The organism is Actinoplanes solisilvae (genome assembly GCF_003999975.1).
In the GTDB taxonomy this organism is placed as follows: Bacteria; Actinomycetota; Actinomycetes; order Mycobacteriales; family Micromonosporaceae; genus Actinoplanes; species Actinoplanes solisilvae.
This window is the reverse complement of the sequence record NZ_RJAC01000011.1, coordinates 224,047-266,557: the sequence shown is the minus strand read 5'-3', so window position 1 is coordinate 266,557 and position 42,511 is coordinate 224,047. Positions and strand designations below refer to the sequence as shown.

The window sequence follows — 42,511 nt, the reverse complement described above, 5'->3', positions numbered from 1 at the left end:
AAATGTTGCCAAAGGAATCTCCCACCAAACTTGACCCCGCAAAACGAGGCAAGCCGGCCGGGGTATTACTAATTGGCACTGGCTTATCAAGCACCCTGTTGAGTTCTCAAAGAACAACCGCTCCCGGCTTACTGCTCCGGGGCACTCGCTCAACTTTACTCGGGCTTTCCCGTCCCGTCAAATCCGCTTTACTTGCCGGAAATGTCGAAACCGAATTGCTCGAGCCCACAGAAATCTACACCAGCTATTGCTGAAGATTTTTCTGAGGTCCTCCAGGACGGCCGCGCCGGGCCTCTTTCGAGTCCCGCTCGCTCGCCCGTCTCCCTGGCGGCTCGGTAAACATTACAGGGAGCTGTCCTGGACACCAAATCGGCCCCCTGCGAACCACGTCACAGAGGGCCGATCGACAGCTTGGCTCACCCCAGAGCCCGCCCTCCCAGGGGGAAGCCCCCGCTGGTCATTGTGGTGGGGCGGGGCGATCTTCGGGGGGTGGGCTGTGGACAGAAGGCTTCTGTGGATAACGGGCGGGTGTTGGCGGCGTGGACCTGAACTGGGTACTCGGCGTAACCGGCGGCGCTCACCTGAGTCGCGCTCAGCGCCCAAACCGCGCTGGGTGAGGGGCACGTTGGCGGTGACTGCGCTGAGTAGGCGGCCGGTTCGCGGCGACTGCGCTGGTACGACGACCGGTCACCCCGCGCTGCACCCGCCAAGAGAGCCCGTCTGTAGACACCTGCACCCACCAAGACGGGCGGTCTGCAAGAACTGCACCCGGCTGGAGGAACCTGTCAGCAGTCGCTGCTCTTAGCGAGACGGCCAGTCAGCAGTCGTGGCACCCGGCAAGACGGGCGTTCCGCAGCAACTGCACCCATCGTCAGGACGGGCGGACTGCAGCAACCGCACTCAGCGAGACCGGCGGTGTGCGGAAGACAGACCCGGTGAGGCAGCCAGTCTGAACTACTGCGCCCCGTGTGCCCGATACGGTCTTTTCCTCGGCGAATGGGACGGCCGGTCGGCGGAGGCGGGGTTTCCTGGGGCGGCCGGTCTGCGGTGACCACGCCCGGCGAGGCGCCGGCCAGAACGACAACTTCGTCACCGTCACCCGGTCGAAGTCACGCAGGTCGGCGAGGACTGTGCCCGGTTGAGCGGCCGGGCGACACCGGGGGCGGGCGCGTACCTGCGGCGTGAGCGCCGACGACAGAGGCCGTCGGCGCTCGTGCGGCTAGGCCGAGTATTCGACGCCGGCGAAGGTGCGCTTGCCGCGGCGTAGTACGAGGAACTGGCCGTGCAGGAGGGAGTCGAGCGTTGGCACGACGTCGCCGTCGGTGATGCGCTCGTTGTTGACGTAGGCGCCGCCCTCGGTGATCGTGCGCCTGGCCTCGTTCGCGCTCGCGACCAGGCCCGATTCTTTCAGCAGGGTGCTGAACGTCGGCATCTCACCGCGTACGGAGAGAAGGCCTGCCTCGCCGAGAGCGGCCCGCAGCGTCTCGGGTGAGAGGGAGTCGAGGGAACCCCGGCCGAACAGGGCCTGGCTTGCCATGATCGCCTGCTGGGCTTCTTCGGGGCCGTGGACCAGGGCGGTGATCTCTTCGGCCAGGGCTCGCTGGGCCAGGCGGGCCTGGGGGCGGTCGGCGGTGGCCTTTTCGAGCTCTTCGAGTTCTTCGCGGGTCTTGAAGCTGAAGTAGCGCAGGTAGTTGTTGACGTCGCGGTCGTCCGAGTTGATCCAGAACTGGTAGAACGCGTACGGCGTGGTCATTTCGGGGTCGAGCCAGGTCGCGCCGCCCTCGCTCTTGCCGAACTTGGTGCCGTCGGCCTTGAGGACCAGCGGTGTCGTGAAGGCGTGAACGGGGCCGGCGCCGCGGCGGCGCACGAAGTCGACACCGGCGGTGATGTTGCCCCACTGGTCGGAGCCGCCGAACTGCAGCACGCAGCCGTGCCGCTGGTTGAGCTGGTAGAAGTCGTTGGCCTGCAGGAGCTGGTAGCTGAACTCGGTGAAACTGATGCCGCTCTCGAGCCGGTTGCGCACGACGTCGCGGGCGAGCATCTTGTTGACCGGGAAGTGCTTGCCGACGTCGCGCAGGAACTCGATGACCGAGGTCGGGCCGGTCCAGTCGAGGTTGTTGACCAGTTCGGCGGCGTTGGCGCCCTCGTAGGTCATGAACGGGGCGAGCTGGGTGCGGATGCGTTCGACCCAGCTGCGGACGACCTCGGGCGAGTTGAGGCTGCGCTCGCTGGATTCTTTCGGGTCGCCGATCTGGCCGGTGGCACCGCCGACGAGCAGCAGCGGACGGTGCCCGGCGAGCTGGAGCCGGCGGGCGGTGACGACCTGCATGAGGTTGCCGACGTGCAGTGACGCGGCGGTGGGGTCGAAGCCCACATAGAACGTGATCGGCCCGCCGGTCAGCGCCTCGGCCAGCGCGGCCGGGTCGGTCGAGTCCTGGATCAGTCCACGCCATGTCAGGTCGTCTACGAGAGTCACCAGGGAATTGTCGCGCACCGGGCTGGGCGGCGCGCACAGAGGCGGTGCGGAACACCGGTCCAAAGCCCATGCTGTACGCATGAGTCGTCTGGGCAGCGGTGATCCGCCGATCGAGATCTCGAAGAAGAAGGCTGTGGCCCGGCTCGAGGAGGCCCAGCAGCGGCTGTTGCGGTTGCGGCTGATCCTGGGCGCTCAGATCGCCGAGCAGAAGATCGGCCCGCCGCTGTGCTGCGTCTTCGAGGGCTGGGACGCGTCGGGCAAGGGTGGCGCGATCAAGCGGCTGGTGGCTCCGCTCGACCCGCGGCACGTGCGGGTGTCGCAGTTCGCCGCCCCGACCTACGACGAGAAGCGGCACCATTTCCTGTGGCGGTTCTGGCCCAAGCTGCCGGGCTGGGGTGGCATGGCGGTCTTCGACCGTTCCTGGTACGGGCGTGTCCTAGTCGAACGGGTCGAGGGGTTCGCGACCAAGGAGCAGTGGTCGCGGGCGTACACCGAGATCGTGGAGTTCGAACGGACGCTCGTGCACGAGGGCATGATCATGGTCAAGTTCTGGATGCACGTCTCGGCGGACGAGCAGCTCCGGCGCTTCGAGGACCGGGCGGGTGACCCTCTGCGGCAGTGGAAGCTCACCGACGAGGACTGGCGGAACCGCGAGAAGAGGCCCGCGTACGAGGCCGCGGTCGAGGAGATGCTCGAGCGGTGCGACCCGGCGTGGGCCCCCTGGCATGTGATCCGGGGCAACGACAAGCACTACGCCCGGCTGGCCGTGGTCGAGGCGGTCTGCGAAGCGGTGGAGGCGGAGTTGCGTAAACGGGGTCAGTCGGCCGCTTTGTAGGCCGGGAGTCCGAGCGCCTCGCGGATTGCCTGCTGCACCTCGCCGGCTGACGGGCGGGCGTCGATGTCGTGCACGACCTCTTTGCGGCCGAAGAGTTCGAGCACCGGGCGGGTTTTCTCGTGGTAGTCGCGCAGCCGGGCCTCGAGCGCCTCGGGCGTGTCGTCGGCGCGGGTGATCAGTTCGCTGCCGCAGATGTCGCAGCGGCCGTCGACGCGGGGGCGGTCGGCGATGAGGTTGTAGTCCATGCCGCAGTTCGGGCAGAGGCGACGGCTGAGCACGCGGCGGCGTACCTCGTCTTCGGGTAGCTCGAGGTGGATGACGCCGTCGATGTCGAAGCTCTCCATGAAGAACTCGGCCTGGCGGCCGTTGCGCGGGAAGCCGTCGATCACGAAGCCGTAGTTCCAGTCGTGGCGGTCGAGGCGTTCGCGCACGACGGCCTCGACCAGGTCGTCGCTGACCAGTTCGCCGGCGGCCATGGTGCGGCGTACCTGGGCGCCCAGCTTGGTGTGTTTCTTGACGTTCCACCGGAAGATGTCGCCGACGGAGATGTGCACCAGGCCGAGGTCGTCGCAGAGCAGTTCGCTCTGGGTGCCTTTGCCGCTGCCCTGCACTCCCATGATCACGAACTTGCGCATGTCAGCCTCTCAGTCGGCTGCGCCGAGCCGCAGCGGTCCCGGCGCCGGGCGCCCGGTCAGGGTGGTCGGGTCGATGCTCCAGGAGTTCGCCACGGCGAGCACGTCCTTTTCACCCACCAGGACCGTCGTCTCCTCGTCGAGCACGCCGGGCAGGCCGGCGTCGCGTTCGGCCGGGTCGGGGTCGCCGTGCCACGAGGTGACCTCGCCGGTCTGTCCCACGTACCCAAAGGCGCGGATCAGCTCACCTGAGGCGGCGCGTGTCCAGCGGTGCAGTTCGGTGACCCGGTGGGTGGCGAAGAACTGCACCTCGGTGCCGAGCACCCCGGACAGCTCGGTCACGTCGACCGAGGTGCCGGGGCGCAGCAGCCAGCGGCCGGTGGCGAGGACCCAGAGGTGGTCGCGGGCGCCGGGCAGGGGCGGGGTGACGGCGAGCCGGTCGTCGGTGAGGTGGGCCAGGTCGATGCCGTCGCGCCACGGGACCGTGCCGAGGTCGCGCAGGCCGAGGGCGGTGATCACACGCTCAGGATCGACGTCCGAGCCGTCGGCACGCACGGCGAGCCATGCTTGCTTGCCGCCGAAACCGACCATTACGTCCTTATCCATGTCCTCAACGCTATCCGGCCCGCGCGCCTTGTTGTCCACTAACGGTCGGCGTCAGCGCCAGCCGTACTCCTGGCGTAGCCGAGCGGCAACCTCGTCGAAGCGGGCGCGGTCGAGCACGGCGCCCTCGCGGCGGACGGCGTCCTGGTGGACCTCGAGCACGCGGTCGAGGCGGATCCAGCTCGGCCGGGAGTCGTGGTCCCACCCGCCGGCGCCGAGGGCGAACCAGTTGTGCTCGCCGTCACGGCGGTCCTTCGAGGAGAGCATCAGACCCAGCACCGTACGCCCGGACCGCCCGACCACCAGGACGGGGCGATCCTTGCCCTGGGCGGGGTCGTCCTCGAACGGCACCCACGTCCACACGATCTCGCCCGGGTCGGCGTCGCCGTCGAGATTCGGCGCGTACTCGATGTGGCGGCCGCGCTCGTGGGTCGGCACATGGCGGGCCGGGGCCCCGGGCCGGCCGGGTGGGCGGGTGCCGGCGCGGGGGCGGGGCGCCGGCGCCGGTGGTGGGGTCGGCGCTGCCTGGCGCGGCGACATGCGCTCCGCGATCCGGCGCAGCAGGGTCTTGAGAATCTTGGCCACGATCAAACTCTAGGCTGCCGGTGTGACACCGGACATCGAAGCGTGGCGGCCTTGGCATCCCCGGCAGATGGCCGAGCGGCTGACCGGGATCGACGTGCCCTGGTACGTGGCCGGCGGCTGGGCGCTCGACCTGCATCTGGGTGGCGGCCTGCGCGAGCATGAAGACCTGGAGATCGCCGTGCCGCGCGACCGGTTCGCCCCGATTGCCGGGCGCTTCCCGGAACTCGCGTTCTACGTGGCGCGCGACGGAAAGGTCGGGCCGGCCACCCCGGAGGCGCTCGCCGAGCAGTATCAGACCTGGGCGTACGACACGACGGCCGACGCGTTCGTGTTCGACGTGTTCCGGGAGCCGCACGACGGGGACGTGTGGATCTCCCGACGTGATGCGAGCCTGCGACGACCGTACGGGGAAATTGTCTTGAGAAGCCCCGAGGGGATCCCCTATCTGAGCCCCGACGTGGTGTTGCTGTTCAAGGCCAAGCATCAGCGGGCCAAGGATGAGCAGGATTTCGCAGCGGTGGCGCCGGTGCTCACGGCGGGTGAGCGGGAGTGGCTGGACGCAGCGTTACGGCTGGTCCACCCCGGGCACGACTGGATCTCCTAGTTCACGCTGTACTTGCTAGTTCACGCTGTACTTGCTAGTTCACGAAGTCCTGGGTCATCCAGGTGATGCCCTCGTTGTCGCGCACGATGCTCAGGCCGATGCGTTCGAAGCCCTTGTTGAGCAGGTTCTTGCGGTGGCCGTCGTTCGGCGGGACCTCGGCCAGCATGTTGTCGGTGAGACCGTTCGCGGCCTTGACCATCGCGGCGTTGCTGCCGCCGCTGGATCCGAAGCCGATGTTCTCGCCGGCCGACGACCATTTCACGTTCTGGGCGCTGAAGCGTTCGCCGAGACCGTCCTCGCCCTTGCACTGATGCGACAGCCCACAACCGTCGATCATGAGCTGATTGTGTACGGCGGCCGCGCGCGAAAGATTCGTGTCCAGGCTGAGCGGTTCGAGGCCCTCGTCCACGCGGGCGGCGTTGATGTGTGCGAGCACCTGCTCGACGACCGGTCCGCTGGTCACGGCGGCGGCCCGCTTCTTGGTGGCGGTCGCCGTGGGCTTGGGCTTCTTCGTCGGCGGCTTGGACGTCGGCGCCTTGGTGGCCGGCTTGGGCTTGACCGTCTTCGGGGCGGCCGAGGTCGGCTCCGGCGCGGGTGCGGGCGGTTCGACCGGGGCCTGCGTGAGGGCCTGTTCGGCGGCCGTGTTCACCGGGACCCCGGGATCCTGGGTGAGGCCGGCGACCACGAAGCCGCCTCCGATCACCACGGCGGTGGCGCCGGCGACCAGGGTGTAGCGGAATCGGGCGACGGCGGACATCGACACGGAACAGGTCACCTCGGGAGTCGGGGGAACGGCGCGGCCCCACTATGCGTCCCGCGGGTGACCTGATCCGCGTGGCTAATCAGGTCTTAAAGTTCGGCACACCCAGATCTAAAGGTCGAACTCGCCGTCGCGTACGCCGGCGAGGAACGCGGCCCACTCGGCGTGGGTGAAGGTCAGGGTCGAGCCGTCGCGGTTCTTGGTGTCGCGCACCGCGACGACGTCGGGCAGGTTGAGGGCGACCTCGACGCAGTCGCCGCCGTTGCCACCGCTGCGGGTGCTCTTGTGCCAGACGGCACCGGTCAGGTCAGCCATCGCTCTCCTTGAGGATCGCCCCGATGAGCTCGTCGGACTGGGTCCGGCTCAGCGCGACCGACGCGAGCTCGTCCCAGATCGATTCATAGGTCTCGACCTCGTGGAGCTTATCGAGGTAGAGCGCGCCGGTGAGGTTCTCGCAATAGATCGTTGTCGGTTCCGGGGAGGCGGTGCCGACGGCCGGGAACTCGAGGATGGTGAACTGGCCGGAACTCGCGGCCTTGTGCGGGCCGGCCGTGAACGGGACGACGCGGACGCTGACACCGGGCCGGGTGGACACGTTCATCAGGTGGGCGAGCTGGCGCTGCATGCCGAAACGGTCGGGGATCGAGCGGCGCAGGACCCCCTCGTCGATGAACACCTCGAGCAGCGGGGCCGCGGGCCTCGTACGGGAAAGCAGTGATTGCCTTTCGAGGCGCATCGCGACCGCGTTGCTGACGGCCGCGTCGTCCTTGCCGATCCACTTGCGAAAAATCCACTCGGCGTACTCCTCGCGCTGGAGCAGGCCCGGGATGACCGTCGGCGCGTACGAGCGCAGACGGCTCGCGGCCTGTTCCATCCCGACGTAGAGCTCGAACCAGCCGGGTACGACATCCCCGTACGCGTGCCACCAGCCCTTGGCCTTCGACTCGTGGGCCAGGCCGATCAGCACCTCGGTGATCCGTTCGGGCGCGCGGTAGACGTTGCACATCGCGATCACGTCGTGCTTACGGACCGGGACCTCGCCCTTCTCGATGCGGTACATCCGCGCGCGGGAGAACTCGAGCTCCTCGGCCGCCCCCATCAGTGAGATCCCCGCCTGCTCGCGCAACTGGCGCAGCAGCCGGCCGACCTGGCGGCGCGGAACGGTCGAACCGGTTTCGCTCATCGAACTCCCCGTCGTTGTTTCGAACGAGACAATCGGACTGCCTTGTCCGAGACAGCGAGAATCCCTAGGCGGGAATCTCACCCAGCACTGCTGCGCGGACAGCGTAAATCATCGATGCATCATCCAGTAAGTGGGTGATAGCTAAACGTAAGGTTTGGGTGTTCCGGTTCGACGTCCAATGAGGATTCGTCGATGACCGGCCGATGGGCAGCCATCTGATCATGTCGGCGGTCACCGAGCACCCAGCCCGGTGCGGGCCTCGATCCTCGAAAGCGGTCGGCCGGGTCGTCCAGGCCGGGCGCCCGGGGTTCCCGGCGGCGCGGTGTGCTTGGCTGATCAGGTGGACCAGACGTGGCTTGACCTGCCCGCGAGCAGGGTGGACGAGGCGGCCCGGCTGCTGCTCGGGCGGCACCTGACCGCCGGCGGCGTCACCGTGCGGCTGACCGAGGTGGAGGCCTACAGCGGGCTCGGCGAAGACCCGGCCAGTCATGCGCACCGAGGGATGACCAGCCGCAACGCGGTCATGTTCGGGCCCGCCGGGCACCTGTACGTGTACCAGATCTACGGAATGTATCTGTGCGCGAACATCGTCTGCGGCGAGGAGGGGCGCGCTGCCGCTGTGCTGCTGCGGGCCGGCGAGGTGATCGAAGGACTCCCGTCCGCGCGAGAGCGCCGGCCCGCCGCGCGTAAGGACACCGACCTGGCGGCCGGGCCGGCCAAACTCATGCAGGTGCTGGCCCTGGATCGTACGGCCAATGGGTCTTCGGTCATCGACGGCACGGGGCCGCTGCTGGTCTCCGGCGACGCCGCCGACCAGTCGTTGATCACCGCGGGGCCACGGGTGGGAGTGACGTCGGCCTTCGACATCGCCTGGCGCTTCTGGATCGCCGGTGACCCGACGGTCAGCGCCTACCGCCGACATGTGCCTCGCCGTCGGCCGGCGGGCGGGTCATAGGCACTGCTCGATCCGGCGGGAGGGTCGCCGGCACCGCTCGATCCGGCGGGAAATGTCGCAGGGCGCTGCTACCAAGGGGGCATGGAGAGGCCTCGGGTTGTGGTGTCGGTGGCTAGTTCGGTCGATGGGCGGGTGGCGTTGCGGCGGGATCGGCCGCTGATGACCACCGAGGACGGCAAGGTCTGGGAGTCGTTGCGGCCGCCCAGTGCTCAGGCGGTCGAGCAGGCGCGGAAGGTGTTGCTGGACAGGCTCTTCGCGCCGAGCGCCACGTTGGAGGGCAGCGGGTCGCTGGTGCCGGGAACGGCGGGGCCGCTGACCGGGTTGCCGCCGGTCTCGCCGTCCGAAGACTTCTATGAGGATTTCGTCGTCGGGGAGGCTGCCTCCTGGTTCACGGTGGTGGACGGGCGGGGGCGGGTCCGGTGGACGATGAAGGAGAACGACGGGCAGCAACTGCTCGTGCTGGTGTCGCGGGCCACGCCGGCGGCCTACCTGGCCTTCCTGCGGCGCGAGCGGATCAGCTATCTGGTGGCGGGAACTCAGCGGGTCGACCTGGGGGCGGCGCTGCGGCGGATGCGGTCGCGGCTCGGGGTGACCTGTGTGGTGTCGACCGGCGGGGGCGGACTCAACGGTGCGCTGCTGCGCGCGGGACTGGTGGACGAGATTCACCTGATCGTGCTGCCCGCGGCGGTGGGCGGGGCCGGGGCGCCGGGAGTGTTCGACGGGCCGGCGCTGGCCGACGGGGAGATGCCGACCCGGCTGCGGATGCTGTCGTCGCACACCGAGGCGGACGGGACGCTGTCGCTGCGGTACGAGGTGGTGCGTAGCGGCTCTCGATGAAACGACCACGCGGGCGGGATTTGCCGGATAACGTCCGGAACGTGATTCCGCAGCGGTGGCTGGTCGTGTTCAGCGCCATGTGCTCCGCCGGCCTGATGTGGTCGGCCGTGCTCATCGGCGGGCTGGTGGGCGGTGTGCGCCTCGTACCGGCCTCGGTGGCGGTGGGCGTCGCGGCCGGGCTGACGATGCCGGGCGTGATCGCCGGGGTGATCGGCAACCGGTGGTACTACCGGACCACGCGGCCCCGCACCCGGTGGAGCCTGACCTCGTGGGTGCCGCCGCACGTGCCGCACTGGGCGAGCATGCTGGCCGGGGTGCTGTTCTTCGCGTTCTGGCTGGCGGTGGTCGTGGCCTTCGCCGGAATGACGGGGGACGCCGAGATCCGCGACGGGCAGTACGTGATGGTCGAGAACGGGCGGACGACGGTCGTGACGGAATCCGACTACGACCGGCAAGGTGATCTTGAGCAGCAGGTCTCGCTGGGGGTGCTGGGGGCGCTGGCCGTCGGGGGTGTCTTCCTGACGGGCGCCGTTCTCACCCACCATGCCGCGCCTCAGCCGACCGAGACGCAGTCGGCCGGCCAGCCGCTGGCCTGACCGGCTCGGCACGGTCAGGTTCCGCCCGGCACTGCCGGCGGGCCGCGGCTCGCGGCGAGGCGTTGCCGGCCGGCGTCCGGGCCCGGCAACTTCTTCCTGGGCGCCGTGACCATTCGGGTGGTGACGGGTTAGACGGACGGTCGACCCCGCACGACGGATATCACCGATCTTGGCGGTCGCGCCGTCGCACCTCTAGATCATGAACGCTCACACTGTCGTCATCAGCGACAGATCCAGGGAGACATCGTGCCGGGTACAACCCTCGTTCGTCTGGTTGACGAGTTCGTAGCGACGCTTCACCAGCACGGCCTCGTCATCGACCGGCCGCCCGTGGAGCAGGAGATGCGCGACCGCATCACCGCCATCGCCGAGCGCCTGCGGGTCGATCCGGAGGTGGTCCTGCGGGATCACGCCTGCCCCGGCTGGGGACGGGAGATGGCCTCGGACGTGATCTGCCAGATCCAGAACGAGAGCCTGCGGATGACGCCGCCGACGGCCCGGCACGCATCGGAGCAGTGCGATCTGGCGGGGTAGTCAAACCCGCGTTTCGGTACCGAGGGCGGCCCGGCGCGGGAGGTGCGCCGGGCCGCGACTCGGTTCAATCAGGCGGGTCGGTTAAGCCGGTCGGTCGGGCCGGTCAGGCGGGTCGGGTCAGCCGGGCCGGCCGGTCAGGCGGGTCGATTCGGTCAGGCGGGGAGGCCGCCGACCTGGGTGTTCACCCAGGCGCGGATCGAGGACAGGTCGCCGTAGATGGACGGGGCCGTCGCGCAGGTGGAGCTGTTGTTGCCGGCGCGGCCGGCGCGTGGCGGGGCTGGTGGACGGCAGGTCAGGTGCGGCTGGCACCTGCCTCGGGACCGGCCAGGCGCTGGGCCAGCCAGACGGGCAGCACCGACAGGACGATCAGGACGGCCGCGACCACGTTGACGACCGGGGCCTGGTTGGGGCGGAACAGGTTATTGAAGATCCAGATGGGCAGGGTCTGGATGCCGGGCCCCGCGGTGAAGGTGGTGACAATGATTTCGTCGAAGGACAGGGCGAAGGCCAGCAGGCCGCCGGCGAGCAGGGCGGAGCGCAGCGTCGGGAACGTGATGTAGCGGAACGTCTGCCCGGGTGACGCACCCAGGTCGGCCGAGGCCTCCTCGAGCGAGACGCCGCTGCGACGCAGGCGAGCAAGGACGTTGTTGTAGACGGTGACCACGCAGAACGTCGCGTGGCCGACGATGACCGAGAACAGGCCCTTGCCGAGGCCGAGCGGGGCGATCACCGAGCGCCAGGCGCTGTCCAGGGCGATGCCGGTGACGATGCCGGGCAGCGCGATCGGCAGAACGATGAGCAGCGACACCGTGTCGCGGCCGAAGAATTTGAAGCGTTGTACGGCGAAGGCGACCATGGTGCCGAGCACCAGGGCGATCGCGGTCGCGCCGAGTCCGGCCTTCACCGAGGTCCAGAGGGCGTCGCGCGCTCCCCCGTTGTTCCAGGCGGCCGTCCACCAGCGGGTCGTGAAGTCGTGGGGCGGCCAGCCGAACGTACGGTCGCCATTGAACGAGTTGACCAGCACGAGCAGGAGCGGGACGTAGATGAACAGCAGGCCGAGCGCCATCACGACACGCAACGACCATCGCGACCACGCACTGAGCGTCACAGCTCCTCCAGGGCGCCCGAGCGGCGGACCGCGGCGAGGTAGACGACCATGATGATCACGGGGATGGTGGCGATCGCGGCGGCGAACGGGAGGTTGTTAGCCGCGCCCACGTTGGCGTAGACGAGGTTGCCGAGCAGTTGGGTCTTGCCGCCGACGATCTGCACGGTGATGTAGTCGCCCAGCGACAGCGAGAACGTGAAGATCGAGCCCGCGAAGATCGAGGGCACCAGTATGGGCAGTACGACCCCGCGGAACGTACGGCCGGCTCTTGCTCCTAGATCGGCCGAGGCCTCGAGCAGCGAGTCGGGCAGGCGTTCGAGGCCGGCGTAGATCGGCAGGATCATGTAGGGCAGCCACAGGTACGACAGCACGATGATCGTCGCGAACAGGCCGTAGCCGGGCCCGCCGAACAACGAGTCGATCGGGCCGTCGTTGGCCAGCAGCACCCGCCAGGCGTACGCCTTGACCAGGTAGGACGCCCAGAGCGGGGTGAGGATCGCGATCACCAGCCAGTGCCGGGCGCGCGGCCGGGCGACCTTGGCCATGTAGAACGCCATGGGCAGGGCGAGCACGACGCAGATGACCGTGACCGCCACCGCCACCCCGAGGCTGCGCAGGGTGACGTTGCGGTAGACCTCCTCGGTGACGATGGTCCGGAAGTTGGCCAGCGTGAACTCCCGGACCACCTCGCCGGTGAAGCCGTTGACCGTCCAGAACGCCGACACGAGCAGCACGGCCAGCGCGCCCAGATAGGCCAGCCCGAGCCACAGCATGGGCGCCGAGAGCAGCGCGGCCAGACGCAGCCGCGGATGCCGATGAAGGAAGGCCACGCTATCCCTTGATCGTCGTCCAGGCCTGGGTCCAGGCCGCGTAGTCCTTGCAGGTGACGTCCGTACGCCCGTCGACGCACTGCGCGAGAGGCGTGGTCCAGTACCAGATCTGGTCGAAGTAGGCCTCGTCCTCGGCGTGGAACGTGGCGCAGTGGTTCCTGTCGGCGGTCTGCGCGCAGGAGAGCTTGTTCGCCGGCGCCTCGCCGAACCACTCGGCGACGCCGGCGTTGGCCTTCGGCGAGATGATGTGGTTCATCCAGAGGTAGCCGCAGTTGGGGTGCTTGGCCTTCGCCGAGACCATCCAGGTGTCGGACCAGCCGGTCGCGCCCTCACTGGGCAGCACCGCCTCGACCGGCGCCTTGTCGGCCTTGGCCAGATTGGCGATGACCTGCCAGGTGGTGCCGAGCACGGAATCGCCGCTCTTGAAGGCCTGGACCTCCTTGGTGTAGTCGGACCAGTACTCGCCGATGAGCTTGTTCTGCTCGGTCAGCAGGTCGGTGGCGGCTTTGAACTGGGCGTCGTCGAGCGCGTACGGGTTCTTGATGCCGAGGTCGGGCTTGGTCTTCATGAGATAGAGCGCCGCGTCGGCGATGTAGATCGGGGAGTCGTACGCGGTGATCTTGCCCTGGTAAGGAGAGGCGGGATCGAACACCGCGGACCATGAGGTCGGGGCGGGTTTGACGGTGTCGGTGCGGTACATCAGCAGGTTGGCGCCGCGGCCGTGGGGTACGCCGTAGGCCGCGCCGTCGACCGAGTTCCACTGCTTGTTCTTGAGACCCTCGAAGACGTCCTTGTAGTTGGCGATCAGGTCGGTGTTGACCGGGGCGACGTCGCCGCCGTAGATCAGGCGCAGCGAGGCGTCGCCCGAGGCGGACACGACGTCGTACTCGCCGGTCTTCATGAGCGCGACCATCTCGTCGGACGTGCCCGCGACCTTGGTGTTGACCTGGCAGCCGGTCTCCTTCTCGAAACCGGTCACCCAGTCGACCTTCGGGTCGGTCGAGCCGTCCTCGACGTAGCCGGCCCAGGCGATCACGTTGACCGTGCCCTCGCCGGCGCCGATCGCCACCAGCTTGTCGATCTTCGGGACGCTCATGCCGCCGGGGCCGTCACCGCTGCCACCGCCGTCGTCGCCACCGCATCCGGCGAGCGCGAGCACGCCCGCCACGAGAACCGCTGTCAGAGCTGTATCTACTTGAGCTTTATGCCGCACGGTCCGCTCCAATCTCGATGACGTGCTCCTGGTGCCAGGTCAGCCGGACTCTCCTCCCCCGCATCTCACCGAGCGCCGCCGTGCCGGTGCGGCGGTTCTGTTCCACCACGACCATGCGCGCGCCCGCGTCGAGGTCGACGACGAACCTGGTCACCGGTCCCGCGTAGATGACCTCGGCCACGGTTCCGGGCGCGCCCTCGTCGCCGATCGTGATCTTCTCCGGGCGTACGGAGAAGGCTCCTCGGCGGCCGGTCAGGGTCTGGGCGGCGTCGCCGGTGAGCAGGTTGGACGTTCCGACGAAGCCGGCCACGAACGGGGTCGCCGGCCGTTCGTAGACCTGTTCGGGCGTACCCACCTGCGCGATCCGACCGGCGTCGAAGACCGCCACCCGGTCACTCATCGTCAGTGCCTCGTCCTGATCGTGGGTGACGAAGACGAAGGTGATCCCGACGTCACGCTGGATCTGCTTGAGCTCGACCTGCATCTGCTCGCGCAACTTGAGATCGAGAGCGCCCAAGGGCTCGTCGAGCAGCAACACGCGGGGCCGGTTGACGAGCGCCCGCGCGAGCGCCACCCGCTGCCGTTGGCCGCCCGACATCGCACTCGGCTTCCGAGATCCGAAACCCTTCAGCCGTACGGTCTCCAGCGCCTCCTCGCCGCGCTGCCGGCGCTCACGCCGTCCGACCCTGCGCACCTTCAACCCGTACTCGACGTTCTCGATGACGGACAGGTGCGGGAACAGGGCGTAGTCCTGGAAGACGGTGTTGACGTCGCGCTCGAACGGGGCCAGCCGCGTGACGTCGCGGCCGCTCAACGCGACCGTGCCCGCGGTCGGCAGTTCGAAGCCGGCGATCAGGCGCAGCACCGTGGTCTTGCCGGAGCCCGACGGGCCGAGCATGGAGAAGAACTCGCCGTCGGCGATCTCGAGGTCGATCCCGGCGACCGCCTCGACCGCGCCGAACGTCTTGCGGAGCCCGGACAGCGCGATCGCGGGAGTCTTCATGAAGGGACCGTAGAGGCGAGAACAGACAGCGGTAAATGGACGGCGGCACAGTCCTTACGCGAATGCGTTGTGCGGTCGTACAGTCCTGCCATGACGCTGCGTCTGAGCGACGTGCTGGCGGATCCGGGTCTGGGGCTGCGCCTGGCCGGGGCGGGTGCGGTGAACCAGGCGGTGCGGTGGTGCGCGGTCACCGAACTGGCCGACCCGCGGCCGTTCCTCAGCGGCGGCGAGCTGGTGCTGACGACCGGGCTCGGGCAGACCACGGCCTCGTCGCAGCGCCGGTTCGTGGCTCGGGTCGTCGAGAAGCGGGTGGCCGGGCTCGGGTTCGGGATCGGGCTGACGCACGCGACAGTTCCGGCGGCGACACTCGACGAGGCCCGTGAACGGCGGCTGCCGGTGCTGGAGATCCCGTACTCGACACCGTTCATCGCGGTCGACCGGTTCGTGGCCGACCGGGTGCTCGAAGAGCAGTACGGGCGGTTCGCCGAGCTGCTGGACGAGCACGACACCCTGGCCCGGGCTCTGCTGTCGGGCCGCGGGTTGGGAGCGCTGATCGAGTCGCTGCATCACATCGTGGGGGCGCCGGCCATGGTGCTCGACCTGTCAGGGCGGGTGCTGGCGACGTCGCCGGCGGGAGCGTCGTGGCCGGTCGAGCAGATTCTGGCCGGGGACGGGCCGGCCGCCGTGCCGGTGAGTGTGCAGGACACCGTGGTGGCGTACCTGTGCTGCCGCCGACCGCGGCGATCGGCGGACCTGGTTCCGTACGCGGTCTCTCTGGTAGGTCTGGAACTGGCCCGGCGGCAGGCCGAGCTGGCCGGGAAGCGAAGGCTGGCCGGGCAGGTGCTCGAGGACCTCGTGCGCGGGACGATCGGGGCGCCGGAGGCCTCGCGGCGGCTGGCCCCGTTCGGGATCAAGGCGTCCGACGAGCACGCGCTGCTGGTGGCCACGGTGGACGCGACCGACGGGCAGCGGCGGCTGGTGTCGAGCCCACCGCTGGACGGGGCTACGACCGCGGTGCTGGACGACTGCCTGCTCGCGGTGCTCGAGCCGGGGCAGCACGCGGGCGCGGCGGCGCGCCGGCTGCGGAACCACCTCGGGCGGCACGGGAACGACGTGCGGGTCGGCATCGGCGGCTGGTATGCGGGCATGAACGGGCTGCGGTGGAGCTATTACGAGGCGCACGAGGCGATGACCCGCGGGCCGGGCATCAACGAGCGGGCGCAGATGAGCCTGTCGGGGCTGCTGCTGGCCAGTGAGGACGTGCCGCTGCGCGATCTGGCGCGGGACGTGTTGCGGCCGCTGCGGGAGTTCGACGCGGCGCATTCGGGATCGTTGCTGGCCACCTTGCGGGCCTATCTGGACGCGGACGGGTCGGTGGCGGCGGTCGCCGAACGGCTGATCGTGCACCGAAACACGGTTCGCTATCGGGTCGAACAGATCGAACGGCTCACCGGGCGATCGCTGGGAAGGACGGCTGATCGGGTGCAGCTCTGGCTGGCCCTGGCGGCCTCTCACCTCGACTGAGGCCTCCTTTGATACCGAAGGTCAGCCCCGGGCCGGGTTCGCACGATCGGCCGCGCGCACGCCGCCTGCGACATCAGGGGTCAGAGCCGAACGGGCAACGCCCGCTCGTGCCGAGATAAATGCACAGGACATCCACCAACAGTACGGCTCGGTAACCGCGCAAGAATCGTCAAGTGGTGGTGCCGGCTGAGGGGTACCGTCCCATCGTGTCGTCGGAAACCAGAGAGTTGCTTCAACTCCTCGCCGCCGTCAACTCGCGGCTGGGTGGCGACGTCTCGCTGCCGATGCTGGCGGCGTGGGCGCACCGGTCCCGGTTCGATCTGCACCGCCGGTTCCGGCGGTTGGTGGGCGAAACCCCGAAGGCGTACACCACGCGGGTCCGGCTGGCCCGTGCCGCGGCCGAACTGGTGTCCAACGGCCGTCGAGTGTCGGCGATCGCCTCCGACCACGGATTCGCCGGCCACGAAGTCTTCACCCGGGCGTTCACCCGCCACCTCGAGCAGAGCCCGCTGCGCTACCGCGCCCGCGGGTTGCACGTCGCCGGTCGGCGTATCGCCGCAGTGCACGCTTCGGCGGTGAGCTCGACGGCACCCTGTATCAGCCTGTACCACCTCCGCCTCACCGAAAGGAAACCCGCTGTGCCGCTGCAAATCTCGGTTCGTGACGTGGCCGCCTTCCACGCCCTCGTGATACGTCGCCGGATTACCCGCGACGAGATCGCGGCTACGCTCGCCGAGTGCCTTCCCACGGTTTTCGGCTACGCCCAGCAGCACGGCCTAGCCATCACCGGGCCGCCGTTCGCCCGCTATCCCGAGGTAGGAATGGGGTCGCTCGTCATCGAGGGCGGCATAACGGTCGCCGAACCCCCGTCAACGGCACCCAGCGACGGGATCGAGGCACTCACCATTCCCGCGGGGCCGGCGGTAGTTGCCATCCATCGAGGACCGTACGACAGCCTGTCCGAGTCTTACCAGGAGATCGAGAAGTGGATGCGTGACCACCACATGTCCGCGGCGGGAGCGCCATGGGAGACGTACCTGACCGATCCCGGAGAACGTCCCGACCCGGCAACATGGGAAACCGAAATCGTCCAGCCCGTGCGTGACACCGAACTGACACCGAACTGACGGCCGACCCCGTCCTCCCCGCCCCACACACCCTCGTGGCCGCTGTCATCACCTGCCACCTGACGCGACAGTCGCTGTCCGTGTTCGTCGACTGGATGCCTTCGCGCACGACTCTGACCAGGTCAGCTCGTAATCCATGTTCTGATGGTCGGCGTGAACAACTACGAGTGGTTCGAGACCGCCGGGCTGGCTCTCGCGGTGTAATGCTGCCTGACCTTCGTCAAGTGTGACCGTCGTGGCCGCCCTGGAGGCTACGGCGGCTACGGCGGCGATGTCGTCGGGGTCGACCACCGGTAGGCCGACGTCGCCGAAGGGTGCGGCTATCAGATCCATCCCCTACTGGACAACGGATCCCGAACCGGTGATCGAAGGACCGGTCGCGCGCTGGACTATCCTTACGCTGCAAAGGTGAAGGTCCGGCCACCGCTACCGCTCGCCGTAGTGGTAACGGCAGGACAGAATCTCCACTTGGCCGTGGGCCTCTACAACGCGGTACACCAGCCGATGCTCTTCATTGATGCGCCGCGATGCCCAGCCGGAAAGATCGCCTTTAAGTAGCTCGGGCTTCCCGATCCCACGATCATCGCCGCGCTGAATATCTTTGATGAGAGCATTGATCCGCTTAAGGACCTTCCGATCACTTACCTGCCAGGTGACGTATTCGTCCCACGCGTCCGGGTGCCACGTGAGCTTCACGCGGTGGCCTCGTCGTCAAGATCGACCACCTCATGCTCGACACGTTCACCGGCTTCCATCTGCGCCATTCGTCGGCGCAGCTCGCGGCCATTGGCCCCACGAGACAAGTATTCGGTTTCACGCCACGCGTCATAGTCGCTCTTGAGCATGACGACCATCGGCTCGTGCCCACTGCGAGTGACCACGAGGTCTTCAGCATCGTCCTCGATCGCGTCGAGCACGTTCGCGAGGTTGGCGCGCAAATCAGATGCAGTAATGACCTTCATGACCCCTCCAGCACTTGTACGCTATATCGTACAACAGCGCCGACGCTTCGGCCACGTCAACGACAAGGCTCCCGGGCCAGGCACTGGCCTTGGGGCCTACAGCCGCCGCTCCAGCACGACAAGAGTCGGCACGGGTCCGCCGGCCGCGAAACCCCTCCGTGACACCGTGGCCTGCGTCATCCCCGACGCCCTCGCTAACTGCGCCTGACTCCAGCCCCGGCGCTCACGAAGCCCACGCACAGCCCTCCCGAGATCGAACGCCAGACGACCGCCTCGCACGCCTCTACCGCCCCGGCTCGGCCATACGCAGCTCCCGCATAGCGGCCCAGCTATCACCATCGCCTACGCCCCAGACCATAGCAATGACGCTATATCCCGAAATGGGAACGCCGCAGCGGCGGCCACAGCAAACAAGCCAACACCGTGCTGCTCTGCCGGCACCACCACCCGCTACTCCACGATCCGACCTCCGGTTGGACCGTCCGCGTGGGGTCCGATCGCCTTCCGGACTTCATTCCGCCGGCGGCCATCGATCCGCTGCGATTACCGCGGCGCAACCTCTATCACCCACCGCTGGCGCCGTCAGCTGTCCACTCTGCCCGCGAGCACACGTTCCGCGATCTCGCGCGTCTGCTCGTCGAAGAGTACGAGCCGGACCAGTTCCACCGTGGTCGGTTCGGCTTGCAGGGCGGTCACTGCCTGGGCGACGGCATCGTCCTTGGGCCAGCGGTAAATGCCCGAGGAGATCAGCGGGTAGGCGACCGATTTCGCGCCGAGTCGGGCGGCGACGGCCAGCGATGTCGTGTAGCAGCTTCGCAGCAGCGGGGCGCGGTCCTCGGCGGCGCTGAACACCGGGCCGACGGTGTGGATCACCCAGCGGGCGGGGAGGCGTCCCGCGGTCGTCGCCACCGCCTGTCCGACCGGCAGGCCCCGCCCGTAGTGGGCGGCGCGGAGGGCGCGGCACTCCTCGAGGATCGCGGGGCCGCCCTTGCGGTGGATTGCCCCGTCGACGCCTCCGCCGCCGAGCAGCGACGAATTCGCGGCGTTGACAATGGCGTCGACCTGTTCGGTTGTGATGTCACCGGTGGCCAGCTCGATCCGCACAGCGTTACCTCCTCAGGCCGGCACACCGGGGCCGGGCACGTCGGGTGTTCCGACAGTATCCGGGTCTGACTGATGGCCGGTGTTCAGACCTGGTGCGCCGCCCCGTGGACGGACCCTGCCCGCGCCCAAGCGTCGCCTTTGCACTCATCGCCCCGGCCGGAGCGGAAGTCGCTCGACGCCGCGGCGGCACGATGCGAGCATCTCCGCGTGGTGCCGTTGAGGATCATCCGGGGTGATGCGACCAGTCCCCAGGCCAAGGGGCCGAAAATAGTGGCGCATGTGTGCAACGACCTGGGCGGCTGGGGCAAGGGTTTCGTGCTGGCGGTGTCACGGCGCTGGCCCGAGCCGGAGCGCGCCTATCGGCAGTGGCATCGCGGCCGGTCCGGCAACGACTTCGGGCTGGGCGCGACCCAGCTCGTGCAGGTGCGTCCCGACGTCTGGGTGGCCAACATGGTGGCCCAGCACGGCATGCGCACCGGAAGCGGTGGGCCACCCGTCCGGTACGACGCCGTCGAGCAGTGCCTCACCACGATCGGCGGCCATGCGCAGCGGCTCGGCGCGACGGTTCACCTGCCCAGGATCGGGTGTGGCCTGGCCGGCGGCCGCTGGAACCTTATCGAGCCGCTCGTTGTGGCCGCGCTGTGTGCGCGGGACGTCGGGACGACCGTCTACGACTTCGACTGATCGTGCCGGGGCAGCCGGACCGTCACGGTCGTGCCCGCCTGTTCCTGCGACGCCAGCGTGATCGAGCCCCGGTGCCGTTCCACCACGACCCGGCACAGGGCCAGGCCCAGGCCGGCGCCGGGAATGCCGGTGTGGCGCGCGTTCCCACCGCGATAAAGGCGGCGGAACAGTCGGGCCTGCTCCGAGGCGGCCACGCCCAAACCCTGGTCGGCGACGGTCAGGACCGCGGCCTCGCCGTGCTCGTCCGAGAGGGAGACCGTCACGCGCGAGTCGGGCCGGCTGAACTTCACCGCGTTGCCGAGCAGCGCGTCCGCGACCTGACGCAGACGGTCGGCGTCGCCCGGCACGACCAGGCTGGCGGGCAGGACGGCGTCCACCGTGATGTTGCGGGCGGCCGCGGTCGAGGCATGGCTTTCGAGGGCGGCGGTCACGACCTCGGCCAGGTCGACGGGGGCCACCGTGAGGCGGGCGTGCCCGGATTCCAGAGCGGCCAGGTCGAGCAGCTTCTCGACCAGGTCGCGCAGGCGCACGTTGTTGCGCTGCACCACCTCCAGCAGTTCACGCACCTCCCCGACCGAGATGTCGTCCGACGATTCGGCGATCAGGTCGACGTAGGCGCCGATCGACGTGAGCGGGGTGCGCAGTTCGTGGCCGACCAGCGCGATGTACTCGTCGGTGGCCGCGGCCAGGTGCAACGCGAGGACCTCGGCGCGGCGCTGTTCGAGGAAGGTGCCGATCAGCGCGGCCAGGCCGGTCAGCAGCACACCCAGGGCGGGGTCGGGCTCCTGACGGTCGTATATGAAGAAGGTGAGCACGCCGGTTACGCGTTCGCCGCCCTGCACGGGCACGGCGCCGGCCGCCCGGAAGTCGCTGCCGACGATCATGCTGGGCAGCACCGGTGAATCGGCGCCGTGCACGTCGGGCACCCAGATCATCTCGGCCTGTTCCCAGCACCGCCCGGCCAGGCCGACGCCGGGGGCGAAGCTGACCGGCACCGGCAGCGGCCGCTCGCCCCGCGCGGTGTAGATGCCCGCGGGACGCAGCAGGTTCGTCACGTCGTCGACCAGCCACAACCGCAGGTACGGCCAGTGCATCGTGTTGCCGATGGCGGCCAGGATGCGGTCGGCGGCGTCGATGGCGTGCGGGAAGTCGGCCAGGACCTTGAGCACCTGGTTCTCGCAGTCCTGGTACTGCCGGGTGCGGTGCTGCGTGGTCACGTCGTGCATGGCGGCGACCGCGCCGGTCACCTTGCCGTCCGGGTCGCGCACCGGGGTGGCGTTCACCGCGAACCACCGGGGACGTCCGTCGTCGTCGTGGGCCAGCAGCTCCGCCTGCCGCACCTCCTCGCCGGCGAGCGCGCGGGAGAGGGCCAGCTCGTGTGTCCGCAGCGGTGTGCCGTCGTCGTGCAGGACGGCGAAGCGATGCGTGGCGTCAGTTTCGGGCACGTCGGCCACCCCGTCGGTGGTGAACTCGCGCATTGCCCGGTTCACCAGCACCACCCGCCCGTCCCGGTCACAGGCGGCGACCCCGGCGTCGAGGCAGTCGAGCAGCGCTTCCAGGAAGGCCGGGTCGCTGGGCGCCGTCGCCGTCCGGGCCGGCCGGGGCGGGACCGCGTCGAGGTGCGTTCGCAGCGCCTCGGTCAGCTCGGGCACGCCGAACGGCTTGCCGATCACGGCGATCGCGCCCGTCGCGGCCAGCCGCGGGTCGCCGGGCAGCAGGTAGGCGGTGATCAGCACGACCGGGGTGACGGCCAGGCGCGGGTCGGCCCGCACCGCCCGGCACAGCTCCAGCCCGTCGAGGTGGGGCATGTCGATGTCGGCGATGAGCAGGTCGGGACGGCGGTCGATGACCCGCTCGAGCGCCTCCCGCCCGTCGCCGGCCACCACGACCTCGTGTCCCAGCCGGCGGACCACCTCCGCGATCACCCGCTGATGATCAAGGTTGTCCTCGGCCACCACCACACACGCCACGGCTGCCAGGCTAGGACGGCCGTGTTGCGGACCGAGCCGGTTCGGCAGATCATTCCCCGCAACGGGGTGATCTCGAACTCTTCTCACCCGCCCCGCCGCGCCTGGGTCCGGGCCGGGAGGGTAGGTCATGACGGTGCAGGAGAACAATGTCGGACTGCGGTCCGAGCGCGGGCCCGTCCTGGCCGCCGTGATGCTGTCCACCGCCCTGATCGCGATCGACTCCACGATCATCGCGACCGCGGTCCCCTCGATCGTCCAGGACATCGGCGGCTTCACCGAGTTCCCCTGGCTCTTCTCGGTCTACCTGCTCGCGCAGGCGGTCTCGGTGCCGATCTACGGCAAGCTCAACGACCTCTTCGGCCGCAAGCCGGTGATCCTGTGGGGCATCGGGCTGTTCCTGCTCGGCTCGATCCTGTGCGGGATCGCCTGGAGCATCGTGCCGCTGATCATCTTCCGGGTCGTGCAGGGCCTGGGCGCCGGGGCGATCGCGCCGACCACCATCACGATCATCGGCGACATCTACTCGGTGCGCGAGCGGGCCAAGGTGCAGGGCTACGTGGCGAGTGTCTGGGGCATCTCGTCGGTGGTCGGGCCCACGCTCGGCGGGGTGTTCAGCGAGTACGTCGACTGGCGCTGGATCTTCCTGGTCAACATCCCGCTGTGCCTGCTGGCCGGCGCCATGATCTTCACGAAGTTCCACGAGCGGGCCGACCGTGGCCACCCGGTCATCGACTACCGCGGCGCGGCGCTGCTGACCGTCGGTCTGACGCTCGTGATCCTGGGCGTGCTCGAGGGCGGGCAGGCCTGGGCGTGGACGTCGGCGACCAGCCTGCTCGTGCTCGGCGGCGGTCTCACCCTGCTGATCGTCTTCCCGTTCGTCGAGCGAAGGGTCCCCGCCCCCGTCCTCCCGTTGTGGGTGTTCCAGCGGCGACTGCTGGTCAGCAGCGGCGCGCTCGCCGTGGGGGTCGGCGCGATCCTGCTCGGCCTCAGTTCGTACGTGCCGGTCTATATGCAGGAGGTTCTCGGGTACGGGCCCCTGGTCGCCGGGTTCGCGCTGGCGGCGCTCACGCTCGGATGGCCGATCTCGGCGTCGCAGGCGGGCAAGGTCTACCTGCGGGTCGGGTTCCGGATGTGCGCGCTCATCGGCACCTCGCTGGCGCTGGGCGGCTCGGCGCTGTTGCTGCTGCTCGGCGAGGGGTCGTCGGTGTGGGCGGTCGGCGCCTACTGCCTGGTCATCGGGCTGGGCATGGGGCTGACCGCGGCGCCGACGCTGATCGCGGCCCAGTCGAGCGTGGGCTGGTCGGAGCGGGGCGTGGTCACGGCGAACAACATCTTCCTGCGGTCGCTGGGCAGCGCGCTCGGGGCGGCCGTGTTCGGCGCGATCGCCAACGCCATCATCGGCGGCGACCAGGTCGACCCCGGGCTGCTGACCACGGCCGTCCACCGCATCTTCATCGGGTTGGTGCTGGTCGCGGTGGTGATGGTGGGGCTGGCGGCGCTGATCCCCCGATCGGCGGACGAGGCGTACAAGCAGCCGGCGCCGGTCGCGTAAATGAGCGGCGGTCCGCGCGGGGCCGCGATACGGTGCGTTTCCGCGTGATTCGAGGAGGTCCCCATGCGAAACGGTTTCCGCCCCCGCCCGATGGAAGCCGTCTCCTCGAAGGATCCGCGTGCCCTTTCTCAATCTCGGGATCGTCGCCCATGTCGACGCCGGTAAGACCAGCCTGACCGAGCGCCTCCTCTACGCCGGGGGCGTCATCGACGCCGTCGGCAGTGTGGACGCCGGCACCACCCGCACCGATTCGCTCGATCTCGAGCGGCGGCGCGGCATCACCATCAAGACCGCGGTCGCGTCGTTCCCGGTGGCCGACCGTGTCGTGAACCTGATCGACACCCCCGGCCATCCGGACTTCATCGCCGAGGTCGAGCGGGCCCTCCGCGTACTCGACGGCGCCGTTCTGGTCCTCTCGGCCGTGGAGGGCGTGCAGGCACAGACCCGGGTGCTGATGCGCACCCTGCGGCGACTGCGTGTGCCCACGCTGATCTTCGTGAACAAGGTCGACCGGTCGGGGGCACGCTTCGACGACCTGCTGGCCGAGATCACCGCGAGGCTGACACCCGACATCGTGCCGATGAGCCGGGTCGACGGCTTGGGGACGCGAACAGCGTCGGTCCACCCGATCAGCGACGCCTCGTTCACCGCGCGGATCGTCGACCTCTCGGGCGATCCGATCCTGCTCGAGCAGTGGGTCAGAGACGAGACGAGCATCCCGTACGAGACCACGCGCGCGACCCTGCGCGAAGGCGTCCGCGGCGGTGGGGTGCATCCCGTCTTCTTCGGCTCGGCGGCGACCGGAGCGGGCGTCGACGCGCTGCTCGACGGCGTGGCCGGCCTGCTTCCGGCCGCCTCCGGCGATCCCGCGGGGCCGCTCGGCGGGCTCGTGTTCAAGGTCGAACGCGATCGGGCCGGTTCAAGGGTGGCCTACGTGCGGATGCTGAGCGGCACGCTGCACGTCCGCGATCACGTGCCCTTCGGCCCCTCTCTCGTCGGCGTTGTCACGACAATCGAGGGAACTGACAGCCGTCGACGACCGGAGGTCGCAGCCGGTGAGATCGCGAAGGTCCACGGACTGCGCGAGATCCAGGTCGGCGACCCGATCGGCACCGTCCGATCCCAGGCCACGGACGGTCTGTTCGCCCCGCCGACCCTCGAGACGGTAGTCGTCCCGCGTGATCCCGGCCAGGCGCGCCGGCTGCACGCGGCCCTCACCGAACTGGCCGAGCAGGACCCGCTCATCGGCCTGCGGCACGACGATGAGCTCGCCGTCACCCTCTACGGCGAGGTGCAGAAGGAGGTCCTCGAGACCACCCTCGCCGAGGACTACGGGGTCGAGGTCGGCTTCCGCGAGACGACCACCATTCACATCGAGCGCCCCACCGGCACCGGAACCGCGCTGGAACTCCTCGGCGAGAACGGCAACCCTTTCCTGGCCACCCTGGAACTTGTCGTCGAGCCGTCCCACGGCGCGGGTCTCACCGTCGACCTCGAACTGCCGATCGATCAGGTGCCGATCCACCTCTTCAAGACGGAGGAGTTCTTCCGCGCCGCCCTGGCCGAGACAATTCGGCGTACGGCGTCTCAGGGTCTTTACGGCTGGCAGGTGAGCGACCTTCGGGTGCGGGTGACGCGCGCTGGTTACGTCTCCCCCGAGACCGGCGCCGGCGATTTCCGCAAGCTGTTGCCGCTCGTGCTGATGCAAGCGCTGACCCGGGCGGGCACGGTCGTCTGCGAGCCGGTCCTGCGGTTTCGTCTCGACGGCCCGGCCGACACGCTCGGCGCCGTGCTCGGTGTGCTGGGCCGCTACGTCGAGTCCCCCTCGGTCGAGGGCCCGGCCTTCGTCGTCGAGGGCCGCCTTCCCGCCTCCCGCCTGCGCGAGGTCGAGCTGGCCGTGCCCGGCCTGACCCGCGGCGAGGGCGCCCTGGAGACCTCGTTCGACAGCTACCGCCCGGTCTCGAGGCCCTACCCGATCCGCCCCCGCTGGGACAACAACCCGCTCGACCGACGCGAGTACCTCCTGCGCGTGGAACGCCACCTCCGCCTCTGAGCGAACAATGATGCGACGGGCACTTTGGTGTAAGACATTGCCATAGTGTGTGAGACACAGTATGGTGTTACTCATGACAACGGATGCAACGCTAGCCAGCCACCTACAGGAGCTGCGGCGCGGCACGGTGGTCGTCGCGAGCCTCACCGTTCTGCGCACACCCGGTTACGGCTACTCCTTGCTCGAAACGCTGAGCGAGGCCGGTTTCGAGGTCGAGGCCAACACGCTCTACCCGCTGCTGCGCAGGCTCGAAGCTCAGGGCCTGCTCACCAGCTCGTGGAACACCGACGAGGCCCGGCCGCGAAAGTTCTACACCACCACCGAGCAGGGCGACGCGGTCGCCGCCGCCCTGCGCACCGAGTGGGCCCGTCTCGACGAGGCGATCGGCGACCTTTCCGTCACCACCACGACCCCTGGGAGCGAGAAATGACCGCCGGCCTCGTCGACCGCTACGTGTTCACCGCCCTGCGCCGCGTGCCCGAGCAGCAGCGCACCGACATCGACCGCGAGCTGCGCGCCTCCATCGACGACGCGGTCGACGCCCGGGTCGAGGCGGGCGAGTCCCGCGAGGCCGCGATCGAGCAGACGCTGCTCGAGCTGGGCGACCCCGACAAGCTCGCCGACAGCTATGCGAACCGGCCCAACTTCCTGATCGGCCCCGAGCTCTACGGGGTGTGGCGCCGCGTGATGACGATGCTGTTCACCACGGTGCTGCCGATCGTCGTCATCGTCGTGGCGGCCGTCCGGCTCTTCGAGGACGACGCCACCTTCGGCAACGTTCTCGGCGCGGCGATCACCGCGACCATCACGGTCGCCGCTCACCTGGCCTTCTGGACGACGGGCACCTTCGCCGTCCTCGAACGCACCGGGCTCGGCCAGACCGACCTGAAGAAGACGTGGACCCTCGCCGACCTGCCGAAGTACGAGAAGAGCGTCCTCAGCCGCATGGAACTCGGGGCCAACCTGGTCTGGCCCGTGCTGCTGACCGCCGCGCTGGTGCTGCAGCAGTTCACGTTCACCGACGAGCCGCTGCTCGACCCGGCGAACTGGTCCTTCTGGTGGCCGGCCCTGATCGTGCTGGTCGCGCTGAAGGCAGTGTGGGCCGTGTGGGTCTACCGCCTCGGCAAGTGGACCCGGGCCGCCTCGGTCTCGAACGCGGTGCTGGGCCTTGTGACCGCCGCCGTCATGATCTACCTGCTGGCGAGCGGCAACTTCTTCAACCCGGCGTTCACCGGCTTCATCGACGCCGACGCCGACCTGGAGCGCTGGGTCTCGCTGGCCACGATCCTCGGGGTCGCCCTGAGCACCTTCTGGGACATCTTCGACATCGGCCGCAAGGTGGAACAGTCCCGCAAGGGCCTGCCGGCCAAGGTTCCGGGCACCGGCAACACCTACAACTACAACTGATTCCCCGTACGGCGAAACGCGCCCCTCGAATCACGGGGGGCGCGTTTTCCGTGCGGGCCGTCCGCCTGTTCAATCGGCGGCGGCGGTCGCGAATTTCACCAGGCTGAGCATCAGCAGGGCACCGGCCGAAAACGCACCGGATCCGGTGAGGACGGCGGTCGGCGCATTCATTCCACCCGCCCAGGAAAGGACACCGGCGACCAGTCCCACGATGAGCGCGGTGATCAGAATGCAGGCCAGCCATAGAGCTCGCAGTTCCGGAGGATGACGCATGGGGAAGCCTTTCGGACAGCGGGGCGCGGACAAGCGATCAAGGACGTCGGCGGGGGTGCAGCCCGTAACCCGACACCAAGCAGTTTGCCGGTTGTCACATCCGTCCACGCTGGAGACACCGCAGTTGTGCGTAGCGCGCCTCAAGGTGAAAAGCGCCCGAACATGAACGAGGCACCCGGCTGCCCCCGGATGCCTCGAATACTGTTTTCTGCACTTGTCCACACGAATCCACTGTCGAGCCGGAATCCGTGAGAGAAGTAGACCACGACACACGGCCGATCGCCATACTCCTATCTGCCATGTTGCAGATTGCGTACAAGCCCGAAGCCGTCGAACAAAATGAGGCGCCCGGCTGCACCCGGGCGCCTCATGGCGTTTCCGATCGCTTGTCCGCCTCCGGAAACTGTCTCCGCCAGTAGAGCACGCCATACGGCCGACCGCCACACATCAATCCGCCATGTTGCAGATTGCGTACAGGCTCAGATGCACCTTCGACTCAACCTAGCCCGCGCACTGCGGCGACGCGTACCGGCCTCTCTGCACCGCGGTGCTCAGCACCTTGCCGCCCAGACTGATCGAGCAGGTCACCTCGCCGGTGCCGCCGCTCTTGCGCTGGGAGATCACGACGAGCGGTGGCTTGTCCCCGGTCAGGATGAAGGTGTGCCGCCACGGCAACGACACTTCGCCCTTCCGGATGATGTCGCGGTCCTCATCGGTGAAGGAGACGCGGGCCTTGTCGCCCTTGCTGGTCGAGGAGACCAGGTAGACCACCTCGTTGGCGGCCGGCTCACCGCTGGCCGACGGCCGGGCGGCAACGCGCGCGGAGGCGGAGACAGGCGCAACCGCGGGGGCCGGCGCGGGGCTGGAATCGGTCGGCTGCGGTGTGGGTCCGGCCCGGCCGGGCGGGTCGTTGTCGCCGAACGGCTTCAGGAGAAGACCGCCGACGCAGCCCAGCAGAGCGAGAACGGCCACCGCGACCCACCACCCGCGCCGATCGCGTCGCCGGGGCGCGCGGTCTTCGAACACCGGCCCTTGAAGGTCCGCGACCGTGTAGGAGCCGTCTTGGCCGATGGGTGAGGTGGGAGCCGTCTCCAGCCACGGGTCGGCGGGCGGCGTTGCTCGGCGGTCATCGTTGCCGCCGTCTTGATCGAACTTCGTCACATCCTCCACAGTAGGAGGCATTGCCAACCGTACGTGACATCGCGTGCACGATCGGTGCTGCAGTGCGGCGGGCGACGTACGCCGGTGGACGCCGCCCGCCTACGACTAGCGCGGGTCGCTGTTGAACTTCGAGGTCGACCAGAAGTAGCCGAGCACCGCCAGCCCCACGCACCAGGCCACCGCGAGCCAGCCGTTGTGCCCGATCTCGCCGCCGAGAAGCAGCCCGCGCAGGGTCTCGATGGCCGGCGTGAACGGCTGGTACGAAGCGATCGGCTGGAACCAGCCGGGCATGGCGTCGACCGGCACGAAGGCGCTCGACAGCAGCGGCAGCAGGATCAGCGGCATCGCGTTGTTGCTCGCCGCCTCGGCGTTCGGGCTGACCAGCCCCATGCCCACCGCGATCCACGTGAGCGCCAGCGCGAACAGCACCAGCAACCCGAACGCGGCCGCCCAGTCCAGCGGCGTGGCGCCGGTGGACCGGAAGCCGATGGCCACAGCCACCGCGCTGACCAGGACCACGCTCAGGATCGACTGCAGCACGCTGCCGACGACGTGCCCGACGAGAACCGAGCCGCGATGGATGGCCATGGTGCGGAAGCGGGCGATGATGCCCTCGGTCATGTCGTTGGAGACCGACACCGCCGTCCCGATCACGGTGCTGCCGACGGTCATCAGCAGCAGGCCGGGAACCAGATAGGCGATGTACGCCGCCCGGTCCGGCGCGCCGCCGGTGATACCCGCGCTCAGCGCGTCGCCGAAGATGTAGACGAACAGCAGCAGCAACATGATCGGCGTGAGCAGCAGGTTCAGGGTCAGCGACGGATAGCGCCGAGCGTGCAGCAGGTTGCGCCGCAGCATCGTGGACGAGTCGCGGGCGGACAGCGCGAGGGTGCTCATCGGACGTTCTCCAGGGGTCGGCTGGTCAGGGCGAAGAACACGTCGTCGAGGTCGGGGGTGTGCACGGTCAGCTCGTCGGCCTCGACGCCGGCCCGGTCGAGCCGGTCGAGGACCGTACGCAGCTCGCGCTGGCTGCCGCCGCTGGAGAGCTGCAACGCGAGCGACGAGTCGTCGCCGCCCGCGTCGGGCAGGGCGAGGGCGGCGGCCTGGTAGGCGACCGGGTCGGTGAAGCGCAGCAGGACGTGCCCGCCCGGGATGAGCCGCTTCAGTTCCGCCGCCGTGCCCTCGGCCGCGATCTTCCCGTCGTCGAGCACCGCGATGCGGTCGGCGAGTTCGTCCGCCTCCTCCAGATATTGCGTGGTGAGGAAGACGGTGACGCCGCCGGTGACCAGCTCACGGATGATCTGCCACATGCCGTGCCGGCTGCGCGGGTCGAGTCCCGTGGTCGGCTCGTCGAGGAAGATGATCCGCGGGCTCCCGACCAGGGTCATCGCGATGTCGAGCCGGCGCCGCATCCCGCCGGAGTAGGTGGAGGCCGGCTTCGACGCCGCCTCGACGAGATCGAAACGCCGGAGCAGGTCGGCTGCCGTCCGTCGTCCCTCCGGCTTGGACAGGTGGTGCAGGTCGGCCATGAGGAGCATGTTCTCCTCACCGGTGATCAGCCCGTCGACGGCCGAGAACTGCCCGGTGACGCCGATCTCGGCGCGGACCGCCTGCGGATCGGCGGCCAGGTCGTGGCCTCCGACGCGGATCTCGCCGGAGCCGGGACCAGGCGAGATGAGCGTGGAGAGGATCTTGACGGCGGTGGTCTTGCCGGCGCCGTTCGGGCCGAGCAGTGCGAAGATCGTGCCGTCCGGGACGGCCAGGTCGACCCCGTCGAGCACGACCTTGTCGCCGTACGATTTGCGCAGCCCGTTCGCCGCGATGGCCAGGTTCGTCATGGTCGGGACCCCTCAGAACTTTCGGACGGTGACGGCGCGGACGGGGAGCGGCGGTCTTTCCCGGTGCGGGTGACGCGCGCGAGGCCGCCCACCGCAACGGTGGATGACCAGGGCGCCGGCGGCGAGGAGCCATGTTCTCTGGTGTTTCATGGTGAACCTTTCAGGAGAGGGCGAGCTCGTAACGGCGAGTTCGCGGGACAGGACGAAAACCGAGTTCCCGGCGTACGGCGACGAGGCCGGGCTGGTCCGTGGCGCTGCCGGCTTCTATCTCGTCGACGTGCGGGTGGACCTCCCGGAGTCGCTGGATCAGGGCGGCGTTGACCCAGCGGCCCAGACGCCGCCCGCGATGGCCGGGCAGGACAGCCGGTCCATATTGGTGAGCGCGGGACCGCGTGACCGGGTCGGCGATCGCCACGGCATAGGCGGCCAGGTCACCGTTCGCGTCCGCCGCGGTCAGCAGCGCGTCGCCGGGCCGGCTCGGCTCGCGAAACAGTTCTTCGAGGCGGGAGGCGGCGGAGACCCGCGGCGCGGTGGGGAGATCGCCGGTCCAGTACGCCAGGCGGTATCCGGGATGCTCGGCGTCGACCAGCTCACCCAGCCACGCCTGGTGCACGTCGCAATAGACGAGCTGGTCACGGCGCCACGACCGGGTGCGCCGGAAGCCGCGCCGCCGGCAGAACGCCTCCCCCGCCGACCCCGCGACCACGTCCACGACCAGGCGCTGCTCCGCGGTGTGGTCGCGCACGGCGGCCAGCAGCCGCGACCCGATCCCCCGACGTCGCCACGCCGGCTCCACCCGCACCAGGAGCTCGCCCGAGACCGCCGGCAGCAGCCCGTACGGAATGATCGGCCGCAACCCGGCCACCCCGGCCACGACGCCGTGCGCCGCAACCGCGTGCCAGCGCGAACCACCGCGGTGATCCAGCACCGCCACGACCTCGACGTGGGCTTCGTTCATGGCACTCACGATCGCCCGGCCGTCGACACCGAACAACGCTAGAGATCGAACCGCTCGATAAGCCGGCGGTTATCGTTGCTGCTCCGGTCGGCGTGTTAGGGGGATGCTGGTGGAGCTACGAGACATCGAGATCTTCCTGACGCTCGCCGAGGAGCTTCACTTCGGGCGTACGGCTGAGCGCCTTCGCGTCTCCCAGGCGCGCGTCAGCCAGTCGATCAAGCAGCAGGAGCGCCGGATAGGTGGCGCCCTCTTCGAACGGACGAGTCGCAGCGTGCGTCTCACCCCGCTCGGTGCGCGGCTACGCGATCGGCTCGAGGCGGGCTACCGCGAGATCATGGCCGGCGTCGAGGAGGCCGTCGCCGCGGCTCGCGGACAGTTCGGCACCCTGAACGTCGGCGTGTACGACAACCAATCGCAGGAGATCGCGGCCGTCCTCGACCTGTTCCGGCAGCGACATCCGCAGTGCGAGCTGCGCATCCGCGAGGTCTTGCCGACCGACCCGTTCGCGGGCCTGCGCGCCGGCCGGGTCGACGTCGCGGTGCTCTGGCTGCCCGTCCGAGAGCCCGACCTGGCGGTGGGGCCCGAGCTGTTCACCGAGCCGTTGGTGCTCGCCGTCGCGCCGGATCATCCGCTGGCCGGCCGGGACGAGGTCGACCTCGAGGTCCTGGGCGACTACCCGGTGGCCTCTCCGGACGGCCCGATTCCGGATTATGTGTGGCAGGCCCACACCCCGGCCGTGACGCCGGGCGGCCGGCCCGTGAGGCCAGGAGTGAACGTGGCGACCCTGGCGGAGGCTTTCACGGCGGTCAGCGCCGGCACCGTCATCTCTCCCATCGGGTCTTACACGGCCGCCTCACGGCTGCGAAACGACCTGGTGTTCCTCCCTTTCGCCGACGGACCGATCATGCGGTACGCCCCGGTGTGGCGCGGCGCCGGCGAGACTCCGCTGATCCGTGCCTTCCTTCAGGCCGCCGCCGATACCCGATAGACGACGACCGGGCCCCGCCCCGCGAGGGACAGAGCCCGGTCAGGCGAACAGCGCCCGGTCAAGCAGCGCCGCGCCGGCTCACAGGCCGGCCGGGACCGCGTTGTTCGACGAGACCTCTTCGCGCCCGGCCCGGATCAGGGTCAGGGCGACGAGGGCGGCCACGCCGATCAGGGCCGCGCTCACCCAGAAGGCGACCGTGTAGCTGTGGACGGTGGCCGCCTGCTGGACGGCCGGGTTGGCGGCGCCGGCGGCCCGGTCGGCCAGGTAGCCTGCCACCGCCGAGGTGAAGATGGTGTTCAGCAGGGCCGTACCCAGGGAGCCACCGATCTGCTGGGTGGTGTTGATCAGGGCGCTGGCCACGCCGGCGTCGTGGTCGGCCACCCCGACCAGGGCCGTGTTCGACATCGGGCCGAAGGTCACGCCCATGCCGAAGCTGATGACCACCAGGCCGGGGAAGACGTGCGTCCAGAACCCGGTGTCGACGCCGATGCGGGTCAGCAGGACCAGGCCGACGGCGGCCAGCACCATGCCGCCGAACATCAGCACGCGCGGACCCACCCGGGTCTGGAGCTGAGCCGACAGCCCGGCGCCGGCGATGATGCCGAACGTGAACGGCAGGAACGCGACGCCGGTCATCAGGGCCGAGTAGCCCAGCGTGAGCTGCAGGTAGAACGTCAGGAACAGGAAGACGCCGAAGATGCCCGCGCCGATCAGCAGCGCCGAGAGGAACGCGCCCCCGCGGTTGCGGTCGAGGATGACGCGCATCGGCAGCAGCGGGTGCGAGCTGCGCAGCTCGATCACGACGAACGCGACGAGCAGCAGGATCGCGACGGCCAGGAAGCCGAGCGTGGTGGGCGAGTCCCAGCCGTCGTCGGCCGCCTTCGTGAAGCCGTACACCAGAGCCACCAGGCCGAGCGTGGACGTGACGGCACCGGGCAGGTCGTAACGGGTGTTGCCCTCGGCGCGGCTCTCGCCGACGAAGCGGACGGCGGCCAGCGCCGCGGCGATCGCGATCGGGGCGCTGACCAGCAGGGTCCAGCGCCAGGAGGCGTACTCGGTCAGGACACCGCCGAGGAGCAGGCCGACCGCGCCGCCGCCGCCCGCGATGGCCCCGTACACGCCGAAGGCCCGGGCCCGGTCTTTCGCCTCGGTGAACGTGACCGTGAGCAGGGAGAGGGCCGCGGGGGCCATGAGCGCGCCGAACGCACCCTGCAGGGCGCGGGCCGAGAAGAGCGTGACGGCGTTGGTGGCGATGCCGCCGAGCGCGGACGCGGCGGCGAACCCGAGCAGGCCGATGATGAACGCCCGCTTGCGGCCGGTGAAGTCGGCGATGCGGCCGCCGAGCAGCAGCAGACCGCCGAAGGCCAGCGTGTACGCCGTGATCATCCACTGGCGATTGGCGTCGCTGATGTGCAGATCGACCTGGGCGGTCGGCAGGGCGATGTTGACGATCGTGGCGTCGAGCACGATCAGCAGCTGGGAGACCGCGATGACGGCCAGGGCCAGCCAGCGCCCCTTTCCTGATACGGGCGATATATCCGGCGGAGTCTTGGCGTCGGAGGTCGTGATGGACATGGAGAGGTCCCCCTAGTGGGCATGCGGAGATCCACCCGCGTCAGAGACGGGGCGTCGTGGTGCTTGCGGGGTTAGAGGCTTATTCGCACGGCTCGCGAGTCAGCAGGGGCAGGACGATGTCGTCGACGAGATGGTCGAGGAAGGGCTCGTCGAGCGGCTCCCCCAGCGCGAATCGGCGCATGAAGACCAGCGCCGGCACGATCTCGTCGATGAGACCGGCGTCGTAGCCGGGGCGGAGCTCGCCGCGAGCCGCCGCCCGCGCGCAGATGGTCTCTGCGAACGGGACCTTCGAATCGCGCATCTGACGTAACTGCGCCGCGAGCTCGGGGTCGCTGTTCAACGCCATGAACAGGCCGGCGAGGAGCGGCCCCTCCTCGCTGCCGATCATCATGGCGATGTCGCCGAACCAGGCCCGCAGGTCGCCGCGGAACGACCCGGTGTCGGGCAGCGGCGCCTCGGCGGCCTTGCACGTGCGTACGGCGTCGGTGACCAGCTCGGCCTTGGTGGGCCAGTGCCGGTAGAGGGTCGCCTTGCTGGCCTGGGCCCGGGCGGCGACCGCGTCCACCCTCAGGCCCTGGTAGCCCGTCTCGCCGAGCAACTCGTAGGCGGCGCGCAGGATCGCCTGCTCACGCTCGCCGTCGAGCCGCCGGGACCGCCCGGCCGGCGAGGCGGTTCGCGCCTGCTCAGCCATGTGATCCCCCCGTCCTGCCAGCCCTGCGAAACGAAACCGTTTCGTACACTACGCCTCCCTGTCCGCTCCCGCGATCTCCGAGACCGATTGTGACGCAGCGAACGTGCCCGCACGAGAGCGCGGCCCGTGGACAAAATCCACGGGCCGCGAGCGATCAGGCCGTAAGCCCGGGCCGGCGGGCCGCCTCCCCCCGGACCAACGGACTGTGAGGCCGTTTCCACTGACCAAGTCGGAGCCGAGACCGGGGCGGTTCCCCTATCTCTCGACGAACACGGCCGTAGTGCGAGCCGGCACGGTGAGGCTGCCGGTGGCCGAGGCGAACGAGGACGTCCGCACCAGCGGGTCGGCCGAGGCGCGCTGCACCGGGTGGAGCGTGACCGCCTTGCCGGCCAGCGCGGCGACGGTCTGGGTGGTGGCCGCCGAGGTGCCGTTGAAGACCACGGTCACCGACTTCCAGTCGCGGTCGATTCCCCGTCCGTCCAGGGTCATCGTGACGACCCCCGGGGTCTCGGCCGCTCCGGAAAGCGGGAACGACAGTCGTCTCTGCACCTCGGCGGCGGTCGGCAGGCCGAAGACCGGCGACGAGCGGCGGATCTTCAGCAGTTCCCGGTAGCGAGCGTCGGACAGCGCCACCGCGTCACACGAGGGAACAAGCGCGGGATCGGCCAGCAACGGCCGCGCGTAGGGCCATTTGTCCGAGTTGTCAGCGGCGGGCGGCAGCCCTCGACCGAACCCGTTGCCCGCAGCACAATCCCACGAGATCGAGTTGAACCAATCCCCCGAATTGTAGGAATTACGATCGAGCGACTTGGACCGCAGAAGCGACGACCCCGTAGCCGCGAATCCGGCCCCCTGCCCCAATGCCGTGGTCGCCAACGCGACCGATTGAGCCCGAGCCCGCTCGACGGCCGATGTCCCCTGCGGCAACTTGAACGCCAGGGCGTCGTACAAAATCTCGTTGTCGTGCGCGTCCACATAGGTGATCGCCTCACCGGGCGCCGCCGTGTACCCGGCCGGCGACCCGTTGTACGAGATCTGATTCCCCGTAACCGATTCGCCCGCCGAGGACACGAACCGATAGGACGCCAGGTTCCCGCTCAGCCCCACCTTGATCAGATCCTGGTAGTGCAGCAACCGCGCCCGCTGCTCGGCCGGAGTTCCGTTCACGGCATCCCCGTTGGGCGCGCTCAGCAGCCCGCTGGCGAACCCTTGGATCCTCGGGTTCGCATCAAACGGCCCCCCACCGCGTACGCCGTCCCGCAGCCGGTCGTTGAAGGTGGCGATCCCCGTCCCGGCCATATTGGCCTGGGTCGCCTGCTCGAAGCGCGAGTCTCCCGCGATCTCCCCGAAGTCCCACCCTTCCCCGTACAGGTTGATGCTCTTTCCATCAACCCCGTCCCGCGCGAGCGTCAGCCGGTCGAGCGCCGCCCGCACCGCCAGGATGTTCGCCTTCGGGTGGTGCCCCATCAGATCGAAGCGGAATCCGTCCACCCGGTAGGCGCGAGCCCACGTGACGATCGAGTCGACCACGAGCTTGCCCATCATCGCGTTCTCCGGCGCTGTATTCGCGCAGCACGTGGAGTTCGCCACGGCTCCGTCCGCGAGCAGCCGTTGGTAATATCCCGGCACGATCTGGTCGAGCACCGACTTGGGATCGGTTCCCGCCGCTGACGTGTGGTTGTAGACGACGTCCATCACCACTCGCAGCCCGGCTTTGTTGACCCCCGCCACCATCGTCCGGAATTCCTTGGTGCGCGCCTCGGGATCAACCGCGTACCCGCCCTCGGGCACGGTGTAGTGCAGCGGGTCGTATCCCCAGTTGTACCCATCGGTGTCCGCTACCGCCGCGACGCATTTCTGCTGTTCCTCGCTGTCCGGCGGCAGCGCGGCCAGATCGCACGGCGGCTGCTTCTGATCCGTCCGGCGCTCCGGAATCGTCGCGAAGTCGAACACCGGCAGCAGGTGCAAATGCGTGACTCCGGCATCGGCCAGCGACGACAGATGCTTCATCCCGGCACTCGACGAACGCGCGAAGGCGAGATATGTCCCCCGCTCGGCGGCCGGCACCGTCGAATCGGCGATGGAGAAATCCCGTACGGAAAGCTCGGAGATCTGGATCTTGGCCGACGGAACCGCGGCTGGCTTGCGCAGCGACGACCAGCCGCCCGGCGCGAGTGCGGGGTCGCCCAGATCGACGATCCGGCTCAGCTTCGAATCGGTCGAGAGACCCAGGGCGTACGGGTCGGTGACCGCGGCCGTCACGACGCGGTGCGCGGCGGGCTGCCAGGCGGTGACCCGGTACGAGTAGTACTTGCCCTTCCATGACGCGGGCCCTCGCACCGACCACACCCCCGTGCGGTCGTCCCGGGTCATCGCCACGGTCTGTGCCGAAGCCGACGACGCCGTGTCGTAAAGCTGCAGGGCCACCGATTGAGCCGTGGGCGCCCACACCGACAGCGTGGTGCCGACCGGCCCGAGCCGGGACGACGAGGCGGCCGCGGCGTAGAGGTCATCGAGCACTCCCGCGGTCTGCACCCCGGTCGCCGCGAGCAGTTTGCCGGAGGCGTCCCGCGAGGTCACCACCACCTGCCCGCGCAGAACAGCCTTGACGTCGACACCTCGCGGCAAATGGAACGCGTCGTACTGCCACAGGTGCGGGAACCGCGTCCGCTGCGCGTCGGTGAGTGTGCCCGCCGAGAGCCGGGCCGACGAGTAAGCGCCGGACAGCTCGCCGTCCGTGATCCCGATGCCACCGGGCGCCCAGACCAGGTCGTAGACCTTGCCGTCGGTCTCCCCGCCCGGCTGCCAGGCGATCGTGCCCCGGTCGAGCCACACCGCCGACGACTTCGTCAGGTCGGCCACGCCGCCCGGGCCCGCCTTCTTGATCACCGGCGCGAGCCGGGGCGAGACCCCGCCGAGCAGCCAGATCTCGCGCCCGCCCTCGGCGAAGACGAGCCGCTGGTCGTCCGGCAGGTCCTTGGTATCTCCCTTGTGGATGATGTAGTTCAGCGCGGTGGCCCCGGCCGCGAGCGGCACCTCGAAGACGGCACCGAAGCTGTCGGTACGAGCCGGTGGCAGCGGCGACGCCCAGTCGGTCGGGTTCGCGGCGCCGTCCCAGACGTGCATCCCCCAGCCCGAATAGTCGCCGTCGGCGCGCCGATAGTGAATGACCGCCTTGTTCGGATCCTGCGAAACCGCCGGTGGCGTCGTCGTGATGGTCGCGTCGCCCTGCTTGAGCCAGATCTCGCCGCTCTGTGACGGGTCGAAGAACCGATCCGCGTCGACGTCCTTCACCCCGTCCTTGCTGACCACGATGAAGCCGACGTTCTTGGCGTCAGGGGCGAGTTTCACGTACGCGAACCGGCCGTACTCGTCCTCCCCCACGAACGGCTGCCCCGCCGGCCACGTGGTCGTCATCGACGCGTCGACGTCGCCGAACACGTAAAGGCCGTAGTCGTCGTACCCTCCGGCCGGCCGCTGATAGTGCACAACGGCATAGTCCGGGCTGGTCGTCGTCACCGGCGTCCCGACCTTGATGGTCGTCGACGTGGAGGCGAGCCGCCCCCGGCTGTCGCGCACGACCGCCTTGTAACGCACGGTCGTGCCCCCGGCCAGCCCGTTCAGGTCGTGATAGGCCGAGGGCCCGGTGCCGACGAGCTTCCACGGCCCGTCGCCGACCTGCGCGGCAAAGGTGACCGTCGCGAGGGGATCACCCGTGGTCTGAGCGACCAGGTGAGCGCGCGTCGCCACCGCCGATGTGGGCGAGGTGAACTTCACGGTCGGAGCGGCGGTCGAACCCGGGATCGATTTGTCGGCCTTGAAGGCGACAGCCGACAGCGGTGGAACAACGATGGTGAGCTTGTCGCCCGCGTTCCGCGCCGCGCCACCACCGTAGATGCCGCGGAAGGTGACCCCGGGCGACCAGGTGTCGATGGTGACCGTCTGCGCGGTGTTCGCGCTGTTGGCGGCGATGACATATTCGACACGCTTTGCGGGGTCGATCCGGGACGCCGCGAAGACCCCTGGCCCGTCAGCCGCGGCCCGCGTGACCTGCACTCCGCCCCGCAAAGCCGAATGCGTCTTTCGCAGAGCGCCGAGCTCGGCGATCGTACGGTAAATGGGGTGGGCGGTGTTGTAGTTGTCCACCGCGTGCGTGCGGTCCGTGCCGAGCAGATCGTCGTCGAGATAGTCGGCGGTCTTTGTGGCGAAGAGGTCCTGCCGCGCGTCCTTGTCGCCGCCCGGCCCGGTGAATCCCTGCTCGTCGCCGGAGTAGACGACCGGTTGCCCGCGGGTCAGGAACATCAGCTCGTGCGCGAGCTGATCACGCCGGAGCGCGTCCGGCCCGCCGGCGGCCTGGATGAACGAGCCGATCCGGCCCATGTCGTGGTTGCCGAGGAACGTCGGCAGTCGTCCCGCGTTCGTGTCCCGCGCCGTGTAGAGATCGTCTTTGGCATACAGATCGGCCAGCGCCTTGGCCGAGCCGTTCCCGGCCACGAAGCCCTTCGCCGCCTCCTGGAACGAGAAGTCCAGGGTCGCGGGCAACCCGCCCCGGCGTACGTAAGTGGACTGAACTTCCTGGTCAGCGCTGTAGACCTCGCCGAACATGAAGAAGTCGCGCCCGGCCGCCGCCTTGTCGATACCCGCGCTGAATCGCGGCCAGAAGTCGAGGTTGACGTGCTTGACGGTGTCGAGCCGGTAGCCGTCGATGCCCGCGGCGCGAATCCAATAGGCGTAGATGTCGGTCATTCCGCGGACGACCTCGGGCCGCTCGGTCCACAGGTCGTCGAGCCCGAAGAAGTCCCCGTACTCGCTGTTCTCCCCGACGAAGGTCGAATCGCCCCGGTTGTGATACATCAACGGGTCGTTCAGCCAGCTCGGAACCTTCACTTTCGCGTCGGCGGCAGAGGGAAAGACCGGGGTGTACGGGAATGAGGCCGTGGACACCTTCGGGAAACCGTTGTCGCCGGCCGCGTAGTCACGGTCGTCGAACGGGCGGCCCTTCGCGTCCTCGTACGGGCTGGTGGCTTTGTCGATGTAGTCGTATTCGTTTTCCGCGTACTTGATGACGTCCGCGGTGTGGTTGGTGATGATGTCGAGGTAGACCTTCAGGCCGCGCTGGTGGGCCAGGCGCACGAGCCTCTTCAGCTCGTCGTTGGTGCCGAAGTGCGGGTCGACCTGGGTGAAGTCGGTGATCCAGTAGCCGTGGTAACCGGCCGAGATGTCGTTGCCGCTGCCCTGCACGGGCCGGTTCTTGAAGACCGGCGCGAGCCAGATCGCGGTGGTGCCCAGGCCCTGGATGTAGTCGAGCTTGTCGATGAGCCCGGCCAGGTCGCCGCCGTGATAGAAGCCCTTGTCGGCCGGGTCGAGCCCGGTCTTCAGGCGGTCCCCGGTCGGGCCACCCTTGTCGTTCGCCCTGTTGCCGTTGGCGAAGCGGTCCGGCAGCACGAAATAGAACTGCTCGTTGGAAGCGGGTTCGTCCGTGCCCCACTGGGCGATGACGGCGTCGCTCGGAGCGGACGGTGCCGCTTGAGCGGGCACCGCGTTCAGGAACGGGAAGGTGAGTGCCACGGCCGCGGCGAGCAGCCTTCTTGAGACCACAATGTCTCCCTCTATGGAAGTGCCCAGACCTGCACGGCCGGGCCGTAGCCATCGATGACGGTGGAACCATCAGATCCAATGTGCAGCGGCTCGGCGCCGCCGTAAAGGTTCTCCAGGGTGGTGTCGGGAGCCAGACCGGTGAGCCGCGTCGGCTGCCCGGCCGATCGGCGGACGTGAACGAGTACGCCCTGGTCGACGCTCTCGCGCAGGTAGACCAAGGTGTCGGCGTCGGCGTGCACCCAGCGCAGCCCGCCCCGGCGCAGCGCGGGCGACGACCGCCGCAACGCGATCAGGTCGCGGTAACGCTGAAGGGTCGCGGTGTCCCAGGGCTGGTCCCACGGCATCGGCGCGCGGGCCGACTCGTTGCCGCCACCGGTCAGCCCCAGCTCGTCGCCGGCGAACACCATCGGCGTGCCGGGCAGGGTGAACAGCAGCCCGGCCGCGGCGTGCTGGCGGTCCGCGTCGCCGACGACCGTACGGATTCGGGCGGTGTCGTGCGAGCCGAGCAACGACCACGAAGACTCCCATGATCGCCAGGACATCTGCGCGGCGAACGCGTTCATGGTGGCCACGAGGGAATCCGCGCCGAGCAGCGGCAGGTCTTCCGGCTGGCCGAGGAAGCCGTCGAACGGCACGGTCTCGGCGCGCAGCCAGCACCACACGGGACGGGTGAAGCCGGCGTAGTTCATCGTGCCGTGCCAGCCGTCGCGGTCGAGATCGTCGGTGGCGTCGTGATTGTGCTCGGCGATCAGCAGCCCGTCGGGCCGGGCGTCGCGCACGGCCTGCCGCAGCAGGGCGGCGACCTCGTGGTTCCAGTCGTCGGCGCCGAACCGGGCGGTCATGTTGGCCACATCGATCCGCCAGCCGGACAGGTCGTACGGTTCGGCGAGCCACCGCCGCACGATGCCCTGGAACTCGCGCCGCAGGTCGTCGCTCGCCCAGTTCAGCTTCGGCAGGGTCGGCACGTCGAGCCAGGAGACGAAACTGCCGTCGGCATTCCGGTAGTAGAAGTCGGGGCGCGACGCGAACCACGGATGCGCGTCGCCGGTGTGGTTGGTGGTCAGGTCACCGATCAGCCGTACGCCCCGCTCGCGGGCCGCCCCCGCCAGCCGCTCGAGGGCCCGGTCGCCGCCGAGCAGCGGGTCGACCCGGTCGAAGCCGGCCGCGTCGTACCGGTGGTTCGACCGGGCCGGGAAGAACGGGGTCAGATAAATGGTGTCGGCGCCGAGCGCGGTCACGTGGTCGAGCCGGCGGGCGATCCCGTCGAGGTCACCGCCGTAAAGCACACGCGTGGCGTCGGGGCCGGGCACCACCGGGTCGTCCCAGCGGGCCCTCAGCGCCCAGTCCGGGGTTTCCCGCAGGTCGGCGGCGCTGGAACGGCCGTACCGGTCGGGGAAGATCTGATAGATCACCGCGTCGCGGGCCCACGACGGCGGGCCCGGCTCGGTCACCAGCCGGAAATCGGTGACGTCCGGGACGTCGTACGCGGTCAGGCCCCACGCGGTCAGCCAGCGCACCCCGGTCGTCGTGCCGAGTAGGAACCGGTAGCGGGTGACCGGGTTGTGGGCCGGCAGCTCGGCCCGCCACCACGTGTCCCCGCCCGGTCCGCGCCGGTCGACGACCGCCGACGTGAAAACCGGCTCGCCGTCGCGCACCCAGCGCAGATGCACGCGGGACACGCCGGTGCCGCGCGGCACCCTTACGAAGACTGTCACCGTATGTCCGAGGGTTGGTGCCGGATCGCTGACGTAAAGCTCGCTGCCGTCGTGGTGCGGCCTCATCCCTTCACCGCCCCGGCGGTCAGTCCGTCGGTGATATAGCGCGACAGAAGTTGGAAGACGAGCACCGTCGGGATCGCGGTGAGCAGAGTTCCGGCGCAGAACATGCCGAAGTTGGCGTTCCGTTCGCCGGCGACCAGACCGTAAAGACCGACCGGCAGCGTCTTGGAGCCGGCGTCGGTGAGGAACACGTTGGCGATGAGGAACTCGTTGATCGTGCCGATGAACGCGAGCAGCGCGGTGACCGCGAGGATCGGCGCGACCAACGGCAGCAGGATGCGGAAGAACACCTGCGCGTGGGTGGCGCCGTCCATCGTGGCCGACTCGTCGAGCTCGCGGGGCACGGTGTCGAAGAAGCCCTTCATCAGCCAAGTGTTGACGCCGAGCGCGCCTCCGAGATAGAGCAGGATCAGTCCCCACCACGTGTTGAAACCGATCTCGGGCCACAGGTCGGTGACCGTCGAGAAGATCAGGAAGATCGCGACGATCGCCAGGAACTGCGGGAACATCTGGA

At 69.1% G+C, this 42,511-nt stretch carries 41 protein-coding genes and 1 pseudogene (1 of these 42 cut by a window edge); 15 read left to right on the top strand and 27 right to left on the bottom strand.

The window, feature by feature from the left end; all coding sequences use genetic code 11:
- Positions 1 to 254, top strand: a 254-nt coding sequence (locus EER30_RS48040; RefSeq protein ID WP_205650419.1) for a hypothetical protein, incomplete at its 5' end; no start/stop codon positions are given.
- Between the two features lie 965 nt (positions 255 to 1,219).
- Here EER30_RS48040 and tyrS read toward each other — a convergent pair.
- Complete coding sequence (gene tyrS / locus EER30_RS26580; protein ID WP_127503315.1) at positions 1,220 to 2,557, bottom strand: tyrosine--tRNA ligase; 1,338 nt, start codon at positions 2,555 to 2,557, stop codon at positions 1,220 to 1,222.
- Between tyrS and EER30_RS26575 the strand changes: the two genes are divergently transcribed.
- Positions 2,556 to 3,311, top strand: coding sequence for a polyphosphate kinase 2 family protein (locus EER30_RS26575; RefSeq protein ID WP_127503314.1), 756 nt, complete (start codon positions 2,556 to 2,558; stop codon positions 3,309 to 3,311). The two genes, tyrS and EER30_RS26575, sit on opposite strands and share 2 nt — an antisense overlap.
- Here the strand turns inward: EER30_RS26575 and EER30_RS26570 are convergent.
- The 3 genes from EER30_RS26570 to EER30_RS26560 are packed head-to-tail and all read right to left on the bottom strand — an operon-like array spanning position 3,293 to position 5,086.
- Positions 3,293 to 3,946 carry an adenylate kinase family protein gene (locus tag EER30_RS26570; RefSeq protein WP_127503313.1) on the bottom strand — a complete coding sequence of 218 codons (654 nt, stop codon included), beginning with the start codon at positions 3,944 to 3,946 and terminating at the stop codon, positions 3,293 to 3,295. The two genes, EER30_RS26575 and EER30_RS26570, sit on opposite strands and share 19 nt — an antisense overlap.
- A gap of 9 nt (positions 3,947 to 3,955) precedes the next feature.
- Positions 3,956 to 4,549, bottom strand: coding sequence for a hypothetical protein (locus EER30_RS26565; RefSeq protein ID WP_127503312.1), 594 nt, complete (start codon positions 4,547 to 4,549; stop codon positions 3,956 to 3,958).
- 51 nt (positions 4,550 to 4,600) lie between these two features.
- Entirely contained in the window at positions 4,601 to 5,086 is a 486-nt protein-coding gene (locus EER30_RS26560) for a type II toxin-antitoxin system PemK/MazF family toxin (protein WP_127503340.1), read from the bottom strand.
- A gap of 67 nt (positions 5,087 to 5,153) precedes the next feature.
- Between EER30_RS26560 and EER30_RS26555 the strand changes: the two genes are divergently transcribed.
- A complete protein-coding gene (locus EER30_RS26555) occupies positions 5,154 to 5,735 on the top strand; it encodes a nucleotidyltransferase domain-containing protein (protein ID WP_240670312.1) in 582 nt (193 codons plus the stop codon).
- Between the two features lie 34 nt (positions 5,736 to 5,769).
- On the opposite strand, the gene EER30_RS26550 is transcribed toward EER30_RS26555, so the two are convergent.
- The 3 genes from EER30_RS26550 to EER30_RS26540 all read right to left on the bottom strand — a co-directional run bounded on the left by EER30_RS26550 (position 5,770) and on the right by EER30_RS26540 (position 7,678).
- Positions 5,770 to 6,492, bottom strand: a complete 723-nt coding sequence (locus EER30_RS26550) for a CAP domain-containing protein (protein WP_240670316.1) — start codon at positions 6,490 to 6,492, stop codon at positions 5,770 to 5,772.
- A gap of 114 nt (positions 6,493 to 6,606) precedes the next feature.
- On the bottom strand, positions 6,607 to 6,810 hold the full coding sequence (locus EER30_RS26545) for a DUF397 domain-containing protein (RefSeq protein ID WP_127503310.1): 204 nt from the start codon (positions 6,808 to 6,810) through the stop codon (positions 6,607 to 6,609).
- A complete protein-coding gene (locus EER30_RS26540; RefSeq protein WP_127503309.1) occupies positions 6,803 to 7,678 on the bottom strand; it encodes a helix-turn-helix domain-containing protein in 876 nt (291 codons plus the stop codon). Before EER30_RS26540 ends, EER30_RS26545 begins: the two co-directional genes overlap by 8 nt.
- 340 nt (positions 7,679 to 8,018) lie before the next feature.
- On the opposite strand from EER30_RS26540, the gene EER30_RS26535 reads away from it, so the two are divergent.
- The 4 genes from EER30_RS26535 (at position 8,019) to EER30_RS26520 (ending at position 10,600) form a co-directional block, all read left to right on the top strand.
- Positions 8,019 to 8,633: a DNA-3-methyladenine glycosylase gene (locus tag EER30_RS26535; RefSeq protein ID WP_127503308.1), complete on the top strand. Its 615-nt coding sequence runs from the start codon at positions 8,019 to 8,021 to the stop codon at positions 8,631 to 8,633.
- An 81-nt stretch (positions 8,634 to 8,714) separates the two neighbouring features.
- Positions 8,715 to 9,470 (top strand): dihydrofolate reductase family protein, encoded by a 756-nt coding sequence (locus tag EER30_RS26530; RefSeq protein ID WP_127503307.1) that lies wholly within the window; start codon positions 8,715 to 8,717, stop codon positions 9,468 to 9,470.
- Positions 9,471 to 9,511: 41 nt separating this feature from the next.
- Entirely contained in the window at positions 9,512 to 10,066 is a 555-nt protein-coding gene (locus EER30_RS26525) for a hypothetical protein (RefSeq protein ID WP_240670311.1), read from the top strand.
- 246 nt (positions 10,067 to 10,312) lie between these two features.
- Entirely contained in the window at positions 10,313 to 10,600 is a 288-nt protein-coding gene (locus EER30_RS26520) for a hypothetical protein (protein ID WP_127503306.1), read from the top strand.
- Between the two features lie 152 nt (positions 10,601 to 10,752).
- On the opposite strand, the pseudogene EER30_RS26515 reads toward EER30_RS26520, so the two are convergent.
- From EER30_RS26515 to EER30_RS26495, 5 genes and pseudogenes are all read right to left on the bottom strand, one after another.
- A pseudogene (locus tag EER30_RS26515) lies at positions 10,753 to 10,860 on the bottom strand (peptidase S1); the annotation flags it as partial.
- 32 nt (positions 10,861 to 10,892) lie between these two features.
- Positions 10,893 to 11,708 carry an ABC transporter permease gene (locus tag EER30_RS26510; protein ID WP_127503305.1) on the bottom strand — a complete coding sequence of 272 codons (816 nt, stop codon included), beginning with the start codon at positions 11,706 to 11,708 and terminating at the stop codon, positions 10,893 to 10,895.
- On the bottom strand, positions 11,705 to 12,538 hold the full coding sequence (locus EER30_RS26505; protein ID WP_240670310.1) for an ABC transporter permease: 834 nt from the start codon (positions 12,536 to 12,538) through the stop codon (positions 11,705 to 11,707). The genes EER30_RS26510 and EER30_RS26505 overlap by 4 nt, the downstream gene beginning before the upstream one ends.
- A gap of 1 nt (position 12,539) precedes the next feature.
- On the bottom strand, positions 12,540 to 13,706 hold the full coding sequence (locus EER30_RS26500) for an ABC transporter substrate-binding protein (RefSeq protein WP_240670309.1): 1,167 nt from the start codon (positions 13,704 to 13,706) through the stop codon (positions 12,540 to 12,542).
- A gap of 34 nt (positions 13,707 to 13,740) precedes the next feature.
- Complete coding sequence (locus EER30_RS26495) at positions 13,741 to 14,754, bottom strand: ABC transporter ATP-binding protein (protein ID WP_127503303.1); 1,014 nt, start codon at positions 14,752 to 14,754, stop codon at positions 13,741 to 13,743.
- A gap of 90 nt (positions 14,755 to 14,844) precedes the next feature.
- On the opposite strand from EER30_RS26495, the gene EER30_RS26490 reads away from it, so the two are divergent.
- Both EER30_RS26490 and EER30_RS26485 read left to right on the top strand, forming a co-directional pair.
- The gene (locus tag EER30_RS26490; RefSeq protein ID WP_127503302.1) at positions 14,845 to 16,278 is read left to right on the top strand and encodes a PucR family transcriptional regulator; all 1,434 of its coding nucleotides are present in this window, start codon (positions 14,845 to 14,847) and stop codon (positions 16,276 to 16,278) included.
- Between the two features lie 206 nt (positions 16,279 to 16,484).
- On the top strand, positions 16,485 to 17,405 hold the full coding sequence (locus EER30_RS26485) for a helix-turn-helix domain-containing protein (protein WP_127503301.1): 921 nt from the start codon (positions 16,485 to 16,487) through the stop codon (positions 17,403 to 17,405).
- A 426-nt stretch (positions 17,406 to 17,831) separates the two neighbouring features.
- On the opposite strand, the gene EER30_RS26475 is transcribed toward EER30_RS26485, so the two are convergent.
- From EER30_RS26475 to EER30_RS26460, 4 genes are all read right to left on the bottom strand, one after another.
- Positions 17,832 to 18,101, bottom strand: a complete 270-nt coding sequence (locus EER30_RS26475; RefSeq protein WP_127503300.1) for a Txe/YoeB family addiction module toxin — start codon at positions 18,099 to 18,101, stop codon at positions 17,832 to 17,834.
- Positions 18,098 to 18,367 (bottom strand): type II toxin-antitoxin system Phd/YefM family antitoxin, encoded by a 270-nt coding sequence (locus tag EER30_RS26470; protein ID WP_127503299.1) that lies wholly within the window; start codon positions 18,365 to 18,367, stop codon positions 18,098 to 18,100. The genes EER30_RS26475 and EER30_RS26470 overlap by 4 nt, the downstream gene beginning before the upstream one ends.
- A gap of 96 nt (positions 18,368 to 18,463) precedes the next feature.
- The gene (locus EER30_RS50010) at positions 18,464 to 18,706 is read right to left on the bottom strand and encodes a helix-turn-helix domain-containing protein (RefSeq protein WP_432417566.1); all 243 of its coding nucleotides are present in this window, start codon (positions 18,704 to 18,706) and stop codon (positions 18,464 to 18,466) included.
- A 243-nt stretch (positions 18,707 to 18,949) separates the two neighbouring features.
- Positions 18,950 to 19,471 (bottom strand): O-acetyl-ADP-ribose deacetylase, encoded by a 522-nt coding sequence (locus tag EER30_RS26460; RefSeq protein WP_127503298.1) that lies wholly within the window; start codon positions 19,469 to 19,471, stop codon positions 18,950 to 18,952.
- A gap of 279 nt (positions 19,472 to 19,750) precedes the next feature.
- Here EER30_RS26460 and EER30_RS26455 point away from each other — a divergent pair, with 279 nt between their 5' ends.
- A complete protein-coding gene (locus tag EER30_RS26455; RefSeq protein ID WP_240670308.1) occupies positions 19,751 to 20,155 on the top strand; it encodes a macro domain-containing protein in 405 nt (134 codons plus the stop codon).
- Here EER30_RS26455 and EER30_RS26450 read toward each other — a convergent pair.
- Positions 20,140 to 22,125, bottom strand: coding sequence for an ATP-binding protein (locus EER30_RS26450; protein WP_164842486.1), 1,986 nt, complete (start codon positions 22,123 to 22,125; stop codon positions 20,140 to 20,142). The two genes, EER30_RS26455 and EER30_RS26450, sit on opposite strands and share 16 nt — an antisense overlap.
- A gap of 127 nt (positions 22,126 to 22,252) precedes the next feature.
- Here EER30_RS26450 and EER30_RS26445 point away from each other — a divergent pair, with 127 nt between their 5' ends.
- The 4 genes from EER30_RS26445 (at position 22,253) to EER30_RS26430 (ending at position 27,137) form a co-directional block, all read left to right on the top strand.
- Positions 22,253 to 23,677, top strand: coding sequence for an MFS transporter (locus tag EER30_RS26445; protein WP_127503295.1), 1,425 nt, complete (start codon positions 22,253 to 22,255; stop codon positions 23,675 to 23,677).
- A gap of 118 nt (positions 23,678 to 23,795) precedes the next feature.
- Complete coding sequence (locus EER30_RS26440; protein ID WP_127503294.1) at positions 23,796 to 25,730, top strand: elongation factor G; 1,935 nt, start codon at positions 23,796 to 23,798, stop codon at positions 25,728 to 25,730.
- A 73-nt stretch (positions 25,731 to 25,803) separates the two neighbouring features.
- Positions 25,804 to 26,160 (top strand): PadR family transcriptional regulator, encoded by a 357-nt coding sequence (locus EER30_RS26435; RefSeq protein ID WP_127503293.1) that lies wholly within the window; start codon positions 25,804 to 25,806, stop codon positions 26,158 to 26,160.
- Positions 26,157 to 27,137 carry a permease prefix domain 1-containing protein gene (locus EER30_RS26430; protein WP_127503292.1) on the top strand — a complete coding sequence of 327 codons (981 nt, stop codon included), beginning with the start codon at positions 26,157 to 26,159 and terminating at the stop codon, positions 27,135 to 27,137. The genes EER30_RS26435 and EER30_RS26430 overlap by 4 nt, the downstream gene beginning before the upstream one ends.
- Before the next feature lie 69 nt (positions 27,138 to 27,206).
- Here the strand turns inward: EER30_RS26430 and EER30_RS26425 are convergent, their stop codons facing one another.
- The 5 genes from EER30_RS26425 to EER30_RS26405 form a co-directional block, all read right to left on the bottom strand.
- Positions 27,207 to 27,443 carry a hypothetical protein gene (locus EER30_RS26425; protein ID WP_127503291.1) on the bottom strand — a complete coding sequence of 79 codons (237 nt, stop codon included), beginning with the start codon at positions 27,441 to 27,443 and terminating at the stop codon, positions 27,207 to 27,209.
- A 468-nt stretch (positions 27,444 to 27,911) separates the two neighbouring features.
- Positions 27,912 to 28,571, bottom strand: coding sequence for a hypothetical protein (locus EER30_RS26420; protein ID WP_127503290.1), 660 nt, complete (start codon positions 28,569 to 28,571; stop codon positions 27,912 to 27,914).
- A gap of 105 nt (positions 28,572 to 28,676) precedes the next feature.
- The gene (locus EER30_RS26415; RefSeq protein WP_127503289.1) at positions 28,677 to 29,468 is read right to left on the bottom strand and encodes an ABC transporter permease; all 792 of its coding nucleotides are present in this window, start codon (positions 29,466 to 29,468) and stop codon (positions 28,677 to 28,679) included.
- Positions 29,465 to 30,409, bottom strand: a complete 945-nt coding sequence (locus EER30_RS26410; protein WP_127503288.1) for an ATP-binding cassette domain-containing protein — start codon at positions 30,407 to 30,409, stop codon at positions 29,465 to 29,467. Before EER30_RS26410 ends, EER30_RS26415 begins: the two co-directional genes overlap by 4 nt.
- Before the next feature lie 160 nt (positions 30,410 to 30,569).
- On the bottom strand, positions 30,570 to 31,367 hold the full coding sequence (locus EER30_RS26405) for a GNAT family N-acetyltransferase (protein WP_127503287.1): 798 nt from the start codon (positions 31,365 to 31,367) through the stop codon (positions 30,570 to 30,572).
- A gap of 103 nt (positions 31,368 to 31,470) precedes the next feature.
- Between EER30_RS26405 and EER30_RS26400 the strand changes: the two genes are divergently transcribed.
- On the top strand, positions 31,471 to 32,355 hold the full coding sequence (locus EER30_RS26400; protein WP_240670307.1) for a LysR family transcriptional regulator: 885 nt from the start codon (positions 31,471 to 31,473) through the stop codon (positions 32,353 to 32,355).
- Positions 32,356 to 32,433: 78 nt separating this feature from the next.
- Here the strand turns inward: EER30_RS26400 and EER30_RS26395 are convergent, their stop codons facing one another.
- The 5 genes from EER30_RS26395 to EER30_RS26375 form a co-directional block, all read right to left on the bottom strand.
- On the bottom strand, positions 32,434 to 33,930 hold the full coding sequence (locus EER30_RS26395; RefSeq protein WP_127503285.1) for an MFS transporter: 1,497 nt from the start codon (positions 33,928 to 33,930) through the stop codon (positions 32,434 to 32,436).
- A gap of 79 nt (positions 33,931 to 34,009) precedes the next feature.
- A complete protein-coding gene (locus EER30_RS26390) occupies positions 34,010 to 34,621 on the bottom strand; it encodes a TetR/AcrR family transcriptional regulator (protein ID WP_127503284.1) in 612 nt (203 codons plus the stop codon).
- 255 nt (positions 34,622 to 34,876) lie between these two features.
- Complete coding sequence (gene pulA / locus EER30_RS26385; RefSeq protein ID WP_432417565.1) at positions 34,877 to 40,219, bottom strand: pullulanase-type alpha-1,6-glucosidase; 5,343 nt, start codon at positions 40,217 to 40,219, stop codon at positions 34,877 to 34,879.
- Positions 40,220 to 40,230: 11 nt separating this feature from the next.
- Positions 40,231 to 41,934 carry a glycoside hydrolase family 13 protein gene (locus EER30_RS26380; RefSeq protein ID WP_240670306.1) on the bottom strand — a complete coding sequence of 568 codons (1,704 nt, stop codon included), beginning with the start codon at positions 41,932 to 41,934 and terminating at the stop codon, positions 40,231 to 40,233.
- A gap of 62 nt (positions 41,935 to 41,996) precedes the next feature.
- Positions 41,997 to 42,511, bottom strand: the 3' portion of a protein-coding gene (locus EER30_RS26375) for a sugar ABC transporter permease (protein WP_127503281.1). 316 nt of this gene lie beyond the right edge of the window; the window shows 515 of its 831 coding nt (coding positions 317-831); the start codon falls outside the window, past its right edge; it ends in the stop codon at positions 41,997 to 41,999.

Bases quoted from the DNA above. Each gene is read 5' to 3' on its own strand.
- EER30_RS26405 (WP_127503287.1), bottom strand. From the start codon at position 31,367: ATGAACGAAGCCCACGTCGAGGTCGTGGCGGTGCTGGATCACCGCGGT.
- EER30_RS26575 (WP_127503314.1), top strand. From the start codon at position 2,556: ATGAGTCGTCTGGGCAGCGGTGATCCGCCGATCGAGATCTCGAAGAAG.
- EER30_RS26430 (WP_127503292.1), top strand. From the start codon at position 26,157: ATGACCGCCGGCCTCGTCGACCGCTACGTGTTCACCGCCCTGCGCCGC.
- EER30_RS26470 (WP_127503299.1), bottom strand. From the start codon at position 18,367: ATGAAGGTCATTACTGCATCTGATTTGCGCGCCAACCTCGCGAACGTG.
- EER30_RS26435 (WP_127503293.1), top strand. From the start codon at position 25,804: ATGACAACGGATGCAACGCTAGCCAGCCACCTACAGGAGCTGCGGCGC.
- EER30_RS26550 (WP_240670316.1), bottom strand. From the start codon at position 6,492: ATGTCCGCCGTCGCCCGATTCCGCTACACCCTGGTCGCCGGCGCCACC.
- EER30_RS26390 (WP_127503284.1), bottom strand. From the start codon at position 34,621: ATGGCTGAGCAGGCGCGAACCGCCTCGCCGGCCGGGCGGTCCCGGCGG.
- EER30_RS26400 (WP_240670307.1), top strand. From the start codon at position 31,471: ATGCTGGTGGAGCTACGAGACATCGAGATCTTCCTGACGCTCGCCGAG.
- EER30_RS26560 (WP_127503340.1), bottom strand. From the start codon at position 5,086: ATGTCGCCGCGCCAGGCAGCGCCGACCCCACCACCGGCGCCGGCGCCC.
- EER30_RS26545 (WP_127503310.1), bottom strand. From the start codon at position 6,810: ATGGCTGACCTGACCGGTGCCGTCTGGCACAAGAGCACCCGCAGCGGT.
- tyrS (WP_127503315.1), bottom strand. From the start codon at position 2,557: ATGCGTACAGCATGGGCTTTGGACCGGTGTTCCGCACCGCCTCTGTGC.
- EER30_RS26495 (WP_127503303.1), bottom strand. From the start codon at position 14,754: ATGAAGACTCCCGCGATCGCGCTGTCCGGGCTCCGCAAGACGTTCGGC.
- EER30_RS26445 (WP_127503295.1), top strand. From the start codon at position 22,253: ATGACGGTGCAGGAGAACAATGTCGGACTGCGGTCCGAGCGCGGGCCC.
- EER30_RS26415 (WP_127503289.1), bottom strand. From the start codon at position 29,468: ATGAGCACCCTCGCGCTGTCCGCCCGCGACTCGTCCACGATGCTGCGG.
- EER30_RS26570 (WP_127503313.1), bottom strand. From the start codon at position 3,946: ATGCGCAAGTTCGTGATCATGGGAGTGCAGGGCAGCGGCAAAGGCACC.
- EER30_RS26490 (WP_127503302.1), top strand. From the start codon at position 14,845: ATGACGCTGCGTCTGAGCGACGTGCTGGCGGATCCGGGTCTGGGGCTG.
- EER30_RS26410 (WP_127503288.1), bottom strand. From the start codon at position 30,409: ATGACGAACCTGGCCATCGCGGCGAACGGGCTGCGCAAATCGTACGGC.
- EER30_RS26530 (WP_127503307.1), top strand. From the start codon at position 8,715: ATGGAGAGGCCTCGGGTTGTGGTGTCGGTGGCTAGTTCGGTCGATGGG.
- EER30_RS26565 (WP_127503312.1), bottom strand. From the start codon at position 4,549: ATGGATAAGGACGTAATGGTCGGTTTCGGCGGCAAGCAAGCATGGCTC.
- EER30_RS50010 (WP_432417566.1), bottom strand. From the start codon at position 18,706: ATGGTGATAGCTGGGCCGCTATGCGGGAGCTGCGTATGGCCGAGCCGG.
- EER30_RS26540 (WP_127503309.1), bottom strand. From the start codon at position 7,678: ATGAGCGAAACCGGTTCGACCGTTCCGCGCCGCCAGGTCGGCCGGCTG.
- EER30_RS26395 (WP_127503285.1), bottom strand. From the start codon at position 33,930: ATGTCCATCACGACCTCCGACGCCAAGACTCCGCCGGATATATCGCCC.